General features: G+C 52.0%; 62 protein-coding genes and 14 pseudogenes (1 of these 76 running past the window's edge). 49 read left to right on the plus strand and 27 right to left on the minus strand.

Going from position 1 to position 54,194, the window contains the following annotated elements:
- Positions 1–54 precede the first annotated feature (54 nt).
- Complete coding sequence (locus J4728_RS04570) at positions 55–1,215, plus strand: pyridoxal phosphate-dependent aminotransferase (RefSeq protein ID WP_001245597.1); 1,161 nt, start codon at positions 55–57, stop codon at positions 1,213–1,215.
- Here J4728_RS04570 and J4728_RS04575 read toward each other — a convergent pair whose 3' ends face one another.
- The 3 genes and pseudogenes from J4728_RS04575 to J4728_RS04585 all read right to left on the minus strand — a co-directional run.
- A complete protein-coding gene (locus tag J4728_RS04575; protein ID WP_208211317.1) occupies positions 1,216–1,833 on the minus strand; it encodes an IbrB-like domain-containing protein in 618 nt (205 codons plus the stop codon).
- Positions 1,806–3,041: a phosphoadenosine phosphosulfate reductase gene (locus tag J4728_RS04580; protein ID WP_052892862.1), complete on the minus strand. Its 1,236-nt coding sequence runs from the start codon at positions 3,039–3,041 to the stop codon at positions 1,806–1,808. Before J4728_RS04580 ends, J4728_RS04575 begins: the two co-directional genes overlap by 28 nt.
- Before the next feature lie 165 nt (positions 3,042–3,206).
- Positions 3,207–3,560: pseudogene (locus tag J4728_RS04585) on the minus strand (LysR family transcriptional regulator); the annotation flags it as partial.
- 99 nt (positions 3,561–3,659) lie between these two features.
- On the opposite strand from J4728_RS04585, the gene J4728_RS04590 reads away from it, so the two are divergent.
- Positions 3,660–4,697 carry an IS630 family transposase gene (locus J4728_RS04590; RefSeq protein WP_001121399.1) on the plus strand — a complete coding sequence of 346 codons (1,038 nt, stop codon included), beginning with the start codon at positions 3,660–3,662 and terminating at the stop codon, positions 4,695–4,697.
- Between the two features lie 188 nt (positions 4,698–4,885).
- Here J4728_RS04590 and J4728_RS04595 read toward each other — a convergent pair whose 3' ends face one another.
- The 5 genes from J4728_RS04595 to J4728_RS04615 form a co-directional block, all read right to left on the minus strand.
- Complete coding sequence (locus tag J4728_RS04595; protein WP_001576625.1) at positions 4,886–5,911, minus strand: ExeA family protein; 1,026 nt, start codon at positions 5,909–5,911, stop codon at positions 4,886–4,888.
- A complete protein-coding gene (locus J4728_RS04600; RefSeq protein WP_000098783.1) occupies positions 5,844–7,508 on the minus strand; it encodes an IS481 family transposase in 1,665 nt (554 codons plus the stop codon). The genes J4728_RS04595 and J4728_RS04600 overlap by 68 nt, the downstream gene beginning before the upstream one ends.
- A complete protein-coding gene (locus J4728_RS04605) occupies positions 7,492–8,052 on the minus strand; it encodes a recombinase family protein (RefSeq protein WP_001240330.1) in 561 nt (186 codons plus the stop codon). The genes J4728_RS04600 and J4728_RS04605 overlap by 17 nt, the downstream gene beginning before the upstream one ends.
- A 206-nt stretch (positions 8,053–8,258) precedes the next feature.
- The gene (locus tag J4728_RS04610; protein WP_001541566.1) at positions 8,259–8,999 is read right to left on the minus strand and encodes a carbonic anhydrase; all 741 of its coding nucleotides are present in this window, start codon (positions 8,997–8,999) and stop codon (positions 8,259–8,261) included.
- Between the two features lie 633 nt (positions 9,000–9,632).
- Complete coding sequence (locus J4728_RS04615; protein WP_001135407.1) at positions 9,633–10,121, minus strand: hypothetical protein; 489 nt, start codon at positions 10,119–10,121, stop codon at positions 9,633–9,635.
- A 258-nt stretch (positions 10,122–10,379) separates the two neighbouring features.
- Between J4728_RS04615 and J4728_RS04620 the strand changes: the two genes are divergently transcribed.
- From J4728_RS04620 to J4728_RS04635, 4 genes and pseudogenes are all read left to right on the plus strand, one after another.
- The gene (locus J4728_RS04620; protein WP_001247118.1) at positions 10,380–11,495 is read left to right on the plus strand and encodes a DNA-binding protein; all 1,116 of its coding nucleotides are present in this window, start codon (positions 10,380–10,382) and stop codon (positions 11,493–11,495) included.
- A pseudogene (locus J4728_RS04625) lies at positions 11,488–12,128 on the plus strand (3'-5' exonuclease). Before J4728_RS04620 ends, J4728_RS04625 begins: the two are co-directional and overlap by 8 nt.
- Positions 12,100–12,516 carry a hypothetical protein gene (locus J4728_RS04630; RefSeq protein WP_000988946.1) on the plus strand — a complete coding sequence of 139 codons (417 nt, stop codon included), beginning with the start codon at positions 12,100–12,102 and terminating at the stop codon, positions 12,514–12,516. Before J4728_RS04625 ends, J4728_RS04630 begins: the two are co-directional and overlap by 29 nt.
- Before the next feature lie 56 nt (positions 12,517–12,572).
- Positions 12,573–13,174: pseudogene (locus J4728_RS04635) on the plus strand (DUF2913 family protein).
- On the opposite strand, the gene J4728_RS04640 reads toward J4728_RS04635, so the two are convergent.
- Positions 13,171–14,112, minus strand: coding sequence for an Rpn family recombination-promoting nuclease/putative transposase (locus J4728_RS04640; RefSeq protein WP_000728917.1), 942 nt, complete (start codon positions 14,110–14,112; stop codon positions 13,171–13,173). The pseudogene J4728_RS04635 and the gene J4728_RS04640 sit on opposite strands and share 4 nt — an antisense overlap.
- Positions 14,113–14,526: 414 nt before the next feature.
- Between J4728_RS04640 and J4728_RS04645 the strand changes: the two genes are divergently transcribed.
- Positions 14,527–15,732, plus strand: a complete 1,206-nt coding sequence (locus J4728_RS04645; protein ID WP_000427676.1) for an AAA family ATPase — start codon at positions 14,527–14,529, stop codon at positions 15,730–15,732.
- The gene (locus tag J4728_RS04650; RefSeq protein WP_000064274.1) at positions 15,732–16,706 is read left to right on the plus strand and encodes a ParB family protein; all 975 of its coding nucleotides are present in this window, start codon (positions 15,732–15,734) and stop codon (positions 16,704–16,706) included. Before J4728_RS04645 ends, J4728_RS04650 begins: the two co-directional genes overlap by 1 nt.
- An 81-nt stretch (positions 16,707–16,787) precedes the next feature.
- On the opposite strand, the gene J4728_RS04655 is transcribed toward J4728_RS04650, so the two are convergent.
- Together J4728_RS04655 and umuD are read right to left on the minus strand one after the other, a co-directional pair.
- A complete protein-coding gene (locus tag J4728_RS04655) occupies positions 16,788–18,062 on the minus strand; it encodes a Y-family DNA polymerase (protein WP_000457541.1) in 1,275 nt (424 codons plus the stop codon).
- Entirely contained in the window at positions 18,062–18,484 is a 423-nt protein-coding gene (gene umuD, locus J4728_RS04660) for a translesion error-prone DNA polymerase V autoproteolytic subunit (protein WP_000925627.1), read from the minus strand. Before umuD ends, J4728_RS04655 begins: the two co-directional genes overlap by 1 nt.
- Positions 18,485–18,994: 510 nt before the next feature.
- On the opposite strand from umuD, the gene J4728_RS04665 reads away from it, so the two are divergent.
- A complete protein-coding gene (locus J4728_RS04665; RefSeq protein ID WP_208211323.1) occupies positions 18,995–19,465 on the plus strand; it encodes a hypothetical protein in 471 nt (156 codons plus the stop codon).
- Positions 19,458–19,814: a hypothetical protein gene (locus tag J4728_RS04670; RefSeq protein ID WP_115179150.1), complete on the plus strand. Its 357-nt coding sequence runs from the start codon at positions 19,458–19,460 to the stop codon at positions 19,812–19,814. The genes J4728_RS04665 and J4728_RS04670 overlap by 8 nt, the downstream gene beginning before the upstream one ends.
- On the opposite strand, the gene J4728_RS23820 is transcribed toward J4728_RS04670, so the two are convergent.
- Positions 19,752–20,033 carry a hypothetical protein gene (locus J4728_RS23820; RefSeq protein ID WP_243771244.1) on the minus strand — a complete coding sequence of 94 codons (282 nt, stop codon included), beginning with the start codon at positions 20,031–20,033 and terminating at the stop codon, positions 19,752–19,754. The genes J4728_RS04670 and J4728_RS23820 overlap by 63 nt on opposite strands.
- A gap of 160 nt (positions 20,034–20,193) precedes the next feature.
- On the opposite strand from J4728_RS23820, the gene J4728_RS04675 reads away from it, so the two are divergent.
- The 10 genes and pseudogenes from J4728_RS04675 to J4728_RS04715 all read left to right on the plus strand — a co-directional run bounded on the left by J4728_RS04675 (position 20,194) and on the right by J4728_RS04715 (position 27,114).
- Positions 20,194–20,874, plus strand: coding sequence for a DNA methylase (locus tag J4728_RS04675; RefSeq protein ID WP_000088645.1), 681 nt, complete (start codon positions 20,194–20,196; stop codon positions 20,872–20,874).
- Positions 20,874–21,095 carry a hypothetical protein gene (locus J4728_RS04680; protein WP_001109588.1) on the plus strand — a complete coding sequence of 74 codons (222 nt, stop codon included), beginning with the start codon at positions 20,874–20,876 and terminating at the stop codon, positions 21,093–21,095. The genes J4728_RS04675 and J4728_RS04680 overlap by 1 nt, the downstream gene beginning before the upstream one ends.
- A gap of 606 nt (positions 21,096–21,701) precedes the next feature.
- Positions 21,702–22,220 carry a single-stranded DNA-binding protein SSB2 gene (locus J4728_RS04685; RefSeq protein WP_208211328.1) on the plus strand — a complete coding sequence of 173 codons (519 nt, stop codon included), beginning with the start codon at positions 21,702–21,704 and terminating at the stop codon, positions 22,218–22,220.
- A 54-nt stretch (positions 22,221–22,274) separates the two neighbouring features.
- Positions 22,275–22,517, plus strand: coding sequence for a DUF905 domain-containing protein (locus J4728_RS04690; RefSeq protein ID WP_000131519.1), 243 nt, complete (start codon positions 22,275–22,277; stop codon positions 22,515–22,517).
- Positions 22,518–22,585: 68 nt separating this feature from the next.
- Positions 22,586–24,578, plus strand: a pseudogene (locus J4728_RS04695) (ParB/RepB/Spo0J family partition protein).
- 39 nt (positions 24,579–24,617) lie between these two features.
- The gene (psiB, locus tag J4728_RS04700) at positions 24,618–25,052 is read left to right on the plus strand and encodes a conjugation system SOS inhibitor PsiB (protein ID WP_010999943.1); all 435 of its coding nucleotides are present in this window, start codon (positions 24,618–24,620) and stop codon (positions 25,050–25,052) included.
- Positions 25,049–25,786 (plus strand): plasmid SOS inhibition protein A, encoded by a 738-nt coding sequence (locus tag J4728_RS04705; RefSeq protein ID WP_208211331.1) that lies wholly within the window; start codon positions 25,049–25,051, stop codon positions 25,784–25,786. Before psiB ends, J4728_RS04705 begins: the two co-directional genes overlap by 4 nt.
- A 34-nt stretch (positions 25,787–25,820) precedes the next feature.
- Entirely contained in the window at positions 25,821–25,949 is a 129-nt protein-coding gene (locus J4728_RS24085; protein ID WP_000372430.1) for a hypothetical protein, read from the plus strand.
- 85 nt (positions 25,950–26,034) lie between these two features.
- Complete coding sequence (locus tag J4728_RS04710; RefSeq protein ID WP_001704449.1) at positions 26,035–26,193, plus strand: hypothetical protein; 159 nt, start codon at positions 26,035–26,037, stop codon at positions 26,191–26,193.
- A 102-nt stretch (positions 26,194–26,295) separates the two neighbouring features.
- A pseudogene (locus tag J4728_RS04715) lies at positions 26,296–27,114 on the plus strand (DUF932 domain-containing protein).
- Positions 27,115–27,424: 310 nt separating this feature from the next.
- On the opposite strand, the gene J4728_RS04720 reads toward J4728_RS04715, so the two are convergent.
- Entirely contained in the window at positions 27,425–27,895 is a 471-nt protein-coding gene (locus tag J4728_RS04720) for a transglycosylase SLT domain-containing protein (RefSeq protein WP_208211332.1), read from the minus strand.
- A 416-nt stretch (positions 27,896–28,311) separates the two neighbouring features.
- Here J4728_RS04720 and traM point away from each other — a divergent pair, with 416 nt between their 5' ends.
- From traM to J4728_RS04775, 11 genes and pseudogenes are all read left to right on the plus strand, one after another.
- Entirely contained in the window at positions 28,312–28,692 is a 381-nt protein-coding gene (gene traM / locus J4728_RS04725; protein ID WP_053253587.1) for a conjugal transfer relaxosome DNA-binding protein TraM, read from the plus strand.
- 193 nt (positions 28,693–28,885) lie between these two features.
- Positions 28,886–29,572: a PAS domain-containing protein gene (locus tag J4728_RS04730; RefSeq protein ID WP_208211334.1), complete on the plus strand. Its 687-nt coding sequence runs from the start codon at positions 28,886–28,888 to the stop codon at positions 29,570–29,572.
- Positions 29,573–29,665: 93 nt separating this feature from the next.
- The gene (traY, locus tag J4728_RS04735; protein ID WP_001676655.1) at positions 29,666–29,893 is read left to right on the plus strand and encodes a conjugal transfer relaxosome protein TraY; all 228 of its coding nucleotides are present in this window, start codon (positions 29,666–29,668) and stop codon (positions 29,891–29,893) included.
- 41 nt (positions 29,894–29,934) lie between these two features.
- Positions 29,935–30,297 (plus strand): type IV conjugative transfer system pilin TraA, encoded by a 363-nt coding sequence (gene traA / locus J4728_RS04740; RefSeq protein ID WP_001274199.1) that lies wholly within the window; start codon positions 29,935–29,937, stop codon positions 30,295–30,297.
- A gap of 14 nt (positions 30,298–30,311) precedes the next feature.
- Positions 30,312–30,623 carry a type IV conjugative transfer system protein TraL gene (gene traL, locus J4728_RS04745; RefSeq protein WP_000012129.1) on the plus strand — a complete coding sequence of 104 codons (312 nt, stop codon included), beginning with the start codon at positions 30,312–30,314 and terminating at the stop codon, positions 30,621–30,623.
- Positions 30,624–30,644: 21 nt separating this feature from the next.
- Positions 30,645–30,905 (plus strand): annotated as a pseudogene (locus tag J4728_RS04750) (TraE/TraK family type IV conjugative transfer system protein); the annotation flags it as partial.
- Positions 30,892–31,554 carry a type-F conjugative transfer system pilin acetylase TraX gene (traX, locus tag J4728_RS04760; protein WP_243771245.1) on the plus strand — a complete coding sequence of 221 codons (663 nt, stop codon included), beginning with the start codon at positions 30,892–30,894 and terminating at the stop codon, positions 31,552–31,554. The pseudogene J4728_RS04750 and the gene traX, both read left to right, overlap by 14 nt.
- Positions 31,555–31,608: 54 nt before the next feature.
- Positions 31,609–32,172 (plus strand): fertility inhibition protein FinO, encoded by a 564-nt coding sequence (locus J4728_RS04765; protein WP_000139307.1) that lies wholly within the window; start codon positions 31,609–31,611, stop codon positions 32,170–32,172.
- Positions 32,173–32,288: 116 nt separating this feature from the next.
- Positions 32,289–32,570 (plus strand): annotated as a pseudogene (locus tag J4728_RS23830) (disulfide bond formation protein DsbA); the annotation flags it as partial.
- Between the two features lie 221 nt (positions 32,571–32,791).
- A pseudogene (locus J4728_RS23835) lies at positions 32,792–32,961 on the plus strand (phospholipase); the annotation flags it as partial.
- Between the two features lie 131 nt (positions 32,962–33,092).
- Positions 33,093–33,338, plus strand: coding sequence for a replication regulatory protein RepA (locus tag J4728_RS04775; RefSeq protein ID WP_000078115.1), 246 nt, complete (start codon positions 33,093–33,095; stop codon positions 33,336–33,338).
- Between the two features lie 38 nt (positions 33,339–33,376).
- Here J4728_RS04775 and J4728_RS24150 read toward each other — a convergent pair.
- Positions 33,377–33,499, minus strand: a pseudogene (locus tag J4728_RS24150) (replication protein RepA).
- A gap of 88 nt (positions 33,500–33,587) precedes the next feature.
- On the opposite strand from J4728_RS24150, the gene tap reads away from it, so the two are divergent.
- From tap to J4728_RS04790, 3 genes and pseudogenes are all read left to right on the plus strand, one after another.
- Positions 33,588–33,665: a RepA leader peptide Tap gene (gene tap / locus J4728_RS04780; protein WP_001541552.1), complete on the plus strand. Its 78-nt coding sequence runs from the start codon at positions 33,588–33,590 to the stop codon at positions 33,663–33,665.
- Entirely contained in the window at positions 33,646–34,527 is an 882-nt protein-coding gene (gene repA / locus J4728_RS04785) for an incFII family plasmid replication initiator RepA (protein ID WP_001676666.1), read from the plus strand. Before tap ends, repA begins: the two co-directional genes overlap by 20 nt.
- Before the next feature lie 889 nt (positions 34,528–35,416).
- Positions 35,417–35,611 (plus strand): annotated as a pseudogene (locus tag J4728_RS04790) (SdiA-regulated domain-containing protein); the annotation flags it as partial.
- 149 nt (positions 35,612–35,760) lie between these two features.
- Here the strand turns inward: J4728_RS04790 and J4728_RS04795 are convergent.
- The 4 genes and pseudogenes from J4728_RS04795 to pefB form a co-directional block, all read right to left on the minus strand.
- Positions 35,761–36,084: pseudogene (locus J4728_RS04795) on the minus strand (hypothetical protein); the annotation flags it as partial.
- Positions 36,074–37,552, minus strand: a pseudogene (gene pefC, locus J4728_RS04800) (outer membrane usher protein PefC); the annotation flags it as partial. The pseudogenes pefC and J4728_RS04795, both read right to left, overlap by 11 nt.
- Positions 37,553–37,778: 226 nt before the next feature.
- Complete coding sequence (pefA, locus tag J4728_RS04805) at positions 37,779–38,297, minus strand: major pilin PefA (protein WP_000748207.1); 519 nt, start codon at positions 38,295–38,297, stop codon at positions 37,779–37,781.
- A 274-nt stretch (positions 38,298–38,571) separates the two neighbouring features.
- Positions 38,572–38,874, minus strand: a complete 303-nt coding sequence (gene pefB / locus J4728_RS04810) for a transcriptional regulator PefB (protein WP_000979451.1) — start codon at positions 38,872–38,874, stop codon at positions 38,572–38,574.
- Positions 38,875–38,954: 80 nt separating this feature from the next.
- Here pefB and J4728_RS04815 point away from each other — a divergent pair, with 80 nt between their 5' ends.
- The 3 genes and pseudogenes from J4728_RS04815 to J4728_RS04825 form a co-directional block, all read left to right on the plus strand.
- Entirely contained in the window at positions 38,955–39,215 is a 261-nt protein-coding gene (locus J4728_RS04815; protein WP_208211338.1) for a polysaccharide deacetylase, read from the plus strand.
- Positions 39,216–39,581: 366 nt separating this feature from the next.
- Positions 39,582–39,968 (plus strand): YgiW/YdeI family stress tolerance OB fold protein, encoded by a 387-nt coding sequence (locus J4728_RS04820; protein ID WP_000751876.1) that lies wholly within the window; start codon positions 39,582–39,584, stop codon positions 39,966–39,968.
- Between the two features lie 52 nt (positions 39,969–40,020).
- Positions 40,021–40,149, plus strand: a pseudogene (locus J4728_RS04825) (recombinase); the annotation flags it as partial.
- Positions 40,150–40,508: 359 nt separating this feature from the next.
- Here the strand turns inward: J4728_RS04825 and J4728_RS04830 are convergent.
- Positions 40,509–41,498: a RepB family plasmid replication initiator protein gene (locus tag J4728_RS04830; RefSeq protein WP_000461383.1), complete on the minus strand. Its 990-nt coding sequence runs from the start codon at positions 41,496–41,498 to the stop codon at positions 40,509–40,511.
- Between the two features lie 493 nt (positions 41,499–41,991).
- Positions 41,992–42,287: pseudogene (locus J4728_RS04835) on the minus strand (cytoplasmic protein).
- A 119-nt stretch (positions 42,288–42,406) separates the two neighbouring features.
- Between J4728_RS04835 and J4728_RS23840 the strand changes: the two are divergent.
- Positions 42,407–42,637, plus strand: coding sequence for a hypothetical protein (locus tag J4728_RS23840; RefSeq protein ID WP_001057493.1), 231 nt, complete (start codon positions 42,407–42,409; stop codon positions 42,635–42,637).
- A 134-nt stretch (positions 42,638–42,771) separates the two neighbouring features.
- Here the strand turns inward: J4728_RS23840 and J4728_RS04845 are convergent, their stop codons facing one another.
- Positions 42,772–43,293, minus strand: coding sequence for a hypothetical protein (locus J4728_RS04845; RefSeq protein WP_208211340.1), 522 nt, complete (start codon positions 43,291–43,293; stop codon positions 42,772–42,774).
- A gap of 676 nt (positions 43,294–43,969) precedes the next feature.
- On the opposite strand from J4728_RS04845, the gene ccdA reads away from it, so the two are divergent.
- The 10 genes from ccdA to J4728_RS04895 all read left to right on the plus strand — a co-directional run bounded on the left by ccdA (position 43,970) and on the right by J4728_RS04895 (position 49,116).
- Positions 43,970–44,188: a type II toxin-antitoxin system antitoxin CcdA gene (gene ccdA / locus J4728_RS04850; protein ID WP_000813641.1), complete on the plus strand. Its 219-nt coding sequence runs from the start codon at positions 43,970–43,972 to the stop codon at positions 44,186–44,188.
- Between the two features lies 1 nt (position 44,189).
- Positions 44,190–44,495, plus strand: a complete 306-nt coding sequence (gene ccdB, locus J4728_RS04855) for a type II toxin-antitoxin system toxin CcdB (RefSeq protein WP_001159863.1) — start codon at positions 44,190–44,192, stop codon at positions 44,493–44,495.
- Between the two features lies 1 nt (position 44,496).
- Complete coding sequence (locus J4728_RS04860) at positions 44,497–44,787, plus strand: hypothetical protein (RefSeq protein ID WP_001266176.1); 291 nt, start codon at positions 44,497–44,499, stop codon at positions 44,785–44,787.
- On the plus strand, positions 44,784–45,305 hold the full coding sequence (locus J4728_RS04865; RefSeq protein ID WP_000198608.1) for a hypothetical protein: 522 nt from the start codon (positions 44,784–44,786) through the stop codon (positions 45,303–45,305). Before J4728_RS04860 ends, J4728_RS04865 begins: the two co-directional genes overlap by 4 nt.
- A 34-nt stretch (positions 45,306–45,339) precedes the next feature.
- Positions 45,340–46,122, plus strand: coding sequence for a site-specific integrase (locus J4728_RS04870; RefSeq protein ID WP_000082169.1), 783 nt, complete (start codon positions 45,340–45,342; stop codon positions 46,120–46,122).
- A gap of 8 nt (positions 46,123–46,130) precedes the next feature.
- Positions 46,131–46,844, plus strand: a complete 714-nt coding sequence (locus J4728_RS04875; RefSeq protein WP_000545756.1) for an EAL domain-containing protein — start codon at positions 46,131–46,133, stop codon at positions 46,842–46,844.
- 3 nt (positions 46,845–46,847) lie between these two features.
- Complete coding sequence (locus J4728_RS04880) at positions 46,848–47,357, plus strand: CaiF/GrlA family transcriptional regulator (RefSeq protein WP_001541544.1); 510 nt, start codon at positions 46,848–46,850, stop codon at positions 47,355–47,357.
- Entirely contained in the window at positions 47,351–47,836 is a 486-nt protein-coding gene (locus tag J4728_RS04885; RefSeq protein ID WP_000905606.1) for a membrane protein, read from the plus strand. The genes J4728_RS04880 and J4728_RS04885 overlap by 7 nt, the downstream gene beginning before the upstream one ends.
- Before the next feature lie 246 nt (positions 47,837–48,082).
- A complete protein-coding gene (locus J4728_RS24155) occupies positions 48,083–48,676 on the plus strand; it encodes a LysM peptidoglycan-binding domain-containing protein (protein ID WP_001676645.1) in 594 nt (197 codons plus the stop codon).
- Positions 48,571–49,116, plus strand: a complete 546-nt coding sequence (locus J4728_RS04895; protein WP_071591236.1) for an inverse autotransporter beta domain-containing protein — start codon at positions 48,571–48,573, stop codon at positions 49,114–49,116. The genes J4728_RS24155 and J4728_RS04895 overlap by 106 nt, the downstream gene beginning before the upstream one ends.
- 66 nt (positions 49,117–49,182) lie before the next feature.
- Here the strand turns inward: J4728_RS04895 and J4728_RS04900 are convergent, their stop codons facing one another.
- On the minus strand, positions 49,183–49,533 hold the full coding sequence (locus tag J4728_RS04900) for a helix-turn-helix domain-containing protein (protein WP_001541541.1): 351 nt from the start codon (positions 49,531–49,533) through the stop codon (positions 49,183–49,185).
- Positions 49,534–49,589: 56 nt separating this feature from the next.
- On the opposite strand from J4728_RS04900, the gene tnpA reads away from it, so the two are divergent.
- Positions 49,590–50,015 (plus strand): IS200/IS605 family transposase, encoded by a 426-nt coding sequence (tnpA, locus tag J4728_RS04905; RefSeq protein ID WP_000064919.1) that lies wholly within the window; start codon positions 49,590–49,592, stop codon positions 50,013–50,015.
- 126 nt (positions 50,016–50,141) lie between these two features.
- Here the strand turns inward: tnpA and spvD are convergent, their stop codons facing one another.
- The 5 genes from spvD to spvA all read right to left on the minus strand — a co-directional run.
- Complete coding sequence (gene spvD / locus J4728_RS04910; protein ID WP_058107030.1) at positions 50,142–50,792, minus strand: SPI-2 type III secretion system effector cysteine hydrolase SpvD; 651 nt, start codon at positions 50,790–50,792, stop codon at positions 50,142–50,144.
- 261 nt (positions 50,793–51,053) lie between these two features.
- On the minus strand, positions 51,054–51,779 hold the full coding sequence (gene spvC, locus J4728_RS04915) for a type III secretion system effector phosphothreonine lyase SpvC (protein ID WP_001122242.1): 726 nt from the start codon (positions 51,777–51,779) through the stop codon (positions 51,054–51,056).
- A 279-nt stretch (positions 51,780–52,058) separates the two neighbouring features.
- The gene (spvB, locus tag J4728_RS04920) at positions 52,059–53,834 is read right to left on the minus strand and encodes an SPI-2 type III secretion system effector NAD(+)--protein-arginine ADP-ribosyltransferase SpvB (protein WP_001676648.1); all 1,776 of its coding nucleotides are present in this window, start codon (positions 53,832–53,834) and stop codon (positions 52,059–52,061) included.
- Positions 53,835–53,885: 51 nt separating this feature from the next.
- Positions 53,886–54,053 (minus strand): hypothetical protein, encoded by a 168-nt coding sequence (locus tag J4728_RS04925; protein ID WP_001526987.1) that lies wholly within the window; start codon positions 54,051–54,053, stop codon positions 53,886–53,888.
- On the minus strand, positions 54,016–54,194 hold the end of the coding sequence (spvA, locus tag J4728_RS04930; protein WP_001541537.1) for a virulence protein SpvA. 589 nt of this gene lie beyond the right edge of the window; only the last 179 of its 768 coding nucleotides appear in the window; its start codon lies beyond the right edge, outside the window; its stop codon occupies positions 54,016–54,018. Before spvA ends, J4728_RS04925 begins: the two co-directional genes overlap by 38 nt.

Below are 54,194 nucleotides of genomic sequence, written 5' to 3' on the forward strand. Positions count from 1 at the left end.
CTAACACCCTGTGATAGTGTGTCAACAACCACATCACTGGCGGGTATGAAGATAATGAGAAATAACCCACTGATTCCAAAAAGCAAATTGCCTAATCTTGGTACCACGATTTTTACGCAAATGAGCGCGCTGGCGCAGAAACATCAGGCAATAAATTTATCGCAAGGCTTCCCTGATTTTGATGGTCCTCGTTATTTGCACGAGCGGTTGGCTTATCATGTCGCGCAGGGCGCGAATCAATATGCGCCGATGACGGGGGCGCAGGCGCTGCGGGAGGCCATTGCCGATAAAACGGCGGAAATATATGGTTATCGACCCGATGACGTCAGTGATATCACCGTCACAGCGGGCGCGACAGAAGCGCTGTATGCGGCGATTACCGCGCTGGTGCGGGCAGGGGATGAGGTTATCTGTTTCGATCCCAGTTACGACAGCTATGCCCCAGCCGTGGCGCTCTCCGGCGGCGTGTTAAAACGCATAGCGCTTACGCCGCCGCATTTTCGCGTCGACTGGCAGGCGTTTTCGGCGTTGCTTAGCGAGCGCACGCGACTGGTGATCCTCAATACGCCGCATAATCCCACCGCTACCGTCTGGCGTCAGGCGGATATCGAGGCGCTGTGGCAGGCTATCGGCGAGCGGGAAATTTATGTGTTAAGCGATGAAGTGTACGAACATATTTGTTTTGCCGTCGAAGGCCATGCCAGCGTATTGGCGCACCCGCAGTTACGAGAGCGGGCGGTTGCCGTTTCATCGTTTGGTAAAACTTTTCATATGACAGGATGGAAGATTGGTTACTGCGTTGCGCCTGCGGCCATTAGCGCCGAAATACGCAAAGTTCATCAGTACCTGACGTTTTGCGTCAATACGCCGGCGCAACTGGCGCTGGCGGATATGCTGCGCGCCGCGCCGGAACACTATCGCGCGTTACCCGATTTTTACCGGAAAAAACGCGATGTGCTGGTTAACGCGCTGGCGCAAAGCCGATTAAAAGTGCTGCCCTGTGAAGGTACCTATTTTCTGTTAATCGATTACAGCGCAGTGTCGACGCTAAATGACGTTGAGTTTTGTCAGTGGCTAACCGAAGAAGTCGGTGTCGCCGCTATTCCGCTCTCTGTCTTTTGCGCCGCCCCTTTCCCGCATCAGCTTATACGTTTATGTTTCGCTAAACAGGAATCAACGCTGCTGGCCGCCGCAGAGCGCCTGTGTAAACTGTAGTTATTTAACCGTCCACGCTCTGGAGAATCGACGGTCTGCAAAAAGCTCCTGCAGGCCGTTGATCTGTTTCAGGCGCAGGACTTCATCGGCGTCCATACCTAACTCCTGGCCGATTTTGCTCTCGTCCCAGCCTAGCAGAGAAAGTTCGCGCACGATTTCTGACATGGCGTGGATCTGGTGGCGCCCGCGCGCGCGGTTATGCCGAATGGTTGCCGCCATGCGTTCGTGACGTTCTCTGTCCAGACACGTTATCGGCAGGTAGCCTTTCAGACGCCTTTTCAGGGCCGCTTTTCCTTTGCCCAGCTCATGACGGTGAAAACCGTCTACAATCTCGTACTCCTCCGTATTGGCCTTTACCACCACGATCGGCTGAGTAAACCCATCTTGTTCAATCGATTTAAGCAGCAGTTTTTTCTCCGGCGGCGCAACGTTATTCGGGTTGTCGTCATTAGGTGAAATATGATCGTTTTTCACCCACAGGACACAATCGACAGGCTCATCGCGAAAAGGACTAACGCTATGTATCGCCATTCTAAATTCATTAATGGCGGCGATCCTCTCCTCTTCAGGCAGTTCAGAGAGAAAGTGAGTTATTTCGGTTGTGAGTCGGTGTTGCATAAGATCCCCCATTCCTGGCGTTTAGCTTTCATACGTTCGTTATAACGCTGGTAATTCTTAGGTTTTGTCGGACTGAATGACAGCGCCCGGCACCAGTAATCATTGTTCAGTAATACTTTGCAGATCCGTCGCCACGACGGAATATCGCGCGATCCGATATCGCCATGCTGCGTTTGTGGAATGGTGTGCATGCCTTTTTTCTTATACCACTGCAAATAAACGGCGATTTTATTACGGTAATGTTCGGCAGTGACTTCAGGCATACTGTGTAGCAGGAGCAGCGCGTACTCTTCCCAGTTAAGGTGATCGGGTTTTAAAATTTTCCGGTGGCCGTAAAAATGGCTGTCTTGTCCGGCGTATATTCCTCCGCTGAGTGCGCCGCTGACTCTGGCGCACATGGCCGCCCAGCGCTCAGGTTCGATAACATGATACAGCCATAACCCCTGTCGTTGTTCCGGGCCGAACGGTTCGCAAATACGCATGTAACGGGGCGGTACTCCAGCCTGATACATCAAATTATACAAAGGGTTACATGGTTTACCTGTTTTGGCGAACCAGGTCCAGATATCTGCGGTTTTCCAGTCATAGATGGGATAGATATACCAGGTGTGCCCCTTAGGGGCTAACGTGGTCCAGGGCTTATCGTCGGCAAAGCGCAGCTTATGCGAGTTAGCGATAGCGGCAAATCGGTTATAGGATTCGTCGGAACGAATACCGACCAGCATAGCGGCAGGACGTTTTTCTGAAAACCAGTCGGCAAAATCGCGAACGAACTGTTCAAAGGTCATGCCGTGTTGATAAAAGGAAAAAAAGGCCGGATCGGTAATCGCATCTTCTGGCGGTTGTCGTACCCAGTCGGTACCCGGCTGCCAACACTGCCACTCCGGCTGGTATTGTGAAAGGGAATTTTGTGTGGTTAAGGGTAATGCGACCCAATAAAAACGCTCAATAACGTCCGCGTAGTATTCACGTAACGATTCAATATAGGCGATGGTACAGGAGAATTGCGCTTCCCAGTCAATGAAGAGAACATGGATCTTTTTATTCATTTTGCGCGCCAACGTTGCCGTCAGGTGCAACATAAGTCCTGAATCTTTACCACCAGAAAATGAGACGCAGACCCGGGGTAAGGTTTCCAGGGGCCACATTATACGCTCTTGAGCCGCTTCCAGAACATTTTGCTCGAGCGGAACTTTATAAACCGACATCTCTGGATAGTCTCCGATGTGTTAACTACAGTATATTCGAAATAATTAACATAAAGGATAAGCACATTAGATGAACTTGCAATGCTTTATTATATTTGTAAAATAAATATATCCCATAAACATATACATTAAATTTATATTAATATCCGTTATCTGACCTTCTTATTAATGTTTTTTTGTGATGTGCTCAATGAGCTCAGCAAATCCGCTATTATTCAGCGAAGCCCTATTATACATAAGATAGAATTGTATGGGAGCAATGGTAAAAGGTATGGTGACTTTTTTAAGTTTGATAGAGGAAGAGTAATAGTCAAAAAATGTTTGTGGTAAAAAACCAATAAGCTCCGTGGAGCTGATAGAGTTGGCGATGGTCATCAGCGATTTGCTTCTGAAACCAATTATTCTTTCCCCCAGCACATCATCCATAAGTGAATGATATTCTTTCATACCGGTTGCCCGGGAGACGAGTTGCGTAAATGACTCTTGTAGAATTTCGTCGATAGTGGCGGTGTCGCCTAAATAGCTTCGCAAAATAGTAGATCACTGAAAGGGAACTCAGCCCGGATTGTGCGATCTGATCAATCGCCAAACATCACAAATCACCAACCGGACTGAGCGATGCCGATCATAGCAGCAATTCCTGATGAAGAACGACAACTGATGCGCAAAGAGGCCCAACAAACCCACGATAAAAACCATGCGCGACGGCTTATCGCCATGCTGATGCTGCATCAGGGAATGACCGTCACTGACGTTGCCAGATTACTCTGTGCCGCCCGTTCATCCGTTGGTCGATGGATAAACTGGTTTACTTTACATGGTGTTGAAGGACTAAAAAGCCTCAGACCCGGACGTGCTCCACGCTGGCCGGTCGCTGATATCCTTCAGCTCTTGCCACTATTGGTACAGCGTTCCCCGAAGGATTTTGGCTGGCTGCGCTCACGCTGGAGCACGGAGCTTCTGGCACTCGTCATCAACCGACTTTTTGATGTGACGCTGCACCGCTCCACCCTGCACCGATATCTGAGGCAGGCAGATATGGTCTGGCGCAGGGCAGCGCCAACGCTGAAAATCAAAGATCCGCACTATGAAGAAAAACGGCTTGTCATTGATCAGGCGCTGGCTCAGGAGCAGACTGCACATCCTGTGTTTTATCAGGATGAAGTCGACATCGACCTGAACCCAAAAATTGGCGCTGACTGGATGCCCAAAGGGCAACAGAAACGCATCGCCACGCCGGGACAGAACCAGAAGCATTATCTGGCAGGCGCACTGCATTCAGGTACGGGACGGGTTCACTACGTCAGTGGCAGCAGCAAGAGTTCTGATTTATTTATCAGTCTGTTAGAAACGTTACGCCGTACATACAGGCGGGCGAAAACCATCACACTGGTGGCGGATAACTACATCATCCATAAAAGCCGCAAAGTGGAACGCTGGCTGGAAGAAAACCCGAAGTTCCGGTTGCTGTTCCTGCCGATGTATTCGCCGTGGCTGAATCCGATAGAGCGACTGTGGTTGTCGTTACACGAAACCATAACGAGAAATCATCAGTGTCGGTACATGTGGCAGTTACTGAAACAGGTAGCACAATTTATGAATGCCGCTTCACTGTTTCCCGGCAATCAACAGGGTCTGGCTAAAGTGGAGCGGTAATATGCGAAGCTATTTGTAGCGGCTCGCAATCGAAATCCCCCCGACTCGCAATCAGCGCCAATTTTGGCTCACATTAACTGCAAATGAAAAACGCCACCGGCTCACATTAGGTGATAATGGGCTCGCATTTATCCTGCCCGGCTCGCAATCCATTCCACCGGGCTCACAATAACTGCAAATCAACATCGTCATATTGGCAGACCGACCGCCAGCATTCTGTCGCGTAGTTCGGCCGTGCGGGCAGGGTCTAACTGATTATTAAATAATGCCCTGATTTCAGCTGGTTTTGCATCGAACTGCTCCACCATATCCTTCAGCCGGTAACCATGTCGCGTGAGCGTCGGCTCCAGGTCATCCAGCTGACGTGACAGCACGGATTCAACCAGAGTGGCAGTAATCGGTTTTTCGCCCGTCTGGTATCCTGCTTCCATCGCCAGCGTCAGGTGCAACTGGACCTGCAGCGGTGTTCGCAGTTTCATCGCCAGCAGGTCAACGGCTTCGGTCGTTAGAATATCTTCCGGCTTACCCTTACCGGTGCTGGTCTTCAGCAGCCACTGGATATATTCACGCTGACTGCCGGTGATCCCGTCCAGTGTAAAAATATCGGTACGATAGCCAATTTCCTCCATCGTCGGACGACGCAGGTCATTACGCAGTTTTGGGTGACCGGCCAGAACGACGGACAGCCTACCACCGCCGTCTTCAACCACTTCCATCAGCCGTTTGAGCCCCGTTAGTGTATTACCGTTCAGGTCATGGGCTTCATCAACAAACAGCGCCACCGGGCGTTTGCCTTTTTTGACCAGTTCCTGCAGCTCACGCTCGCGGCGTTCACCTTGTTTGTGGATCTGCACCTGTTTATCCTGTGCCAGGTCATAAAACAGGGCATTAATCAGCGTGGCGAGCCGGACACTCTGTTTGTCCACCGACAGGGAGCGGGCGACAATGATTTTATTTTCATCCAGCAGTTGCTGCTGCAGGCGTCGCAGAGTGACGGTTTTACCGCTTCCCACCACGCCACAGACCGCTATCAGTCGTCCTTCGCGTATCGCACCCTTAATGTCTTTCATCAGCTGCTTATGGTGGGCAGTTTCATAATACCCGGCCTGTTCAATAGACTGCGTCAGTCCATAATGCTCCATCACTTCAACCCGCATGGTCCTCTCCTGATTGTCTGCTACGAAAATAGTCTCTGATGCGGGCGAGTACTTCACTACGGTTAAGCGTCTCAGTCAGAATACTGTCGATAAACGCCCGGTCTTCATCCGACATTCTGGCCAGCGGTATGGCCAGATCGTCGGCAATTGCCAGTTTTGCCGCAATAACGGTGGGAAAGTGGTATTCAAATTTTCGGGTATCAAAGGGCTGATGTGGCAACGCATCAATGCGCTGCTGAGTGTCATCACTGACCACGCGGAGATCGCTGCCGGACAATGCGCTGATGGGGATGTTCAGCTGCCTGGCCAGAGCATGGATACGATCGGCCCGTTCAGCCGCTTTACCGCGTCTGAACGTCCGGTAACGGTGCAGCGGCACAGGCCCCGACACCGGATAATAAGGCCCCCATGTTTCACCGGTAAACTCCACATACATCTCTTCGTCAAACAGCCCCCACAGCAGAATGACGGTTTCACCCGCCATATCCGGTTCAACTTCCCATGCGGTGCCGTCTATCGTTATCCGCGCATCAACACCCACCTTGCGGGATTCCGGCTCCCGGGCGAACCGACAGTATTGTTCCCAGCTGCACATATCCCTCACACCTTCCTGGCCGATATTTGCCAGCCAGTCCTCCAGTCGGGAGTGTTTCTCGCTGCGGTGACGCTGCGCGTTATAACGGCTCAGATAGTTCCAGAGCCATTCGTTGGCCTGCAGCTCCGTTTCCGGTTTATGGAAATGGTACAGAGTTTCATGTGCCTCCTTGACGGTCCGGAAAGGACGTTCAACTTTACCTTTGGACCGTGCCGTCGTCCGGGTGCCGTCCTTGCCTGCCGGCGTATGCGTCAGCCAGTCAACCTTCAGGGACTGCATCACATTCTGGAATACATGGTTTTTGGCCACCGGTCCATTATCGAGGTACAGCAATTTCGGGCGGCCCTGAAAAGGAAAATCAGACCTGGTTTTTGGGGCCATGGCGTTAAAGAGAAAACGCAGCGCAGATTCCGCATCCTCACCGTACACACACCGGTATTCCTGGTATGCGACACCGCTCCGGTCATCCACTACGCTGAACAGCATCAGCGTGGGTTCGCCCCGGGCAGGATCTACCCAGTCAGGCCGCTCAATATGTTTGAGATCGGATGGCGACATATCAAACTGCCAACAGTCATTGCTGTTTTCAGCCTGAAATCTTACCGCCGGAGGCTCCCGTAACAGGCGGGGCTGGTCGAGACGCCAGCGGGAAAGCCAGCGATTGACGGTCTGCTTACGAAGTAAGCCTTTGGGACTTTTAATCAATCCCTGGACCGTCTCCACGCCATGCTCTTCCAGCAGCTGTATTGCCCGTCCGGTCGACAGATGGCGGCCGGATTTATTTGTGGTTCGTAATTTCAGTGCAGCAATCAGTTCGCAGTAATGCTCCAGCTCGGACGGTGGCAGTATCCGGGGTTGACCATGATCACTGCGGTGGGCCGTTCGCGGTTTCAAAACAAGGTGAAGAGCGCGATAAACCGTCGTGACTGAAATACCATACAGCTGGGCGGTAGCGGCAATCTGATTGGCACGTTCAGGGCTTTTTGGCGGCAGGCGATCGAGCCGTTGCCGTAGTTGCAACAGGGAGTCAGACGGAATCGCGCTACGCCGGCTGCTCATAATTTTCCAGCGCCCGGTAGACTGACGCCCTCCCAATCCCGAGCTGGCGGGCGATGGCTGTGGCTCCCATCTTCTCAATGGTATACAGACGATATACCTCAGCAGGATCTATGGACGGTTTCCTTCCCCGGTATACGCCCCTGGCTTTCGCCGCGGCAATGCCTTCCATCTGGCGTTCACGTCTCAGATTGGTTTCAAACTCAGCGAAAACACCCAGCATATCGAGGAAGGCTTTGCCTGCAGCTGAACGCGTGTCCACTGGCTGTTCTGTTGCCCTGAGCGTTACGCCCTGTTGATTCAGGGCATACACAATGTCCTGCAGGTCCTTAATGCTGCGGGCCAGGCGATCCACGCGTGTCACCATCAACGTATCACCAGGGCGCAGGAACTCCAGCAGCAGCTGCAACTCGCTCCTTCCGGTCCGGCCGCTTCCGCTGGCTTTTTCTGCACGAATAATTTCACAACCAGCAGCGCGGAGAATTTGTGTCTGCAGAGTAAGATCCTGATCGCTGGTTGAAACGCGGGCATAGCCGTAAAGTGCCATAATGGTGAAAACTGTCTCGTTTAACTCTAGATGATGAAAACGTAACACCGGAATGGGATAAAAACAACCCAAATGAGACAGAAAAACTGTCTCACCAGACTGTGCGTTTTGGGTGTACTCAAAAAATACATTTTCATTCCAGAGAAAATTTAATGAGCTCTTAATGTAATGCGAGGCTGACTGTATTCGGACTCGGACTGCTTCAGTTATACTTCGAAAAACTCAACCTTACCGCCAGTAAGGTGATACATACTGCCAACGATTTTAATTTTCTTCTCATCTTCCAGTTGTTTCAGCACCGGGCTGTTTTTGCGGATATTTTCGATAGTCAGCTCGACATTTTTTCGTGCCACCGCATCGACAAAATCATAATTGCTACCTTTACGCTCACCGCTATACTCCGTTTTTGCAATCGCGGGTTTAATTTCATCCAGCAGCCCCGTCAGGTTACCCAGTTCAGCATTATCAATAGCACAGCGTACTGCGCCACAGCGGGTGTGTCCTATAACCAGCACTACTTTCGCGCCGGCAACTGCACAGGCAAACTCCATGCTGCCCAGCATATCGCGATTACTGATATTACCCGCTACGCGGGAATTAAACGTCTCACCGATCCCCGCATCCAGCACAATTTCCGCCGGCGCACGTGAGTCAATGCAGCTAAGGATCACCGCAGCAGGATACTGACCCGCAATACTGTTGCGCTTCTGTGCCAGGTAATCATGTTTAGCCGGGCGATTTTCCCGGAAGCGCAGGTTACCCTGTTTAAAATGTTCAATGACTGCATCTGGAGTCATACCGTCACGTTCCTCTTTGCTCAGTGATGCGGCGAAAGAGATAGTTGGTACCGATAAGGCCGCCAGCCCGGTGACAGACAAAGCAGATACTGCAAGAGTTTGTTTCAGGATTGCACGTCGTGAAGGTTGTGCTGGTTGGTTTTGTTCCATTATTTGCTCCTATTTACTGAGTTAACTCCAATTGCTGCGATTATACGTAGGTAAACGTTAATCAAACCAAAACGACAATTTTTAACCAGTATGAATAAATATCTGAGACCAGTCGAACTGGAAAATAGAATGCTGGCAGTCGGTTTGCCGATATGACGAAGTTGACTTGCAGTTATTGTGAGCCCGGTGGAATGGATTGCGAGCCGGGCAGGATAAATGCGAGCCGGTGGCATTTTTCATTTGCAGTTAATGTGAGCCGAAATTTGCGCTGATTGCGAGTCGGGGGGATTTCGATTGCGAGCCGCTACAACTAGGAACTCTGTGTGTTCCGAACTTCATAAGTCTGGAGCGTTCATCTCATTCTTTGAGTGTCCGTTTGGTAATTCCGGTTGTCGCGTCACAGTTATGATACGGAGAAATCAGGTGTGGCTCTCAGTCTGGTCTGACTTGAACGTGGCCATCCCAGAGCCAGTGCTGTTGCTGATGTACTTTCAGCCGCAGGCTTTCCTGATTTCGGGAAGTAGCTCCAGCAACTGGCCAAAGAACCTTCGCAACGTTGAATAAGCCTGATTTATTTTCACTGACTTATGTGATTAATGCTAATGTACGCATACATTAGCATTAATCATGCATTTAATCCCCTGCGCCTTTCTGTCTGTTCTGATTTTTCTGGTAGTCCTGCTTCACTCTCCCGATATTCTTCAGAACTGTCTGCCAGTGGTCCTCTGCCTGCTGCCGGTAGCGTTCGGCAACGGCAGCAATAATGTCAGGATCACTGTCATGGCTGCGGTGCATGCGTCCCTTCTGGCCAAAGATATCAACAATAATATTCTGGCTGCCCTGCCTGTCGAAAAGATGAGCGCACAGGCGCTTTACAACCAGCGGAGTATAGTCCAGCCCGGCCTCATCAGCGATCTGGAAGAAGAAGTACAGCATCTCATACGTTTTGTAGCGCTTGACGGCCGCACTGAGTCTGGCTGCCCGTTGTGGTGCTTCCCAGGTGTCATCCCTGTAGTTACACAGTTCTGCCTGGTAGTCGGATTCCAGGTCTTCCTCTGTATACCGGTGGTGGCGGAAAAAGTATTCCCTGGCCCGTTTGACGACTGATTCATCCTGCGGCATGTCTGTCTCTGGTTAATGCTAACGTATGCGTACATTAGCATTAACACCAGTACCTGGCAAGGAGAGTGGCGTGCATCGTACCTGTGGTGCATCCCGCCCGGGCTCCGGACATGCTGTGCCAGCAATTCGACCGGCGGTGCGCTGTCCTGGTGCCCTTTTTCGCTACCCTGTCACGTCTTTAATTTGTTTGTTAGTTAGTTTATTTGTTAGTTTGTTTGTGTATAATATAAGCATACCCCTTTATGCGGAGACTGACAGATGCGTCCGGCGACATACGAACCAGAACAGATTATTGAAGCAGGGCTGGCCCTGCAGGCTGAAGGACGGAATATCACCGGGTTCGCACTACGTAACCAGGTGGGTGGCGGCAATCCGACACGTCTCCGCCAGATATGGGACGAATACCAGGCTTCACAGAGCACGGTCGTCACTGAACCCGTTGCCGAGCTGCCAGTGGAAGTGGCTGAAGAAGTGAAGGCCGTCTCCGCCGCGCTGTCCGAACGCATCACCCAGCTGGCGACAGAACTGAATGACAAGGCGGTCCGGGCTGCAGAACGCCGGGTTGCGGAAGTCACGCGTGCTGCCGGTGAACAGACCGCACAGGCAGAGCGGGAGCTGGCCGACGCCGCGCAGACAGTCGACGACCTGGAAGAAAAACTGGATGAACTGCAGGACAGATATGACAGTTTGACGCTGGCGCTGGAGTCAGAACGTTCACTGCGTCAGCAGCATGATGTGGAGATGGCCCAGCTGAAAGAGCGTCTTGCGGCCGCTGAAGAGAATACCCGTCAGCGAGAGGAACGGTATCAGGAGCAGAAGACAGTGCTGCAGGATGCGCTTAATGCGGAGCAGGCACAGCACAAAAACACGCGGGAAGACCTGCAGAAACGACTGGAGCAAATTTCTGCCGAAGCTAATGCGCGTACAGAAGAACTGAAGTCTGAACGCGATAAAGTCAATACTCTCCTTACCCGCCTTGAATCGCAGGAAAATGCGCTGGCCTCAGAACGTCAGCAGCATCTGGCCACCCGCGAAACGCTGCAGCAACGCCTCGAGCAGGCCATCGCTGACACGCAGGCGCGCGCCGGTGAGATTGCACTTGAACGTGACAGAGTCAGCAGCCTCACCGCAAGGCTGGAATCGCAGGAAAAGGCCTCCTCGGAGCAACTGGTGCGTATGGGCAGTGAAATAGCCAGTCTGACAGAGCGTTGCACACAGCTGGAAAACCAGCGTGATGATGCCCGTCTGGAGACGATGGGGGAGAAAGAAACGGTCGCGGCACTGCGTGGTGAGGCTGAAGCCCTGAAGCGTCAGAACCAGTCACTGATGGCGGCGCTTTCAGGCAATAAACAGACCGGTGGCCAGAATGCGTGATGATGACAATTCAGACGCCTGTGATGAAGCGCCCCGGGCGGAGGATAAATGCTACACCAAAGGGCGGCTTCGGGATGAGTTCAGGATGAAGCCAGCCCCTGGTGCGGAACCGGTCAGAATGTACAAAAGTCCTTACGGCGGGAAATACGGCGTATGGCGGCTGGCTGACTGCGTCCCGATGCGGGCGAAACGCCCTCAGACAGAAAAACAGCGGCTGGCCAGCACACGTCTGGGCCTGCAGGCCCGGATGAAGAGTGAGCGTGGCAGGTTCGCCATGCTGGCACATACCTGGTTAGCACTGGGCCCCGTCTTCCTCGATACCGAAACGACCGGACTTGATGCCGGCGCGCAGGCGCTGGAAATCGGTCTGGTGAATGCCCGCGGTGAGAGGATATTTGAGACCCGCCTGAAACCCACAGTCGGCATCGATCCGGCAGCAGCTGCAGTACAAATCGTTACGGAACCATATCGCTTTCCGGTGCTGTCAGTCAGGCTGGCCTGAGCTGGATCGGGGTGGCTCATTCCGCCGTCACTGACGCCGTTATAACAGCACAGGTGGTAAACAATATTGCCGGATACTGGCATGAACTCCAGTGTGAAATGAATGATGACGCAGGGAGTGAGCCAGCATAACGCTGCTCTCTGGCTGGTCAGACAGTTGCAGGGATTAATTCAGGAGTCTGAAATGGAGAATATGTTGAAAACTATGCGTGAGCATTTCCCCGTTCGAACAGTGGTGATCGAACAGTCTCTGGATATGTTTGGTGTCAAACGAAATGAGGACGGGACGTTACTCTTCCCCCGTCACTCCGATAAACGTTTTCCCGTTGCACGTATCCGTAAGCGACTGGCGGCTTATGGCTGGCGAGGAGAACGCCTGAATAAGGAGGTGGCGCGAATCGTCGCGGGCCCTGATATCCTCCCTGAGAGGAGGGACTACAGCATTATTTTCCCTTACGGATGGGAGAAGAAGCAGCTGACGCGTGAGATGCGGCGAATGTTTCTCCGTAAGACGGGCTGACGTGTGCTGATTATGCCTGATGAATTACATCATTTTTCTGACTTGCGGGAGAAGCCGTGACATTGACAGAAGAATCAGGTCATCTGGCGTGGTGTGCCCTGGTGGCGCTTGCGCTGGCCAGGCAGGATGGTGGCGTTCTCTCGCCGGCACAGGAAAACCTCTTTCTCACCCGCTGGCTGGCGACTGCGCTGAAGCAACGGCGTTTTTCTCGTGATGTGACGCCCGATATCGAGTGGCTTTTGAAACAGGGACGTCAGATGGGCGTCAGCGCCAAGCTGGCCAGCAAGCTGAATTACCTCTGGCGTTCATGCACCGGTGAGTTGTCCGAGCAGAACGACCTGTTCCGGCTGACGTATGCTCTGGAAACAGCGAAAGATATGCACTGGAACTACCGTCTGCTGAGCGATCGGGAATGGTCCGGCCGGAATGCTGTGGCGCTCAGTGCAGGCGTGAACGGCATTTATCTCTCACGGGCCAAACTCGATGTCGGTTTTAACGACAGCGGCCGACAGATAAATTCGCTGACAGCACGTTTGACAGGGAACGTAGCGGGGGTAATGAAGCTGTTTGATCGCTGTGGCTGGCAGAGCCTGATGCCTCCCTGCCCCACCAGTATTCGCTGATGGCCGGGCAGGGAGTGCCAGAAAAGGGGGATTAGTGGCGGATCTGCGCTAGGTCGTCTTCAGTCAGACCGGTCATTTTCATGACGGTATTGCGGTCAATGCAGTTCTGGAGCATGGTACGGGCTATTTTCAGAGTCGCTTCGCGCTCCCCTTCTGAACGGCCTTTTTCGATACCACGTTGTTCACCGAGCTGAATCCCCTTCTCGATGCCCTTCTGTTCGAGCTGTTGTGCGATGGTCATAAGTGCGTCTCCGTGTTGCGGCACACGCTGTGCCAGTTCGCGTACAAAGGCTTCGGCGTCCGATGTTTCGCCTGCCTGCACTATATAGTGTACCAGCGATATTACCTGCGATGAAGACAGATATCCGGCCAGCAAAATGGGCGCCAGCCGGTCAACCAATTCTGCCAGGTCCCGCTGATGAATATGTTTCTGCAATAAAGTCAGGGCGGCCATGCTACGGTGGCCGGCGATTTCATCATCCGGAATGACCGTAACGTCTACCAGCGGGAAAGCACTGCTGTAGAGTTTGTCTGCCAGAGCCGTATCGTCAAATTCGTCCAGCCAGCGGGTGGAGTATGGATACGGGCTGCGTTTCCCCGTATAGAACAACACTGGTATCACCAGTGGCAGTTTTTTATGCCCTGCCTCCAGGTGGCGCTGCATGGCGGCCACCGCATAGCGTATCAGGCGGAAAGCCATATGTTTGTCAGGTGTTGACTGGTGTTCAACCAGGACATGAATATATCCGTCGCCGGCTGTGGTTTTCAGGCTGTAGAGGACGTCGCTGAAATACTGGCGGAGATCATCCTCAACAAACGAGCCGGATTCCAGTTTCAGTGTACTGAGATCGCAGATGGCACGCAGCTCTGCCGGCAGATGCAGCTCCATAAAATCCCGGGCAATGTCAGGTTGTGTCAGAAACTGCCGGAATGTCGCGTCGTGGGGAGTCGGCGTAGTGTTTTTCTTTTTCATCAGTCCATGCTCTGAAAAATGACCCGGTCATAGTATCACAGGCAAAAAATGTTGACATTGCGAGGAACGGAATTGCAATTCCTTCAGGGGCAGTCCCCTCTTTCTTTTTTAATCATCAGCTTGCTTGCCCGGAGATATCCATGTCCTGGCAGAAACTGGTACTGCTGAACTATACCCTAATGTGCCTGGCTGACGCGCCCCTTGGGCTTGTCCAACCCTTCGCCTGCTCAGATGCAAGCTCTGAACAGACTCACGGTTTGCGCTGTGGGTTAACAAAATGATTGTGGATGTAGCGCCCTCTTCTCCATTTAATCTTCGGTGCCTCCTGTGAGAGCAAAATCAAAATATTATGATTTATTTCTTGCAACATGATTCTTTTTGTTCAAAATGACAAAAAACATCATGAGGTGATAAATGGAAAATATTGAGCAGTTACGGAAAGTCGCCACACGTGCAGGTAAACTTCTGACATCCTTGAGCGAAAGTATCCGCCAGCAAAAAGAGGAATTGAAGCTTACCGAGTTCTATCAGGAATACAGCAAAGCCGCCCTATATAAGCTGCCTAAGCTCAGCAAAGGGAGTGTTGAGTATGCTGTGGCCGAAATGGAAGCCAGTGGCTACATTTTTAAAAAGAAACCTTCTGGCAATACCATGAAGTACGCGATGACGATTCAGAACGTTATCGATCTGTATTTCCATCGTAAAGTGCCCAAGTACAGAGATCGCTTCGATAAAGCTTTCACTATATTTGTATGTAACCTTAAAGGTGGCGGTTCCAAGACAGTTTCTACCGCTTCATTATCCCATGCATTTCGGGCTCATCCTCAGCTTCTGTTCGAAGACCTGCGTATCCTGGCCATCGATTTCGATCCGCAGGCATCTCTGACAATGTTCCTGAGCCATGAGAATTCAGTGGGCCTGGTTGAAAATACGGCTGCTCAGGCCATGCTCCAGAACGTGTCTCGTGAAGAATTACTTTCCGATTTCATCGTGTCGTCAATTATCCCGGGCGTTGATGTTATTCCCGCTTCCATTGACGATGCATTCCTTGCTGAAGGCTGGAAGGGATTGTGTGAGGAACATCTGCCAGGGCAAAATATTCATGCAGTGCTTAAAGAGAACATTATCGACAAGCTCCGGTATGACTACGACTTTATCTTCCTTGATAGTGGTCCTCACCTCGATGCGTTCCTGAAAAACTGCATCGGAGCGGCAGACCTGATGTTGACTCCACTTCCTCCGGCAACGGTTGATTTTCATTCTTCCCTGAAGTTTGTAGCCAGCCTTCCTGCGCTTATTGATTCGATCGAACAGGATGGACACACCTGCAATCTCATCGGGAATGTAGGTTTTATGTCCAAAATCCTGAACAAGTCTGATCACAAAATTTGCCATAGTCAGGCCAAAGAAGTATTCGGTGCCGATATGCTCGACATGGTTCTGCCGAGGCTGGATGGCTTCGAGCGATGCGGGGAGACTTTTGACACAGTTATTTCCGCAAATCCAGCAACCTATGATGGAAGCACCGAGGCGCTTAAAAGCGCAAAATCAGCAGCGGAAGACTTTGCGAAGGCCGTATTTGATCGCATTGAGTTCATTCGTACTAATGGAGGTATGTGATGTCGAATGAGAGAAGAAAAACTATTGGCAGACAGTTAAATACCCAGGCGTCAATGGTTGAGATGACTGACACCCAAAGAAGTCAGGTATTTACCCTAAAAACCGGCAGGAAGATAACGTTCAGGTTTGTTCGGGTACCTGCATCGGACGTTGAAAGTAAGACATTCGTAAACCAGGAAACCAACGGAAGAGATCAACTTGCTCTGACCAGGGAGTCCCTGAAATCTATTATCCAGACGATTAAGTTTCAGCAGTTCTTCCCCTGTATTGGCATTCAGCAAGGTGAAAGGATTGAGATACTGGATGGTTCAAGACGGCGAGCCTCAGCGATTTATATCCGTACAGGCCTTGATGTAATGGTTACCAATGAACTTTTATCAGCTGATGAAGCTCGCCATCTGGCTAAAGATATCCAGACAGCTAAAGAGCATAACCTTCGGGAGATCGGCTTAAGATTGATGGCTCTGAAAGAGTCTGGATTCAATCAAAAGGAAATTGCTGAACTGGAGGGGTTATCCCAGGCTAAGGTCACCAGGGCACTGCAGGCGGCAGCAGTACCGCAAGAATTGATTTCTCTGTTCCCGGTTCAGTCTGAGCTGTCGTTTAGTGACTATAAAATTCTGTTAGAGGTTAATGAAAAACTCAGTGAAAAGGGTTTAACGTCTGAAGGGCTCATTCAGTCTGTCTCAGATCAGCATGATGCAATTTTGAGTGACTACGAGCGACCAGACGACGAACAGAAATCCAGTATACTGAAATTGATTTCTCAGGCCTCTCAGGCATTGATAGCTCCGCCTCCTAAGGAAAAGTCAGTAATTTCCGCACTCTGGACCTTTGAAGAAAAGGACAAGTTCGCGCGCAAGCGTGTGAAAGGGCGTACGCTAACTTATGAGTTTAGTCGTATGTCAAAAGTGGTTCAGGATGAACTGGACAAAGCTATCAACGAGGTCCTTGAGAGAAATTTGAGTCAATAATTTCGCCACGGCGATTTCACATCTAACTTATTGTAATTAAGTAATTTATATTGAGAATTTCAAGGTGAAATCGCCACAATTTCAAGTCAATTTCGCTGCAGGAATATCTGCCCAACGTGTCGTATAAGCTGGCGAAAGTAGTTCCCTTTTCATCTGCCACTCGGGGGCAATCCCCCGACCGGCGAACCATATTTTCCCCTTGCCCGGATGGTTAATCCCATCTAGGACTTGCATCAGCTGCTCGCTCCGTTCCCGCGGCTGTACTTCATCAAACAAATTAAGCTGCGATACCCCGGTTGGCGTGAAATCGTTCAGCATACAGCCTGCCTTTGCGTAACGGTGACCATCCACCCAGATCCTGTCCAGAGCTCTGACGGCAGCGGCAATGATGTCCCGTGTATCCTGCGTGGGGATGAGCAGTTTTTCACTGGCCAGATTACCGTAGTAGGGCTCAGTTACGGCGAACGGCGATGTTTTCACAAACACGGCAATATGCCTGCAGAACTGCCGTTCCCCACGCAGCTTTTCGGCGGCACGTTCAGCGTGCTGACAGACTGCCTGCCGCATCGCTTCATAAGTCGTGACTCGTTCTCCAAAGCTTCTGCTGCAGACTATCTGCTGTTTGGGGGGCGGTGCTTCCTCCAGGGAAATACAGCTTTCTCCATTGAGTTCCCGGACCGTTCTCTCCAGAACCACATTAAAGTTTTTCCTGATGAACGTTGGATTCGCGCGGGCCAGCTGCAGTGCTGTGGTGATCCCCATTGTGTTCAGCTTCTTTGAGATCCTGCGGCCCACACCCCAGATTTCCTCCACCGGTTGCAGTGACAGCAGTTTCTCCGTTCGTTTCTGATTGTGTAACGTCAGGGCAAGCACGCCTCCGAACTGTGACCATTCTTTCGATGCCCATTGCGCGCTTTTAGCCAGCGTTTTGGTCGGTCCCATTCCGACGCCGATGGTCAGCCCTGTGCCGGAACGAACGTGCTCACGCAGCTGTCGGCCGAAATCCTCGAAATCGATGCAACTGTCTATACCGCGAATATCCAGAAACATCTCGTCAATGGAGTACTGCTCAACGCGTGGCGCCAGCTCTTCCAGGTGAACCATGACCCTGTTCGACATTGATGCGTAGAGGGCGTAATTACTGGAGAACGCGATAACCGGCTCCGGAAATTTCGCCGACCTCAGTTGAAACCACGGCACCCCCATTTTTATGCCCAGTTTTTTTGCTTCAGCGCTGCGCGCGATTACACAACCATCGTTGTTACTCAGGACCACCACAGACCTGTCACGCAAATCGGGGCGAAAGACCTTTTCGCAACTGGCATAGAACGAGTTGACGTCAGCCAAAGCGAACATCAGTCTGTGCTCCGGGTTTTGTGTATAAAAGCCGTCACCACCCCGAAAATCTGCAGTTCTTCCGGATAAAGCGTGGGGTAGGCCGGATTAATCGGCAGCAGGGCGATACGGGGCTTCAACTGCAGGCGCTTAACGGTGAACTCGCCATCTGTTTCCGCGATGACAATATCCCCCTGCATGGGTTTCTCAGCTTTGTCGACAACCATTAAATCGCCGGAATGCAGACCCATTTCTTTCATCGAATCCCCGATAGCCCTGACGAAGAACGTTGCAGCCGGACGCCGTATACAGTAGGCATTCAGATCCAGTTCCTCCTCCGTGTAATCGGCGGCCGGCGACGGAAACCCCGCCGGGCAACGTTCGGTGAACAGCGGGGCAGTGGACTGTACCGGCTCCTGTTCGGGTGCTACAAGCAGTAACATGGCATACCTCTTAAAATACCTGTTTTTATATACAGCATTATTTAAGATATTTTCTGTCCTGCAAGTGAAATTTTACTGTTTCCCGTCAGATAACTGTTCTGCCTGGAAAAACAGATGTCAGGTTATCCACAGAATCAGTTAATAACCCTGTGGAGGAGCAACGCAGAACTGTTGGTATGTCATCTGTCCTCCTCTGGTGTTTCCCTTCAGCTCCTGTTGTCACCCCGGCCATTCCTGCACACCTGATGCTGACTGCCACCCGCTGCCAGTGTGCCGCGTCCGGCCTGTCACGGGACGGGCGCTGGCGTCGTTGTGATTGTACTCCATACCCTCGCCAGTTTAAGGGCGCCCTTCAAGCTGCTTTCGCGGCATAAGCTCGCCGACGATGAGAATTGTCGGCTCGTTATTCCACGGTCGGCGTTGACCCGTTACCGGACGCGACGAACAGGCAGCGTGCGGCAGGGAACGGTATCGCGGTGATGCCTCCTGCCGGATGTTGAGGAAAATCTTATGTTCAGAGTGACCTGTATCGACCTGGAAAATGGCGAGTTTGCGCTTTATATCAACGGACATTATCTGTCCAGTGAAGACGGCAGCGGCGAGAGGCTGTACCTGGGGGATATTCTGGAACGTTTATCCCGTCTGCCTGGTGTGACCACGGAAACCGTGGAGCGACCAGTACCAGACAGTGATGAGTGGAGCTGGAACGATGTGGCCGACAGTGTTTTTCCGGCCTGTATCACGCTGTCCCGCAATATGACAGTCGCTGCGTTTAAACAGCGTCTTTCCCGGTTTCCTGATGATGCGCTGTGCTGCGGTACGTTCTGGCTGGCCAGTGATTTTCTGGCGCTGGACAGTTCGCTCACGGAAGACGATATCGATGCGGCAATGGAGCTGGCACAGCACTGCCATGATGCGAATGACGGGTTCAACTGGAGCCATCTGCAATGGGCAATCGATGAGGTGAAGCGCGGTGGATAATAATTCAAACATTAATGATACCTGGCTTGTTGGCCTGAGTGTCGACGTCAATGGCACTGAAATGATGGTGCATTACCTGGTTTCCGCGACTGACCTGGAGCATGCCGAAGCGGGTGTTCTGGAAATGGGGCGCACCTGGTGGCCATCGTTGAAACGCGAGGATGACCGGCATCGGTGGGAATATGAAACAGGCGTGGTCTGGTTTAACAGCATCATTCTGCTCGATGACGTGGAAAACAGTATCCTGCGTGGTCTGAAGTTCCTCGATGCGTGGACAGTGACCGGCTCAACGGATGCGCCGGTACTGCGCGATGAGTGGGGGAATGACTGGCGGGATATCACCCGCTGACAATCTGCCGGGCAGTACGTCTGCCTGGTACTTCCTGAATGAATAATGATGTCGCGCAGCTCCTCTTTTTTCGGCGCCAGCGCCGGCGGCGCGGGAGCAACGCTGCCTGTGGTCAGTATCCCGCGTCCGGCCGGGCACGGGACGGGCGATTTTTCTGCTCCTGCCGGGCGCTGTCGCTATTATGCGCCCGGCAGGAGCCTTCTGATGAACGCCCTTCAAGCCGCTTTCGGCATAAACTCACCGACGGTGAGGACTGTCGGCTCGTTATTCCACGGTCGGCCTGACCCGTTACCGGACGCGGTGAACAGCCCACAGGCAGCGGGGAACGGGCGTCACAGGGACGCCCTCCCGGTGCCTCCTGTAACCGCGAGGAATCTCTATGTCCCGTTTAATCCTGGGGAACTGTGTCGATATTATGTCCGGCTTTCCGGAGCGCGCCGTCGATTTCATTCTGACCGACCCGCCTTACCTTGTCGGATTCCGTGACCGTTCCGGCCGCAGTATTGCCGGTGACAGAACCGACGAGTGGCTGCAACCCGCCTGTAACCAGATGTACCGCGTACTCAAAAAAGATGCGCTGCTGGTCAGTTTCTACGGCTGGAACCGCGTGGACCGTTTCATGGCGGCCTGGAAAAGTGCCGGTTTCAGCGTGGTCGGACACCTGGTATTCACCAAAAACTACTCGTCAAAATCCGCGTATGTCGGCTACCGCCATGAATGCGCTTACGTGCTGGCGAAAGGCCGTCCGGCCCTGCCACAGAACCCGCTGCCGGATGTCCTCGGCTGGAAGTATTCCGGCAATCGCCACCACCCGACGGAAAAGCCCGTTACCAGCCTGCAACCGCTGATTGAGTCTTTCACACACACGAACGCCATTGTTCTCGATCCGTTTGCCGGCTCCGCCTCCACCTGCGTTGCCGCGTTACAGGCGGGGCGCAGATATATCGGTATCGAGCTGATGGAGCAGTACCACAAAGCCGGGATTGAGCGCCTGACAGCCGTACAGCGCGCCATGCAACGCCCGGCCGCCAACGACGTCTTTTATCCGGAGGCCGCGTAATGAACTATTCCGGACACGAAAAACTCCGCGCAGAAGTGGCGGCGCTGGCCAACAGCATGTGCGACCTGCGCGCCACCCTGAAAGTGCTGGAAGAGCGTTATCACTGGCAGCGTCACGGACTTACTGAACGACTGGCCGGGCAGAGTCTGCGGCGTATCAACACCCTGCTGGATGAAGCGTACAACGAAAGCCTGATGCTCAATGAGTGTTTTAAAGACTGACAGATTTCGCTGACGCCGGGCGACTTCCCTGACGGGAACCGGGGCTGTCATGCTGCGCACCGAGCCAGCTGCGCTGTCTCTGCCCGGCCCCTTCGGGGCAGCGGGTTTCCATCCCACTGTCGCAACGTCAACGGCAGGCTTGCTGCGACCGTTCCGGTCACGCCGCCCCTGGCGCGCCGTTTCCTGTGCTTTTCGCACCCCGGCGGTAAGGCTGCCGGGCTGTAAGGCGCAACGCCGTTTCGCGTGCCGTGTCCCGACGTTGCGGCGGGTTCCTGCTCATCTCCGCTTCTGGTGCCGTTACCCGTTTAAGTCCCTGTCGCCGGGGGCTGATACAGCCACAACCCGCCGCACTGGCTGTCCAGGGTGAAATGAACAGCCTACAAAACTTTTTGCCGTAAAAGGCCGGCAAAAACTTTTGCGTTCTGCCCCGGACAGGTGCGTCGGGCCGTGGCAGTGATGCCCCTTGCGGCGAAGGTTCTCAAACGGGTGATGGCAGTACCAGAGGGAACAGAACAGCAGGTCCCCGCAAAACGTCAAAACCGCGGCTCCCGAAACTCAACGGGTGATGGTTTTTAAAGTCAAAACAACGCATTAAGGAGATTTATCATGGCAGCACGTGGCGTAAACAAAGTTATTCTGGTCGGTCATATCGGGCAGGACCCAGAAGTACGTTACATGCCCAACGGGGGCGCGGTGGCAAATCTTACCCTCGCCACGTCAGAAACATGGCGTGACAGGCAGGACGGGGAGATGCGCGAACACACCGAATGGCACCGTGTTGTCGTGTTTGGCAAGCTCGCTGAAATTGCCAGTGAATATCTGCGTAAAGGTGCTCAGGTCTACATCGAGGGCCAGTTACGCACCCGCAAATGGACCGATCAGTCCGGTCAGGACAAATACACCACCGAAGTGATCGTTAACGTGGGCGGCACCATGCAGATGCTCGGTCGCCACAACAGCCAGCCACAGCAGGAGCCTCAGACCCCACCTATGGCGGCAAAGGGAGAAGGCAAAGCGGTAAAAGGGGCGGGAAATGCAGCAAAAGGGAAAAACTCAGCAGCACCGCAGCAGCCGCCAGCGCAACCCGATCCGGCGTATGACTTCGACGATGATATTCCCTTTTGACTCGGTAAATTTTCACTGATGCCCCGTCTGACGGGGCTTATCCAGGAGAACACGATGACAGACAACATCATGATCCCACTGAAATCCCTGCCTGATGGCACGTTCACCCACGAACAGGCCGAAGCGGTGGCAGCACAGTATCAGAATGTCGCCATTGAAGACGATCAGGGGACGCACCTTCGCTTGGTTGTGCGTAAGGACGGCGAAATGGTCTGGCGGGGCTGGAATTTTGAACCGGGCGGCGAGTACTGGCTCAACCGCTGTATCGAAAGCCACGGTATCCGTAAAACGCAGTAAGCCGTAAGAGGTGCCGGACGGGAACACGTCCGGCAGACAATTATTAATATCATGAAGGAGTATCAATAATGTCAGTTACCAATTCTAATGCAAAATCCGCAGTAAAAACCAGCCGTAAGGCGAAAAACGCCGCCAGTGCCAGTAACACCGTATTGTCGGCGGTGCTGGCGCAGACCGAAGAACAACACGTACCGCTGTCCGCACTGGTCAAATCCCCGCAGAACGTGCGTATCGTGCCGTATTCCGCAGAGAGCGTCCGCGAACTGGCGGACTCTATTAAAGGGATTGGGCTGCTCCAGAATCTGGTTGTTCACGCCCTCCCTGACGGCCTGTACGGTGTTGCCGCTGGCGGTCGCCGTCTGGCGGCGATGAATCTGTTGGCCACTGAGAACACGATCCACCCGGACTGGCCTGTCCGCGTGAAGGTTGTGCCGGATAATCTGGCGACCGCCGCTTCACTGACCGAGAACGGGCAGCATCTGGAAATGCACCCTGTCGAACAAATTGCGGGATTCCGCGCGATGGCAGCGGAAGGCAAAACTCCTGCACAGACTGGCGATCTGCTGGGCTATTCGCCCCGTCACGTACAGCGGATGCTGAAACTCGCGGGGCTGGCTCCGGTTATCCTGGAAGCGCTGGCTGCGGACAAAATCACCACGGAGCACTGTCAGGCGCTGGCGCTGGAGGACAATCCCGACCGTCAGGTGCAGGTGTACGAGGCGGCGTGTCGAGAGGGCTGGAACAATAAACCGGAAGTGCGCGTGATCCGTAATTTGATCACCGACAGTCAGGTTTCCACCCTCAACAACAGCAAATATACGTTTGTCGGTGAAAAAGCTTTCTCCGGCGATGAAATCCGCGCAGACCTGTTCAGCGACGAACAGGGCGGTTTTGTGGACAAACTGGCGCTGGATACGGCCCTGCTGGAAAAACTTCAGTGGGTGGCGGAGTGCCTGAAAGAGGCCGAGGGCTGGGCATGGTGCGCGGGACGGATGGAGCCTGTCAGCCGCTATGGTGAGGATACCGAAGTGTACCGTATTCAGGATGAGCCTGACGCGGTTTACACGGAGCAGGAACAGCAGCGTCTGGACGAGTTGCAGGAACTGTACGACGAAAACCAGACCGCCAGCGATGAAACCGACACGATGGAGTCAGAGATAGAGGCCATCGAATGCGCGGCACAACTCCGGGCATGGACGCTGGAAATGCGCGCACAGTCCGGCGTGGTGGTGTCATGGCGTCACGGTGAAATCTGTGTCCAGCGCGGGGTGAGCCTGCGTGAGCAGTCTGAAACGGAAGATGAACCCGCTCAGGTTCCGGTATATGAGCGCCAGCCGGAGCCTGTGGACGAAATCAGTGTTCCCCTGCTGACCAGAATGTGTGCAGAACGGACATTGTCGGTCCAGGCGGCACTGATGCAGCAGCCGGAAAAATCCCTGGCGCTTCTGGCATGGACGCTGTGTCTGAACGTGTTCAGCAGCGGCGCGTATAACCGACCCGCTCAAATCAGCCTGAACTGTAAGCATTACTCCCTGACAAAGGATGCGCCGTCCGGCGAGAGCGGTGTTGCGTTTGTGACGCTGTCGCAGGAGGGAAAACGTCTTGAAACGTTGCTACCGGAGGGCTGGACACAGGACTTCACCACCTTTTTCACCCTCAGCGCCAAAGACCTTACCGCCCTGCTCAGTTTCTGCACCGCATGCAGTCTTGACGGTATGCAGATGCGCGGCGCCGGAGGCACCACCCGCAGTCCGCTCGATAAGCTGGAAATCGCGCTCGCTTTCCATCTGCGCGACTGGTAGCAACCGACGAAGGCCGATTTCTTCACTGGCCTTAAAAAACCGCAAATCATCGCCGCGCTGAATGAGGCCGGACTGACAGGCGCGGGATGCGGAGAAGATGAAGAAGGGTGATGCGGCTGAACTGGCAGAGGACAAAATGCGTGACAACCGTTGGGTGCCTGTCTGGATGCGCGCCCCTGATGCAGAAAACGACGTATCTGATACCGAAAACGGCAGTGCTGATGCAGACAGCCACCACACCCTGCCCGATGCAGCCTGATAACGGAGGCCGCCCTTCGGGGGCGGCAGCAAGGAGAAAATGATGCGTAACATTATTACCCCCGCTGTATTGAGTACAATGATCCCCCAGGAATTCGAAGACTGGCGCGACGGCGGCGAAGACCTGCGCCGTGAACTGACCCACGCCGCGATGCGTGACCTGACATGTCCCGCAGGCTGGGACATGAACGGCGAATATCGCAGTGAGTTTGGTGGTTTTTTCCCGGTGCAGATCCGTTTCACGCCATCCCGCGGCAATTTCAGCCTGGCGGTATGCAGTCCCGGGGATATCAGCCCGTCCTGGATGGTGGTCTTTATTCCGGTCAGCGGTCGCCCGTTCTCTGTTATCCGCACGCTGCCAGCTTGGTCGCCGGAGGTTATCACGCATACACTCAGCCTGGTGGCTCACCTTGATGCCGATGGTTACAGTCAGGCCAGCATCATCAGCGTTCTGGCGATGGAGGGGGCAGCATGATCCACTCTTCACACGCCCTGGTTACCCTGAAGCCAGCCCGTCAGGCGGCATTACAGGCCATTCTGACGGTGGAAGAATCCCGCCGCCGTGGAGCACGTCTGCCCGCCCTGCCACATGCGCGTACTTTTTTGCGCGTGCTGAGCGGCAGCAGCCGGATTAACACGACAGTGGCACAGCGTATTCCCGGCCTGAACTGGGAGCCGAAGAACCGGCTGACCAGCCTGAAACAGGTGGAAGAGGCGCTGGACCGCCTCATCTCCAGCCACGGGGAGTATTGCCCGCTACCACTCTCCGTGGATGTGCAGGCCGAACTGTTCCCGGAGGTGATACACGCGCGCACAGATCGCCGGATGCAGCGTGAGAAAATCGCCTTTAACCGCAAAATGCGCCGGGAGGAAAAAGCGCTGGAACATGCCTGGCTGCTGCGCCAGAACCTGCTGGGGCAGGCCATGACGGAGCTTAACTTTCAGTCGCCGGAAACCGTCAATGCCTGGTATACGCGCTGGGCTGACGAGTTTGACGCGCGGGAGCTGGCGCAGGGGTTCTGGCAGTGGCGGACGCGGTTTACCTCGCTGACGTCGCTGGACTGGCTGCGCGACAGTGATGAGCCGCTGTACAACGTGATGTATGAAATCTGGTTCATCGTCCGGGAAAACCCGGTATATGTGCGCGAGGCCGAACGTTGGCAGGTACCCAACAAGCTGACGAACCGGAGGCCCGGGCGACTTTCCTGATAAAGTCCGTCTGGAAACGCAGACCGCCCGGCTGATGGATCAGCTGGAGGTACAAATCCGGCTCATCCCGGTGGCAACGCCGCCATTGCAGCAAAAAGTGGATGAAATAGCACAGATGCTTCACCTGATGGCGCAGTTTGCCGGAACTGAACTCAGGAAGTGACCCGGATGGCGGGGAATATCCCCGCCCCGTTATCGAAAGGAGATATCATGCGTAACTTTGAATCTACTGAAAGATGGTGGAAAAAATGAAAAGCCAGCTGGTAGCCGCTGCTGATCGTGCGGCCATGAGTGTCGCGTATGGTCAGGAAGCCGCAGATCATTACGGTATTCAGTATGGTTTTATCCGGTCTGTACGTGACTGGATCACCGGCTTCACCGAGGGGATTAAAGGGGAGCGTTGTTGAATAACACCCGCTTTTGTTACTTGAGTGTTAACGGAAATGGCGGTGTCTCCGGTCACTGCTTTTTCTTCAGAATTTTTTCATTAATTATATAAGGAATACGTTATGAGACTCGCTTCCCGTTTTGGTAGACAGAATTCCATTCGTCGTGAGAGTCCTTTGGCTGACGCTGAATTAATGCAGACTGTGCCTTCAGTTTTTTCCGGAGACAAACATGAATCCCGGAGCGAACGTTATACTTATATTCCAACCATTAATATCATCAACAGGTTACGTGAGGAAGGTTTTCAGTCGTTCTTTGCCTGCCAGAGTCGTGTACGTGATTTAAGTCGCCGGGAATACAGTAAACATATGCTGCGTTTTCGTCGTGAATGACAGATTAATGGGAAAGAGGTTCCGGAAATTATTTTGCTCAATTCTCATGACGGTTCGTCAAGTTATCAGATGGTTCCCGGGCTGTTCAGATTTATCTGTACAAATGGACTGGTATGCGGATCATTTTGGTGAAATACGTGTGCCACACAAGGGAGATATTGTTGGGCAGGTGATTGAGGGGGATTATGAGGTTATGGGGATCTTCGATAAAGCCACCGAAAATATGGAGTCAATGAAGTCAGTGATAATTAATCAGGATGAGCAATATCTGTTTGGTAAAGCGGCACTGACTGTCAGATATGAGGACGAAAATAAAATCCCTGTTTCTCCTGAATAAATAATTACTCCACGTCGTCGGGAAGATAAACAAAATGACCTGTGGACAACATATCAGCGTGTACAGAAGAATATGATGAAGAGTGGGTTACCCGGCAGGAATGCCCCGGAAAAAATACCCGGATCAGGGCAGTTACCGGTATTAATGGTGATATCCGGTTAAACAAGGCGCTGTGGATGATTGCTGAACAGTTTCGTGAATGTAAGTCATAATAACATAAGTAAAGCCCCGAAAATTTTTCGGGGCTTTACTTATGTTATTCTTCCCGGACATTGTCAGATTGTCTGTAACATCCCATTTTAATCAACAGACTTCATCGTTTTCTGTCATTTATGTGCCAGCGATAAAAACGGATCTGACAGGGTGGAAGAAGATATGATAACGGGTTCCCGTTTCGCGGGATTCCGGGCAGTCAGTATTACATTTCTGTGTTTATTCCATTCTGCTATGCGGCATAAAAAATATATGGGTTTCGGTTGATAATATTATCCCTTCTTCTGCTTGCCGGATACAAAAAGGGGATCATCGGGCGGGAGTCTGCCTGGTTTTACTTTGTTTCATCGCGATCCAGATTCGGTGTACATCAGTCGCATAGTCCAGACGACGCGCATCCTGAAGGGGAGTCTTTTTAAATCCGACGTTGTACGCTCCGACTGCTGTCCAGGATACCCCCCACTTTCTGAATGCGATTGCCAGATAATAAGCTCCGGTGTAAATATTCAGGCAGGGATCGGAGACAAGTTGTTCCGGTTTTATTCCATAACGAGCCAGTTCTTTAAAGTGCTGAGAGTCAACCTGCATTAATCCCGAGCCATATCCCGTAACCGGGTTAATACCGACGGCATTAACCCGGTTACGGGATTCCTTCCATGAAATCGCCCGCAGTAAATCCGGATCTATTTTATAGTCTCTCCCGGCCAGATCAAAACAGTCAGCGGCATGGACTACCGTGCTCATTAATACCAGGAGGACAGACAGGAGCCATTTATACATTAATTTGCCTCTTGCGTAGTCATCCGGTAATAACTTAACCCACTCCAGCTCCATACTCAACAAATTTGCCGTCCTCACCACCAAAAGCACCACACCCCACGCAAAATTAAAATTTTGCTGATTTGTTTTTAGTAACAGTGAGTTATGTTCATAATAATGTAATTTAATTTATTTTAAAGTATTAAATAGCGGTGCAGGCACGTCGCCGGCACCGCTATGACGACGCTATATAGGGGTAGTACTGACTATTTTTATAAAAAACATTGCATTATATCAGGGGCGCTGCTAGCGTCGCTGTGCCTGTTTTTAAGTAACCCCCCTGGGGGCGCTGCCAGGGGTGTTACCCCTTACAGAGTGCTCCTGAATCCGGAGTTTATAATGTTCTTATTTGTTGCGGAAAAAAAAGGTGATAGTGAATGGCTAAAGTCAATGTATATATAAGTAATGAGGTTCGCAATAAAATAACTGCTATTGTGGAAAAACGACGCCAAGAAGGGGCGAGAGATAAAGATATCAGTTTTTCTGGTACATCTTCGATGTTGCTGGAATTAGGGCTTCGTGTCTATGAGGCACAAATGGAGCGTAAGGAGTCGCCATTTAATCAGACAGAATTCAATAAAGTATTACTTGAAAATGTACTTAAAACACAGTCATCCGTAGCCAAAATTTTAGGTATAGGATCTCTCAGCCCTCATGTCGCCGGAAATCCAAAATTTGAATATGCAAATATGGTTGAAGATATCAAAGAAAAAGTATCTTCAGAGATGGAAAGATTTTTCCATGAAAATGAAGAATAATAGCGGGATTAAATTCTGATTTACTTTAAATAAAAGTATGTTGATCTATAAAAATATAGTGACAAATTAAGTCTAAAAACAATATAGTGTCTTTGTAGTTAACGCTACGTTAAAAAATTAAGTTAAATCGCCGATGCAGGGAGTTCTCACCTCCCTGCATCGACTGTCCATAGAATCCTTTAGGGAGGTTCCTATGTGTCCGACGGATCGTAGAGAAAGAACACTCGCCAGTCAATCTGTAAATAAATACATTCTGAGTATTCAGGAGATCTATAAAAACTCACCAGTTCCTGTTTGCGTCCGTAATCAAAGTCGGAAAATCCTTTACGCAAATGGGGCCTTTATTGAACTCTTCTCTAAAGAGGATCAGCCTCTTTCCGGAGAAAGTTATAATCGTTATCAGGTTGAAGTTTTTCTGTCATCCCTGGAACTTGAATGTCAGTCGCTTGGACATGGAGCTGCTTTTTGCCGGCGTTTTAATTTTCATGGGGAAATTTATCAGATAAGAATGGAGAATATCTCATTCGATAATAATGAGGTAATTGTGTTGTGGCAGATAAATTTATTTCCAGATCATCCATTTTTTTCTCCTGACACAAAAAGTAAAAATTTGTCTATCTCAGGAAATGAATCATTCTGGAACGAACTGTCTCCCGGTACTTTGCTTGTTTTTTCTTTTTATACATTAGGAGTTAGTCACGCAAATATAGCTAAAGAATTAGGTATTACTATCAGAGCATCAGAAGACAGAATCAAACCTGTTAAACGTAAAATTAAAAGGAATTATGAATCTTTCGACTCATTCAGAATATCATGTATTTCTAAAGGTAAAATAATGTCATTGATAGATATTATTCGTGAATTTTATTGTGTTAAATAAATGTAAATTAAGGCGCGCCATTTTTGGCGTGTTTTTTTTTGCCGTTTTCCGTGTAATCATAAGTTTATTAGTCGTGTAAGCAGAGGTGAATTTGTGAGGAGGAGAAACGCAAGAGAGGGGATAAGTCGAACTGTCTCAGTGTATCTCGATGAAGATACGAATAACCGTCTTATCAGGGCTAAAGATCGGAGTGGAAGAAGTAAAACAATAGAAGTTCAGATTCGTCTGAGGGACCATCTGAAGCGATATCCGGATTTCTATAATGAAGAAATTTTCAGGGAGGTAATTGAAGAAACAGAGTCCACATTTAAAGAGATTTAACTTTCGTATTTATAGTTGATATTACTCAAAAGAGGAACCATATGAGCGCTATTTTAAGTGTTCAGGGTGCTTCTGCGCCCGTTAAAAAGAAATCGTTTTTTTCTGAGTTCACACGTCTGAACCTGCTGAAACTTGCCCGCGCAGTGATCCCGGCGGCAGTGCTGATGTTCTTTTTCCCGCAACTGGCAATGGCTGCCGGCGGTTCGCAGGACCTGATGGCCAGCGGTAACGGTACGGTTAAGGCGACATTTGGTAAGGATTCCAGCGCCGTCAAGTGGGTTATTCTCGCGGAAGTGCTGGTCGGTGCCGTGATGTACATGATGACCAAGAACGTCAAGTTCCTGGCGGGTTTTGCCATCATCTCGGTCTTTATTGCCGTTGGTATGGCTGTCGTCGGCCTCTGACAGGAAATAAGACCATGTCGGGAGACGAGAATAAACTCAGGAAATATCGTTTCCCGGAAACACTGACCAACCAGAGCCGCTGGTTTGGCCTGCCGGTGGATGAATTAATTCCTGCTGCTGTCTGTATTGGCTGGGGATTAATGACATCAAAACAACTTTTCGGCATCAGCGCTGCGGTTCTGGTTTATTTCGGGATAAGAAAACTGAAAAAAGGACGGGGAAGCTCCTGGCTGCGTGACCTGATTTACTGGTATATGCCGACAGCCCTCCTTCGCGGTATTTTTCATAACGTTCCCGATTCGTGTTTCCGGCAGTGGATTAAGTAATCATTATTCCGGGATGAGTATATGGAACACGGCGCCCGTTTAAGTACCAGCCGCGTACTGGCGATAAGTTTTATTTTTATGGCCCTGCTGATTGTGCTCAGTCTGGCCGTGAATGTCATTCAGGGTATTAATAACTACCGGCTGCAGAATGAGCAACGCACGGCGGTCACTCCTATGGGATTTAACGCGCCCTTTGCGGTGTCACAGAACAGTGCCGATGCCTCTTATTTACAGCAGATGGCACTGTCGTTTATTGCCCTGCGTCTGAATGTGTCGTCAGAGCGTGGCGGCCGCAGACCTGGGCACCTGGGGCGATCTGTGGCCGGTACAGGAGCCGGACATGCTGGCGGTGATTATGCACCGGCTGGAAGCCCTGCAGCAGTCCGGTGAGATGGGCCGCCGGATGTGGGGACTGAACCTGTCCCGGCATACGCATATCCGCCAGTCTGCGATTAACCGGCTGTGGGGATGGGCGGTTATCGCGCAGTCCGGATATTTTCTGGCGGGATTTCCGTGGTATGAAGGGAATATTCTGTTTGCCTTTGCGGTGACCGCGCAGGCGCTGAAGTGGTGTGAGCAGCGCTGCCTGTTTCACTCTGCGGCCGCGCTGTTACTGCTGACGGCGTGGATACCCCTGTCCGGAACCAGCTACGGCGTTGCCGGCGTGCTGGTGCTGGTCATCTGTTACCGGCTGTACCGGATCACAGATACTGAAGAACATCTGGCGCTTGCGGCCTGCCTGGTGGTGGCCGTCCCCGCGCTGAATCTGGTCACCAGTGATGCCGCGGCGGTGGCAGGACTTCTGGTGACCGGGCTGACGGTATGGCTTGTTTCGCTGACAGGCAAATCACGGCCCCCGTTCTGGCCGGCTGATTTTTTCCCGGTATTCTACACCTGCCATCTGGCTGCCCTGGGCGTTCTGGCGATGTGACGGGTGTGGTATCTTTGGCGGTATGAGCAGGATTTGGCAGGGGCAGCATACAGCATGACTGAGCAGAAACGACCGGTACTGACACTGAAACGGAAAACGGATGGGGAAGCGCCGGCCCGCAGCCGCAAAACCATTATTAACGTCACCACGCCCCCGAAGTGGAAGGTGAAGAAACAGCAACTGGCTGACAGGGCTGTCCGGGAAGCGTCACTGGCAGAAAAAAAAGCCCGGGCAAGAAAAGATCTGTCCATCTACCTGCGATTTCAGTCAGTGGAGGAAGCGGTCAGCACGCTGAAACCCTGGTGGCCGGGGCTGTTTGACGGCGACACGCCCCGTCTTTTCGCCTGTGGCGTGCGTGAGGCGCTGTTTGAGGACGCCTCCAGGCGTGGTATCCCGCTGTCACACAAAAAGATAATCCGTGCGCTGAAAGCGATTGCCCGTTCTGAAGCATATCTCAGCGCGATGAAAGCCGGGGCCTGCCGATATGACACGGAAGGGTATGTGACGGAGCATATTACCGTGGAGGAAGAACAGTACGCGCTGGCGCGACTGGCAAAGGTCCGGGCGCAGAACGCCAGAAAAGCGGAACTCCGCGCGGTGCTGGCGCAGACGGTCTGAACCGGAGAAGCCCAGTATAATGAGTGAACGGATGAAACAGAAAGATCGTCTGTACGGCGTGGCACCGGCCTTACCCCGATGCTGCAGGCTGTGAAGCTAGGCCGCAGGTCCGCTATGTGTTTAAGTACTGGCCCACATTTGTACAGCAGTGGGAAAACTCGCTGAAAGCCGCACAGAAGGGGCTGGAAATCTGGAAATCAGCGAGGGCGGATGCCTGGCTTGCGTATCACAACGGTATTTTTGCCACCAGTCATTATGAAGGCGCGCTCACCAGTGAAGATATCAGTAGTGCGGCGGCCGCCGTCCTGAAAGGGCATAAAATCAGGGGTGGAAACGTGAACACGAAAAGCATACTGGATGCCAGTAACCGACTGGCACATACGCTTGCGTTGCAGGGCTCGCCGGTGATGATAATGATGCCGGTTAAGAAGGCCACGGAGAAGAACGTGACAGTGATACCGGGCGGCGCGGGACAGGAAACTCTGGAAAACGCGGCCGTGCTGATTCTGGCCGGGATGGAGCGTAATGATCGTGCCACCACTAGGGAAGGCAATAACAATTTATCCTGACGCCTCCGCCGCTCGCGTCGTTGTCCAGCCCCGGCAATCCGGGAAAAACGAGCGACGGTCGCCACACCGAAGTGGGATCGTTTAACTATTCCCGTGCAGCAGACCGTTCGAATTCGGAGAACGTGCTGTCGTCTGGGATGACTCAGTCCTAGCCCGCAGCTACCTGAACCACTGGACATCCCGCTGGGCGCAGGGAACGGACTGGAAACAGACGTACTGACATCCCAGGAAACGATCTTGAAACGTAAACCGTGCGCCAACACAGGTTACGTTCATAAAGTAAGTCGCTGATTTTAGAAATCTGTAGTATTCTCTGCAAACGATCTAGGTTTGATCCTTGAGGAGACAGAGATGTCGCAGATTGAAAATGCAGTAACTTCCTCATCGAAACGCATTTACAGAAAGGGTAATCCCTTATCTTCCGCTGAGAAGAAGAGATTATCTATTTCACGAAAAAAGACGACGCATAAAGAGCTCAATGTTTTCATACAAAACATACATAAAGAAAGCTTGCAGCAGCTTTGTGAAGAGACTGGAACTACTCAGGCTCAAATGATTGAGCTACTAATTGAACGGGAAATGGCTAAAAGAGCCTGAGATAAGAAGGTGAATGAGTAACTTTCTTGATCGTCTCGTCAGTGAGTGTTAGATTGCTGATCGTCTAAAGAATTTTGATGGCTGGCCACGCCGTAAGGTGGCAGGGAACTGGTTCTGATGAGGTGTCTACCCGGGACCAGAAAAGCAAAAACCCCGATAATCTTCTCATTTCTTGGCGGGAACGAAAGATTAACGGGGCCTACTTAAACTGTATAGCCACCAATCAGGCTATGCAGGGAGTATAGTTTTATGCTCAGAAAATTTCAATACTTGTTTCTGTGGCATTTACTCCTTCCGTGCATTGTAAGTGCAGGCAGAAGTGACTGACACCCGAACACTGTTCACTCATTACCGACAGGTCAAAAATCCGAATCCGGAATTCACGCCGAGAGAAGGGAAAAAGACCCTGCCGTTCTGTCGTAAGCTGATGGCGAAAGCCGAAGGGTTCACGTCCCGTTTTGATTTTTCCGTCCATGTGGCGTTCGTTCGTTCGCTGGGAAAGCGTCACCGGATGCCGCCTTTGCTGCGCCGTCGTGCCATCGATGCGCTGCTTCAGGGGTTGTGCTTCCATTATGATCCACTGGCCAACCGTGTACAGAGATCCATCACCAATCTGGCTATAGAGTGCGGTCTGGCCACTGAGTCAAAAAGTGGTAATCTGTCCATCACCCGCGCCACACGGGCGCTGAAGTTTATGGCAGAGCTGGGGCTGATTACCTACCAGACCGAGTACGATCCGCAGATTGGCTGCAACATCCCGACCGATATCACCTTCACGCCGGCACTGTTCTCCGCGCTCGACGTTTCTGACGTGGCTGTTATGGCCGCCCGCTGCAGTCGTGTCGAATGGGAAAATCAGCAGCGCAAAAAGCAGAATCTGGAGCCACTGGAGATGGACGAACTGATAGCGAAAGCCTGGCGATTTGTGCGCGAACGGTTCCGCAGCTACCAGTCTGAACGTAAACTGCACGGACTGAAACGCGCCCGGGCGCGGCGTGACGCGGACAGAACCCGTAAGGACATCGAAACACTGGTGAAACAGCAGCTGACGCGGGAATACGCCAGCGGACGCTTTACCGGCGGGCTTGATGCCATGAAGCGGGAGCTGCAGCGGCGCGTGAAAGAGCGCATGATGATGTCGCGGGGCAAAAACTACACGCGACTGACCATGGCCACCGTCCCCATATAACCCACCAGATTATGAAAATCCGGCTGACGTCGGAGGATTTTGTACGTCTGTCGCCGGGCGCCGCCTGTTTTCTGCGCGGAACGCTCGTTCTTCCTGCTAAAATATCTCTCATTCTGCTGCCAGAATGGCCAGAAATGTTCCCGCCTGAGTCATTTCCGGTCGCAATATTCAGTTACTCACAAATAACTGCAAGGGACCTTTCCATAAAGTTACAACCGATATACTGACAAAGCGCCAGGCGACCTGATTTCAAAGTGCGTGGTTTCCTTTAAACCCCAGATCTGTACTTCTTTTAAATACATAATCTTTCTCTCTTATAAATAAATAACCTGTTCATCACCTGCCCTGTGGACAGGTTCCAGAGGAGAATGCCCGCCCTTGCAGCGGACTCACGTCCGCGCCGGTTCGGAAACAACATTAGTACCTCCCGTCGCGATGCGCCGGGCCCCGGTCATGCAAATAGTTACAACATCCAAAATCCTGACCAACGAAACCGAAGCAAAAACCTGATATCCAGCCCATTCCCACCACTGAAAAGCGCCGCCGCCCCGGCCCAAAGGGCCGGAATGGAGTCGCTTTTAATAATGAATGATGTAACTAAATTACTGAGTGGCGTTATGTCCCGTCTGGCTTTGCAGGGCGATGGCCCACTGCGTGAACCATCACCCCGCCAGCATGGTATTTTATATGCAGTTGTCAACCACTGAATCGGAACCCACGCCGCTGGCGCGGGACCCCACGATTCAGCAGTTGACAATTTTATCTACCGTGACGTCATACGTTCCTTTTGCTCCATCCCCTGAACGTAACAGGAGCCACTCAGAACCGTTTTAAACAGAAAGTACCAGCAAAGCAGAAAAAATTGCCCAGAACGCGCTACAAACTCAATTCCCATGAGTCTGCCGTGGTCGTGGTGTCGGGCCTGGACGGCGGGAGGAAGGTGATGTCGCTGCGCCGGGGACACTATGGCCTGCGAAGGGATATTCCCCAGGCGGAGGGGATAGCCTCAGATGACCGGGACACGCTGTGGATAGTCAGTGAACCGAATCTGTTTTACCGTTTCACCCGCACGGCTGCGTCCTGAGGATGAGGCGGCGTTACGGGTGTGCAGGAGCAGAATGCACACCTTCTGTCATAACACAATGAACTTACAGTTTTGTCCGTTGTTATCGACACGGTTCATTCGCATATTGTGGTGCGCTTAACCCACGCCGGGCGATTTATACTGGCTGCCTACTGCGGATAAACCACATCAAAGACCACCGTCGCATCAATATTCCCCTCCGGGGAGTTCGTCGGGATATCCGTCACCGGACGAAGCTCACACCTGTTCGGGGCGGTGGGGGAGATGCAGAAGGCATCACTTTTTGCCCCCGTCAGCTTCACCCGCTGTCCGCCATTCTCCAGCCAGAACAGCGGACCATTAGTTGACGCCTGACCGTTCACCCGCATCATGACGCTGTCACTCCCCCCCTGCAGCGTTCCCGTGGTGCTCCTTGCCGTCAGGGCCGTCTTCACTGCCGTGCTCCCCCTGCAGTCCACGGTGACGGTAGCCGGCCAGGTTCAGGTTGCTGTTCCCCAGACGTTGCGAGAAGCGCATCTCATAGCGTGATTTTGTGTTGTAGCGGGTATACCGGTCCGTGCTGTAGAAGTCCGCGAATTCCACATACCCCTTACTCTGGTAACGGTAGGCCAGCAGCTGCAGGTCCGAGCTGTCAGAGAAGCTTTTGGCATACTTGGCGCTGACGCTGTGCCCGCGCTTGTTGTCCCCGTTGTCGTATTTCGCCTGTGACAGGTTCATCCCGGCAGACACGGCGCCGAAGCCCCCCAGGGCCTGCGTCACGCTCACCCCGCCGGCCTGGTATTTACCGTGCAGGATGGAGGCGGCATTCAGCGTGGTGGAGTCAAAGCCGTACCCCACGCTTCCCATCCAGAACGTGCCGCTTTCACCGTCCCGGAACGGTTTTTTCAGCTGATAGTTACTGGACTTGCGACCGGCCGCCACGTTGTATTCAATCTCCCCGGGACGCAGCAGCGTCGGCAGGGTGGTGACCGGATAGACGGTGGTGGTTTTGTGGCCGGACGCATCCTCCACGGTCACCACCAGGTCACCGTTCCCCACGGAGCGGACATCATCCAGCTGGTACGGGCCGGGCGGCACCACTTTTGAGTACACGGTGTACCCGTTCTGGCTGATGGTGACGCGGGAGGTGGAGTTTGCCACCCCGGTGATAAGCGGGGCATACCCGCGGGCCTCCCACGGCAGCATGTTACTGTTGGAGCGCAGTGCCGCCCCGTAAAAGCCGAAATCAGAGAACAGGGCGCTGCGGGTCTGGGATTTACCGAGCAGCAGGTCCCCCTGCACCTGGCTGATGGCGGTGGACAGCGTGATATCCCGGGCGGTGAACTCACCGGAGCCGTCAGCGTACCGGGATGCGCTCATGTTACTGGCCAGCACCCAGCGGCCAAGGTTGACCATCAGGTCGGCATTCGCATAGGCACTGGTGCTTTGCCCGGACGTCTGCGAGGCGTTGGCGGAGTACTTCAGGCGCGCCGCCGGCACGCCGTAGTCCCAGCGGCTGGGGTCCGTTTTACCGACCAGGAACGACTGGGGAATACTGAACACCAGGCTCTGGGAGCCATAGCTGAAGTCCACCCTGGTATAGGGGTTGCGGCTGAGGACATAGCACTGCCCGGCAGCATTCAGCGTGGAGGCATACCCCTCCAGGCGGACAGGAACCCCGGCAGCTTTCAGCCACTCCGGCGACAGGCACAGGGCGTTTGCTGACTCTTCCTGTGGCGTAATGGATAAACGGGCCTTACCCACGTTTTCCTGGTTAACAATGACGTCGACATAATACTGTCCGGCCGGAAAATCCGAACCGGATTTTAATACGGAGGGAATGGCGCCCATTCCCTGCAGGAAATCCAGGTTAAGCTCTGAGTCAGTACTGGCAAAAGACAGGTGAGAAAATAAGGCGAGACTCAGCGCCGACAGTTTAAATACCCGGTGATGAAATGACACAACAACCCCCTGACTCAGACAGTCCCTCTCCGGAGGAAATTGCACGGAAAATACAATTTCCTGTTAAACAGGTAATAACGGAATGCAGGATGGCGGGATGAATATACAGGTGCTGTCCCGGCCTGCAATCAGCGATATAAAAACAACGAACAAGGTAATTAAATGCGGCGCACCGCCGTACGCCGCGTCATTTAAATAAAATATGTAAGGTTCTGCTTACGGGTGATTACTTGTAAGTCACCGCGAAAGATGCCACAGATTTGAAGTCACCTTCAGTCTGGCCACCCTTCAGTTTTGCAGTGAACTTTAGGCCGTCGGTGGTCAGGTTAGCGCCGTCGAAGTCAACTGAACTGGCGTTAGCATTTACAGCACCCGGTGCTTTGGAGTTCACGCTGTCAACCAGTACCTTGGCATCAGCAGCTGTACCGCTGGTTGCCCCGAAGCCTTCACCATCCAGGGCAGCAGAAGCCCAGGTGATAGTGGCCGTTTTCTGAGCCAGGTTTCCACAAGCCTGTGCGGTCGGGTCAGCCGGCTTCATGGCGAACTCAACAGCATTACCCGTCTGGTTAGCCTGAACGGTACCCAGCTGAACAACCTGGTTCGGCTGAGCTGCGCCGTTGACAGAAGTGGTCAGGTCACAGGTCGTGGCGCTCACTGACCCCAGGAAAGTCACTTCATTGGCAGCGTGTGCAGTCCCGCCCAGAACACCCAGTGCAATAATGGAAGCAATAATGCTCTTTTTCATGTATATAACCTCTTGAATTTAATTTTTTGACTTTCACAAAATGAAAATACACATTCACATTTTCCAGCATGGCTGGCTTTATTCCTTCCCGGACAGGGCAGAAATAAAGTCAGCCATGACGTGACGGCGTAAAAATCCTGAGTTGTCATCCGACATATTTAATAACCGCTCTGTAAAACAGGCGCGCAAATACGCATCTGAATTAAATTCAGTGTCTGTTATCTGTTTTTAATACCTGGCGGAAGCTGTCCTTCAGTCCGTGAACAACACAGACTTATGAATAGTAAACAACCATCTGCGCTGCGGCCTGACTGATACGTGACAGGCGGTTCAGACTGGTACTGAAATACCCGTTGTTCACTTCATAGCGTTCACAGACATCCTTTCTGGACACACCAAAAACAAGGTAGTCTCTGAGTGCCTGAATAATCTTCTCGCTGTGAATGGATGATATACCGATGAGTAACCAGAAATGTTCCTCATTTACTTTTGCAGGTATCAGCGCCCCTCTTCTTATTCTGGCCAGCATGATTTCTTTGCCCAAATAATAATCAGCATCTTTTCTATTCAGCATCATTGGATTATCTCCGGCTCAATCTGGTGTTGTGACAGAAAATTTCCAAAGGAAACAAACTTTATGCCGGGAATTATATACAGATGTTTGTTTTGAAAAAGATCATTTTTGCGATCTTTTCTACCATACAAACAAAACAAACAAGAATATACCACCAAAAAATCAAAAAAAAAGTAGGGCAAGAATCTATTTTCCATACAAAATTCAGCATAAAAGATCGCAACAACACAAAAAATCAAAATATCTGCAATGCAAATCTTTTTGCACATGAAAAGACATATATCAAAAAAGAAAAAATAAATATAAACTTTCAAAAATATAAAAATCAGCCACACCAGGATTAGAAAAAACATAATAAAAATAAGTTCTTAACATCCGTGAAATTATTATGTAATGCTTCGGGCTGTGAGATTATCCGGATGTATCTTTGCCTCCGGTGGCTTTAGGCAGGGCACTCCGTAAGAGATGAAAAAAATCACGGCAACCTTCACGCTAAAACAGAGAAGTAAGAACCAGGCCTCGTGTATTGCTCTGTAATGTTTATGCTCTCCGGGGGTAAGAGCCTCCCATGAAAGCACCCACTGGATAAAGTTTATCCATCGGATGTAATCAGGAAAAAGGAGCAAATACCCTGTCGCTTAGTTTCGCTTAAGGTTTAGTTAAGATTTGCTCATTAAGTTTTCCAGGAATTTTTTTCAGGGAAAACAGAAATGAAAAAAACTTTAATCACTCTTATTATTACCACTCTTTCTTTCAGTTCGCTTGCCCGGCAAACGGACATTGTTTCTTCCGTAGAGCAGCCCGGGTATGTTCAGGGAGGATTTACAGGCCCGGCCCCCACCCAGACATCGGTTTCACAGGCTAAAAAACAGTGGGATGATGCGTGGGTGGTACTGGAAGGCAACATTATCAGGCAAGTCGGTCACGAGCTTTATGAATTCCGTGACAGCAGCGGTACTGTTTATGTGGACATCGATAACAAATACTGGATGGGTCAAACAGCCTCGCCTGCGGATAAGGTTCATATTGAAGGAGAAGTGGATCGGGACTGGGATGGTATAAAGATAGATGTAAAAAATATCCGGGTAATGAAGTAATACCGGAGTTTAAGAACAAGTCGTATATCCAGACTAACTGTATCCATAACCAGTGCGGGCGCTGTCTGAAAAAACACAGGCACGACGCGAGTGCCCGCCAAAAGATGAGGTTCGTCTGGTCCCGCTAACAGATATAAGCTATGTCAGGCAGATAGAGAGCTGGGTGATCACCCCCGTCCCAGCCGCACAGATCCTCCGGATACTCCCGTCCTGACATGACAACGTCACTCACCACAGCTTATATAAGCTGTGGTGAGTAAATCTTCCCTGAGATAAGCTGTAGTGAGTTAAATAAACTGTAGCAGGCAACATAAGCTGTAGTGAGCATATTACGATACATGGAGGGAGAACGACGGATTCACAGGGCTCCTGCAGTAACAGGAATGCCATTCTGAAAAGTTTGTGGATCAGGGATATGCTTCCGGTATGGGCTGCTCTCATCACTGCTTATATAAGCTGTAGTGAGCAGAACACTCACCAGAGGCAGTAATATAAGCTGTAATAAGTAAACAGTAGTGGATAACTCACTACAGATTATGTTCAGCGGGATTTGAAGAGTTTCTCCAGGTCATCAAGTGTGATGCCCAGTTTATCAAGAAGCGCAAGTTTTTCAGCCATCTCCGGACTGACGTCACCCGGTGTGGCTGGCAGTTGCGGGTTCTCCACACTCTCATCATGAGGTGGCTTTAACTTGGGCCGGCGGTAGTGAATACAGAAGAGTTTTGTGCGCCCACGCTGGATCTCAGTGTAATCCAGATAGCCAATCTCCCGGAGCTGCTCCATGGCACGCCTCACCGTCTGGTTCTGCGAGAACACAGGGGATTTCAGGTTCAGACGGGCCCGTAGACGCGCCAGTGATATCGGCGCCGGATCCCGCGGCAGACTCTCTATAAAGGTATAAAGAGCCTGAGCGGACTCCCGGCGCTTCAGGGCATTGATGGCCTTGAGCTGCAGCAGCACTTTCCGGTCAAACTGGTAGAGTTCAAAGAGGCGCGGATCGGCTTGCAGCTGAACGATATCTTTTTCCGTATCATAGTAAGCCGACTGTACCAGATGCGTAATGTACTCTTTGGTGTGCTTCTCCGTTGTGCGGGAAAACGAGATCACAGTACCCGCGATACGCTTAAGTGAAGGACTGATACGTTCCCGGAGCTTCCGGGATGACTGACTGGAGGGGATCCCACAGAGTTTGGCGAATTCGACAAACGGCAGCTCAACTTTATCGCCAATAACTTTATGTCGGGCAAAGGAATGGATCACCCCTACCCAGGTCTTGAAGTCATTATCCATATCCAGGCGGGGACCGGTGATCTCCACTTTATCAAACCCCTCGGCCCTGGCGAGAGACAGACGCGTCAGTTCTTCCGACGCATCAGTACGCGAAAGTGTGTTCTTTTTGCGGTTTTTCAGTGACTTAAGCGTAGGAACAAATACTCCAAGCCGCATCAGAGCTACAGGCTGCACGGTATTACTGGCATTAGGAGTGAGATTTACGATTTCACCGGAGGATTTATCCACCTCTTCAAACAACTTTTTTATGTCCAGATTGTCCTTGTCCAGAGCGCCTCCGATCGGTGGATAGTTTAAGAATAAAAGCAGCCACTGTTTTCATGTTATAGCCTGAAAGGTGCTAAACAACTGGCTTCAGCTTATACACAGCCCTGAAGAAGTTTCAGGGGAACATACTCACTGTAGTTTATATTACTAACTCATTACAGTATATCCTTTGCATAATACAGCTTATTGTTTACCAGTTACAGCTTATGATTAACATGCTACAGTTTAGGTGATCATCCTCCAGGCCCAGTACTGACGCGGCCTTTAGAAGAGTCGGGATCTTCTTTTGATCTAACAGGGATCGTTGTAAGGATCTTATTACTGGATCGAGTGACTGTATATGTGGATAACCTGCTGACCGACAAGGTGATTCGTATAGTTTTTCAATAATCACTTGCTGTGACTCCAGTGCGTATCTGCTTCCTTTAACTTCTGTTTTTTTGCGCTTCCTCGCCGGTTCCCGGGCTTATTCCCGGTCAAACTCTTCCTGACTTATTAATTGCCAGCGAATAAGGTGAAGTCGCATTTCTCTTATCTGGTGTATTGTGAATCCTGTACGGACCAGCAGTGTTTTCAAAGCTGAGGAAGTATCTTCTTCGTATGAAGCTGCTGAGAGGGAGAAGGCCTCTGGTTTTCTCGCAAAACATGCAGCAACCGCGCCAGTGCCGGCAGTAACCGGAGTGTCTCCCCGGGAGTTACAACGGCCTGCAGATCTGTTTCTGTCAGGCCGGTGAGTCCCTGTTTCTGAAATTCAGCATCCATCTGCCGGAACCATCATTGTGGATCAGCAGTTACAGTTTAATTCCTCCTAACGGGAACTGAACGAGCTTTATTTCAATATTCGCGAACAACCGTGGGAACCTGGACCAGGATTGCTCGTCATGAATATGACAAACATGCCAGCTGAACCACTTATTTTCCAGTCGGGTACGCAAAGCGCAGGGTTAGAACTGGTTAATATTTATTTCTGGATTTTCAGGCAATTTATGGAAGAGAAGGAATTAACCAAGCCTCTTGCGCGCCTTGTTTATACCAATCTTAAGACTGCCAGAACAGACAGCGTTTCCCTGCAGTCAGTTGGAAAACGTTTTGAGGCATCTTTTGAAAATTAACCTGAGCCTACAGCAGAGAAAAATGGCTCAGGTACGTGAACTGCATGAATTAGAAGAGGCCAGACGTAAGCCATATATGATGTCCAAATAACTCTTTTAATACCGGTTATATATTTACGTTTACCTGTCCCCTCTCAGGGACAGGTAGTTGATCCAGTTTGCAGACGGCGATTTCTGAATCTCTTTGTGTCATGTAATGACGTCAGGAAATCCAGGACTTTATCATTGCTATCCGTCGCCAAGTCATGCAGGAACAGAAAAAATTTCCCTTCATTATCTGCCAGATGCGAATCGAGATAACCTAACAACCACTTTGCATGCCTCAAAATATGACGTTGTTCCCGTTGCAGACGCTTTAACGGAAGGCGTGTCGTCATTTTATCCAGTTTTTGAGTCTCCTGAGAGAGTTTCTGCTGCATGATTCTCAGTTCTGATTTAAGCGCCTGAGCGGGGGCGCTCCGGCTGAATAACCTCGCGGTATCGGTCAGTGTATTTACCATCATTCTGTGGACCTTTTGGCACAGATCCCTGGAAGTCTGATATTTCTTAAAGTAATAGCGGGTATAAACGCCCACTCCGGATAATGCAGTTGAGATAAATGGAACGAGTAATGCTGTGTTCATAAAAATCTCCTTATAAGTAGGTGGAATGGCCACGTGATGTGGACGACGGATGAAATATAACCCACTTTAGCAATTTGTGCTATATATTTTTGCAAAAAGTGCTAACTTCAATTTCGTGTATTGATTTATGTTTTGTTCTGTGGTTCATGTATTTTGTATCTTCCTCTGTCACCTGAGATCCGGAAAAAGGTAGAGTAGGATCTTCCGGAAACGCACCGGCGCGCAGTAACCCTTCGACACAAGATGTAGTGGATCTTTCAGCTGCTGTTGCTACCAGATGTTGTGTTATGAACCTTCCCTGTGAGCCGGCGCGCAGGGGCAGAAAAGACCGCTTTGCTTATTCCCTGACCGTGGTACACTTCCGGAAAGTCGTGAATAGACAAAAAATCGGATCACCTGAAAATAGCCGTCCTGTAATTCCGTTACGTTTTTATAAGTTGGATTGTAATTGCATGTGGTTAAAGTTTCATTATGAAAAAGATGAGTGATTTACTAATAGCGTGATAACAGTATGCGTTTTAAGGATTGAAAACATGCATCAGTAAAATGCACGAGAAAATACATATAAGAGATATGTAGATAATGGCGGCGAACAGTTAACTCAGTCACTATAAGCTGGTTAACAGTATTCACAATGCGTGGCAGATTTTTGCTTCATCGGAATGTATACTTAATTGCATACCTGAAGTATGTAAAAAAGAGGTGAATCATGAAGCAGCGAATTACAGTGACAGTGGACAGCGACAGCTATCAGCTGCTCAAGGCATACGACGTGAATATCTCCGGTCTGGTCAGTACGACCATGCAGAACGAAGCCCGCCGTCTGCGAGCCGAACGCTGGCAGGAAGAAAATCGGGAAGGTATGGCTGAGGTGGCCAGCTTTATAGAGGCTAACGGATCGTTTGCTGACGACAACAGGAACTGGTGATATGCAGTTTAAGGTTTACACCTGTAAAAGGGAGAGTCGCTACCGGCTGTTTGTGGACGTGCAGAGCGACATCATTGACACCCCCGGACGGCGGATGGCTGTCCCGCTGGTCAGCGCCCGTCTGCTGTCGGAAAAGGTTCCCCGCGATCTTTACCCGGTGATGCATATCGGGGATGAGCCTTACCGCCTGCTGACCACGGATATGACCAGTGTGCCGGCCACCGTCATCGGGGAAGAGGTGGCCGATCTCAGCCTCCGGGAGAACGATATCAAAAACGCCATTAACCTGATGTTCCGGGGGATCTGATATGCGTGTCAGCGAACAGGTGCTGCTCAGTAGTCTACGTCAGGGCGGCTGTGTGCGGAGTTTCTGGCGCCGCTCCGCCAGACTGGCGGGTACGCCCTCTCCGATCGTTCCGGACGGGCTTGTGCTGGAAACCCCCGGTGAACGCGGGGATACCCCACTCTGTCATGTGGATTTTGCGGTGGTACAGAAGTGGCTGGTCTGCGAGGAAACCTGGACACAGACCCTCGGGGGAACGGAGTTCGGCGGGACGGTCTGGCGACTGCGTACTGACAGGGAGAACACCACCTCATGACACGGTCACGCATCTGTCCGGATACTGAATCCACCGGTCTCAGTCCGGCATCGGATGCCCTGCCGGTCAGGGAGACGACAGAACAGTTTGCACAGGTCTTTTTCGGAAAATCCGTGTCCCTGCTGACGCCGGAAGAGCGGTTCACGACGGTGTACGCCGGCTCCCGGGATATACCTGCGGATTTGCATCCGGCGAGCTGGTTTCCGGCCGACACCTGGTTTCGTAACGAACTTCGCGCCTGCGCGGCCTATGTCGGACGTCGTCAGGGCTGGCCACTGTATCACGCTTCAGAAGCGGAACGGCTGCGCGCACTCTATCCGCTACGGCTCGCCACGCCCGCGACCGATCCGGGAAAACAATTGCTGACCCGTACGGCGCTGCTGAAAGCGGGTTACTCACGTGCCACGATTGCGGCCATGACACCGGTGGCCGAACGGCAGAACCGTCACAGCGGCGACTGGTATCCTTTATACAGGGTTCAGACTGAAACCAGAGATGACTCCGGGGAAAAAACATGATGTCCCGGAAGATTTCACTTAACGGAAAGAGGACATGAGTCAGCCACCGTTACCTGCTGTCTGTACGCAGGCAGCGTCCGCCCTGCTGCCGGTGGCCATTGATTACCCGGCGGCCCTCGCACTGCGCCAGATGGCAATGCAGCATGACGACTACCCGAAATATCTGCTGGCACCGGAGGTAAGTGCCCTGCTCCACTACGTCCCTGATCTGCATCGCAGGATGCTGCTGGCCACTCTATGGAATACCGGCGCACGGATTAACGAGGCGCTGGCCCTGACACGGGGAGACTTTTCGCTGGCACCACCTTATCCGTTTGTGCAGCTGGCCACTCTGAAACAGCGGGCGGAAAAGGCGGCCAGAACGGCAGGACGGATGCCGTCCGGCAGCCAGCCCCACCGCCTGGTGCCGCTTTCTGATAACCAGTATGTCAGCGAACTGCAGATGATGGTGGCCACGCTGAAAATCCCGCTGGAGCGTCGTAACAGACGTACCGGCAGAACGGAAAAGGCGCGCCTCTGGGAGATCACCGACCGGACGGTCCGTACCTGGATTGGGGAGGCGGTTGAGGCCGCAGCGGCTGACGACGTGACGTTCTCAGTCCCGGTGACACCCCATACATTCCGCCACTCCTATGCGATGCACATGCTGTACGCCGGCATACCGCTGAAGGTGCTGCAGGCGCTGATGGGACACAAATCGGTGAGCTCGACGGAAGTGTACACGAAAGTGTTTGCGCTTGATGTTGCCGCACGACACCGGGTGCAGTTTCAGATGCCGGGTGCTGATGCAGTGGCTATGCTCAAAGGAGGTTCATAGAGACGTGTATGCATTTTTCAGCCTTTCGCCTGCAACAGGCCATCCGGAACCGGGAGTTTACGCCGTTTTATCAGCCCATTGTCTGCGCCACAGGAGGGGAGGTGGTGGGCTGCGAAATGCTGGCCCGCTGGCTGCATCCGCAGAAGGGCCTGCTGAGCGCCGGGAACTTTATTCCCGCCATTGAAGCCACCGGCCTCGGCGGAGCGCTGCTGCGCGGACTGGCCGACGAGGTCTGCGGGGACGGGCAGGACCTTGCCCGCAGTGCCGGCCGCAGGCTGATGATGACGCTGAATCTCAGCCTGAGCCTGGTTATGACGCCGCTTTTCCGTCCGCACCTGCTGGCCCTCAGCATCCGGCTGGAGCAGGCCGGCATGACCCCCGTCTTTGAAATCACCGAGCGGGAAGATATCCGCGCCTTTCCTCAGGCGGCGGTATTCCGCCAGCTTGCCGCCGGGGGGCTGCGGTTCGCCGTGGACGACTTCGGCACCGGTCATGCCGGTCCCGCCAGCACGGTGGCTGATCGGATGATTGCGCGCACCGTCAGTCTGGCCCGGTGCCAGGGGGCCCGGGTCATTGCCGAAGGTATCGAGACCCCGGCGCAGGCGGCGCGCCTGCGGGACGCGGGGGGCGATTACCTGCAGGGCTGGCACTGCGGCGCCCCGATGCCCTTCGGGCTGTTTCATTTCCGGCTGACGCAAAAAAGCCAGCCGGCCTTTGGTTAAGTTATGCGCACAGGAGTCATTTCTATGAACCAGCCGTTGTTATTCCGGACCGTTGCCGGCAGGCAGAGCAACCATGAAGGGTTTTACATGCCCCCGGGCATCCGCCATCTGGGCACCCTGTCCCTGTACCGGGCCGTGGCCTGGTGGGGGCTGTTTCTGGGCCGGGAGTTTACCCGCGATGACGTCAGCGAGGCGTTCAGCATTGAGCCCCGCCGTGCCAGCGGTATCCTCAATTACATCTGTAACCGTCACAATGACGACGACATTTGCTTTGATTCCCGCCTGCACCCCGTGCGGGGAGGCCGCGCCCAGCTCGTGGTGCGTATCCGGGCAGTGGAATCCCGCCCGGACACCATCCGCCGGCAGCGGACAGACCGGCCGGGCGGGAAGGTGAGTGACCGGCAGTATGACCGCCAGATGGCGCACTGGCTGCTGTCCCGCCCGGCCGGCGGTGATACGGCAAAACTAGCCGCCTGGCAGGCAGCCTGCCCGGTCCGGGAGGCATCATGCTGATTATCGTCAGTGACTGTCAGTTTACCCGCCTGGCGCTGACGCGCCTGCTCGCACATCTGGACCCCGTGAACATGAGTGTTGCCCGGTGGTTACAGACCGCGCCGCCGGCAGGCAGCCATGTGCTGCTGGCGGCCTCTCCCGGCATGCTGGCATCGCTGGTCCCGGCCTGCCATCACGCCAGGACATCACTGTCCCTGAAACTGGCGCTGCTGGGCTCAGGAGGACAGGCTGTCTTCCTGAACACCCTCGGTCTCAGGCCGGACTGCCTGCTGCCGCGCACCGCCTCCGCGACTCAGCTGAAGGCCGCGGTCAGCAGCTGGCTGCGCCGTGCGCGGGGCTGGCGGCAGGCGACGACGGAGAGTCTCTCCCTGCGCGAGCGACAGGCGCTGTGTGCCACGCTCGCCGGCCTCTCCGCGCGCACGGCGCCCGGCTCGGCATCAGCCCCAAAACCTTTTACGGCCATCGCCGCAGCGCGCTGAACCGCCTGGAGCTGCTGGCCAATCCGGTGATCGGCCTGCCTGACCCTGCGGCGCACTACAGCATGATGCTCCACCCGGGGTCGCCGCCCTTTTTCAGCAGCCGGACGACCGGCGCCGGTAGCCACAACGTTTCTGCACATCACCCCGTGCACCTTCCGGTAACACACCGTTCTCATTATACGGACATGACACTATGAAATTATCCTCCTGTACTCCCCGGCGTGGACGGGGTGTACCTGGGCCACATTGTGGCTGCAGGCCACCACACCGCTGGTTTTAACGCTCACGCCGGCCATGACGGCCCGGGCGGACATCGCGTCCCGGATCGGGCAGAGCCCGTTCTCTGCCGACCGGGATGCCGCCCTCGCCGGGATCCGGACCGTGCCTTATACCCTGAAAAAGGGGGAGACGGTGGCGCAGGCGCACGGCCTGACCGTCCCACAGCTGAAAAAACTGAACGGGCTCCGCACTTTCGCCCGCGGCTTTGACCACCTGCAGGCCGGCGACGAGCTTGACGTGCCGGCGGTCCCGCTGACCGGCGGGAAAGGTGACAATAACCGCCATGACGCCCGCGGTCCGTTTGCTGCTGACCGGGAAAATGAGGACGCGCAGGCGCAGCAGATGGCCGGCATGGCCTCACAGGCCGGCAGCTTCCTCGCCAGCCATCCGGACGGTCAGGCCGCCGCCGGGATGGTTACCGTCACTTCCGGCCGTCTGACATGCTCGGGGCGAACATCTTCCTCGACTATGACCTCTCCCGCGACCACGCCCGCGCCGGCTTCGGCGGCGAATACTGGCGCGACTTCCTTAAGCTTTCCGCCAACGCCTATGTCGGCCTGACCGGCTGGAAAACCTCCCCGGATGTGGAGGACTACGAAGAGCGTCCGGCCAGCGGCTGGGACCTGCGTGCTGAAGGCTACCTGCCGTCGTACCCGCAGCTCGGGGCGAAGATGGTGTATGAGCAGTATTACGGAAATGAAGTGGGCCTGTTCGGGAAGGATGAGCGGCAGAAGAACCCGCACGCCCTGACCGCCGGGGTCAGCTGGACTCCGGTGCCGCTGCTGAAGCTCAGCGCGGAGCAGCGCGCCGGCAAGGCCGGGGAGCATGACACCCGCTTCGGGGCAGAAGCGAGTTACCGCATTGGTGACAGCCTGCGCAGCCAGCTGGATCCGGATGCCGTGGGCGCCCTGCGCAGCCTGGCGGGCAGCCGCTACGACCTGACTGACCGTAACAATGACATTATCCTCGAGTACCGTAAGCAGGAGGTGACGTGCCAGTAATTTCACGATGCAATTGTGCTTCAATCACCGGGATTTTCGGGATTCTGACCGCACCATCCAGCACTTTTACCCCAACAGCTTGCCGTGTTTGCGCTTGAACATAGGGAAGCGGGCTTTTAGCTTCGGATTGAAGCAGTTGGAAAAGGCAACATCGAGATTGATCACCGCCTGTTGCAACGCAATAGAGTCATATTCCTTTAGCCATGCGTATTTACGGAATTTACGGAATTTTTTCGCTACAGCCAGAAGCGGTTTAATGTCTTTACGCGGGGTTAAACTTACGCCGTGTCGTTGATAAGCGTGTTTCTTGATATGCAGAGATTTGCTGTACACAAAACGGACTGCACCGAACTGGGCGTTAAGGTGCTCCGCCTGTTCCGGTGTCGGATATATGCATACTTTCGTGGCTCTTAACATATTCAGCGCTCATTAATATATTGTATTTATTTTAACATGTTAAGTGAAAAATTCAATTGAGTAATCACCACGAATCACTGGAAGGCTTTCTTCGTAAACGGCATAGTGTAAGTAAGCTGGTTGTGCATTTAATCTTTACGACAAAATACCGCTGCAAGCTGTTTGACGGGCAGATTATCGCTCAGTTACGTGATGCTTTTGGTTCGGCTGCGGCAAAGTTGGAGTGCGAAATTATCGAGATGGATGGTGAACAAGATCACGTCCATCTGCTGATAGCGTATCCGCTAAAACTGGGGGTCAGCGTGATGGTAAATAATTTAAAGTCGGTATCGTCGCGGCTTCTCCGTCAGCAGAATACCCACTTGCGGATGCAGAGCAAAACCGGGCTGCTGTGGTCTCGTTCTTACTTTGCCTGTAGCGCCGGTGGTGCCACGATAGAAACGCTTAAAGCATACGTGCTCAGACAGAATACGCCGGAGTAGCCTGCCCTAAAGCCCTTCGGGCTTTTCGCCTTATATCCCCGCCCGCATTGGGCGAGGGTTTACAGCGGATCTTGCTAAGGCCCTCTATTAACTTACCATTCATAAAATGAATATTTAAAAAAGTTATCAATCGTGTTTTTCATCATAAGCCCTGACATAAAATTCCCCTGATGATGAGAAGTGTTTTTTTATTTCTTGTAAGCTAGGAAGTATGTTGGATGTTTTCCAAGAATCAATGAATTGTACATATGGTTTTTTATCATATTCACAGATAACCACAGCGTTGAAATCATGTCCACATTCGCCAATTATTGGAGCTATGTAGTTCTCTGCGCTAATGATAAAAGAACTTTCCCTCTTAATGTCATAACGGTTTAATATTTCTTTTTCCACCTCATCGATGGAATTTAAACAATATGATTGGTTAAGCTCATGACCAAAAATGATTTTATCAACAATGGCGCTGTCTAATCCCACTGTAGGAGAGGCAGTGTTCTTCGAACTTAATATATCCTGTCGGTGATGTATGTTATAATGTAAACACGCTGATAATAAAACGCAGTTCCCAGAGTAATGGACGTATGTATTATTTACATATCTAGCCATTTGTTTTAAATTATCTCGACTCAAATTTTGTGGATACAAAATTCTCTCTTTTGATTCAATACAAAGCGCATCTTTAATTCTCTTGACTTCATTTGAATCATTATTATTGATATTTTTTGAATTTATACGTGATATTATATCTTGGGATGACGCACTACCAGAAACTCTCATAGTTACACTACCTCAATAAAATGCGTATTACAAAACATTAAATATAATATTTTTTCAAAAAACGCTCTTGCTTATGTAATTTTCACCATTACAGTGCGGACATATCAATATGTATGAGCGTTATTCCTTTACGGTGCCGGAATTCGTCAGTAAGGGGGGAGCCTTCAATGAAAATTTGTAATTTATTGATTAATAAATTAATGAGCATTTAAAATAGCTGTTTAACGGCGTTTACTGTTCCGTTGCTCCCCAAACCCATACTTACTCTGTCATCAAACGATAAAACGGTTCCTCACGTAAAGCCTGTCTCTGCATTTCACCACCATCACGCCCACTTCGTAGTTCATTACGATAACTGAGATATTTCCAATTTTCAGGATGAACGTCTGACTCAGGACACTGTCCTGAAATAACCCCATTTTCGGATAGTCTGGATTCCAGACACTCTATAAATTGCCGTGTCTTGTGGAGAAACGACGCACTGTACTGCGAATTTTCCTGGTCTGGTTTTATATACAACGTGAACTGAGCGCCCAGGCTAACACGGGCTTGTTGAACGACCTTCTCCATATCGGTCACTTTCCACTTATCTACCGGACTGTCCTCTGAAAACAGCAATCCGGACAGCGCTTGAAATGCTTGTGGCACCATATCCCTGAGCACACTGATGTGGAACTTGTCACCGGCAAATTTGCCCTGAGACTGAGGTGATTCTCGACGAGCATGGATGAAAACATCGTAACCATGGTTATTCAGCTGAAAACCTTGGCTCATAGCAAAGAAACCACTCTGGCGCATCCCTGAATAGTCAGGCACATCCAGCGCCTCTTTAAAGTGGGATACCGGCATCTTCCGCATTTGGTTGTGCAAGGAGTTGAAATTATTTTTCAGGTGCTTATTTGTAGATGGTATTTCCGCCCCATCATAAGCAGCTACAATATTCAAAGGAGGGATGTTTAGATTTAGATTAGGCCTATTTATGGGCATGGGAAATCTCCTTTGCGATATGGATATATCGCCATATTATTAGATATAAATTCTCAGTTTTTTTAATAAAACGATTAGTTATCCAGAAAACCTCATTTTTTATCAGGCGAAAAAATGATATTTCGGTCCGTTCCGAGCAGAAAGTTAAAGAAGGGTAATGGCAAAAGTTTAGATGCACTACTTTGCGGGCCTAGGGTGACGGAAAAATCTGGGGTTCCGGAGTATAACCCCTTATAGAGCTAGGCCGCTCATACCACTTCTGGAATAGATTCTTAGTATCTATGAGTTGAGTACCCTCATGTTTATTATTCTTTTTATCCTGTTTGTGTCAGCAGTTGCATCATCACTTAATCTCAGCTTACTAAGCTGGCTTGCAAAGTCTTGGGATCCACAATTTACAATGCTTTCGATTTTGAGTTTAGTATTTGGAGGGAAAAGCATCTCTGCCTCTCCCTTAAAATGTGCAACATCTCCGAGTATTCTACCTTTATGTCCTTTTTCTAGGTATATGTTGAGAATAGTGTCATTTATCCATGCCTTATCTGGCGATGTACTCATAAAAGCTTTATCTATTATTATATTACCTATAGTAGTGTATTCCTTCAGCACATCCGATAATGCGGGCTTATCAAGCTTCAGGCCCCGGTATACGACTCTGTGATCTGTTTCGGGAAGTGAACTTAATCCCTCCGCAATATCATTTATATAAACTGACATGGCATTTTTAAACTCCTCATCACTGGGTTCATTTGTGGAAAGATAGTCTCTGGAGAGCAGAGTTTCTTTTGCCTGTGTTTCAGGATAATCATCCCCACGTAAATATTTATTAATCACACTGTACCCTTGAGCTGAATAGTACCTCAGAGCTTGAATCTGCTTTGATTCCTCTACAATCGCCCATTTTGATTTTGGTCGAGATGAATTACCTCCCATCATCGGAGGAGGCGGTGGCGGTGGCATCATATTGTTGACAGGAGCTCTTCTATAACCGTCGCCTTCATAGGCCAGCGTCCGAGCAGCGCAAAGCTGTGTCAGTATCGGATTTTCGTCATACTCCAGCAGCAGACGGGAAACCAGCGTATCGGCTTCACCCAGTTCATCAGGAAAGTGGTGGAACATCAGGACTTGGCGGCACAGGCGATGGAGGCGGATCTCAAAGCCGTAGTTATACAGGGAGAAGGGATCCTGGCGGGCGAGCCAGCTGTTCTGAGCAGTGAATGCAGGCGGTACCTGTGGATCTACACCACGTTCGCCGTAGTCAAACACTAGGGTGAACAGCCACTGTACCGCGGGTGTGGCGCTAGTCCAGAGGTACAGATCGGCGGCGGGGGTCGCGTTGCCATACTGTACCTTGCTGAGATAGCGCATGGCGCTGCGATCGCGTCCGGCCTCGTTCCCATTGAGGTCCACATTGTCACCGTTCTCCGCCAGGTAGGAGTAATAGATATGCTCGCCGGCAGGGGTCACCGACTCCTCAACCAGCCATTGCGCCGTATGAGAGGCGGCCTGCGGATCGCTGAGGCGTGCTGCGGCGGTTTTCCCCAGCAGGTGCAGGATGCCGTTACTGTCATGCAGTAACCAGAAATCATCGCCGTTGCTGTTGCCCACCCAGTACTCCAGGCGATAAAAACTGCTCTCCGTGCGGGGCTGATAGCGGGTCACCGTGTAGCTTTGCGGGAACGATACGTCACCGTACGCGAAGCAGGTGACGGGATTGGGGGCATCACCGGTGCTGAGCGTTTGAACCAGCACTTCTCCGTCCGGCCCCAGAAACTCATCGCTGTCGTTATACTGCGGCACGCCATGGCTGGTGCGGCGGGCAATGCTCATTGTCGCGCAGGACCAGCCCACGCCGAAGGGGCCATTGCCGCCACCGCTGCTGTAGTGCAGCGCCAGCGCAGGCGCAAAGCCGCGTTCGGCGCTGATGGGCAGAGGCAGCGTTATACTGGCTAGGCCGTCAGGGCCTGACTGACTCAGCGCCTTGCCCCCTTTTGGCAGGAAAGGGGGAGTGATCAGCGCTAAAGTGGCAGATGAAAAACCATTTAGTATCAACATACACTATCTCCTGAAACTGGCCGTCTGACGATGGCCAGGTATATTTTCTGCTTACAGCGTCTGCTCTACGGCCTGTTCAAAAGTGCTGCCGCCGTACAGCGCGGTAGAATGCACCTGAACAATGACGTCGCTCAGATTCTGCAGAATGGTCTGCTGCTCACTACTCTGGTAGCGCGGGAAGCTAAACTGCCGGCTGGCACGCAGAGTACCCGCAATCAACTGTTCCACCTGGGGGAACGGTAATCGCTAACTGTCGGGCAAAGGTATTCAGTGCTTCAAATGGCGTATAGTCGGCGGTTTTCAGCCCCAGATTGGTCTGGTAAAAAGAGGTCAGGTCAGTGGCGGTACTGTTGTCCGGCT

The organism is Salmonella sp. 32070601201500089SM, from assembly GCF_017573605.1.
In the GTDB taxonomy this organism is placed as follows: domain Bacteria; phylum Pseudomonadota; class Gammaproteobacteria; order Enterobacterales; family Enterobacteriaceae; genus Salmonella; species Salmonella enterica.

What these genes read in the sequence shown, in the direction of transcription:
- J4728_RS04590 (WP_001121399.1), top strand. Translation starts at nt 3,660, where the DNA reads ATGCCGATCATAGCAGCAATTCCTGATGAAGAACGACAACTGATGCGC.
- J4728_RS04575 (WP_208211317.1), bottom strand. Translation starts at nt 1,833, where the DNA reads ATGCAACACCGACTCACAACCGAAATAACTCACTTTCTCTCTGAACTG.
- J4728_RS04675 (WP_000088645.1), top strand. Translation starts at nt 20,194, where the DNA reads ATGTCCCGTTTAATCCTGGGGAACTGTGTCGATATTATGTCCGGCTTT.
- ccdA (WP_000813641.1), top strand. Translation starts at nt 43,970, where the DNA reads ATGAAGCAGCGAATTACAGTGACAGTGGACAGCGACAGCTATCAGCTG.
- J4728_RS04720 (WP_208211332.1), bottom strand. Translation starts at nt 27,895, where the DNA reads ATGTATAAATGGCTCCTGTCTGTCCTCCTGGTATTAATGAGCACGGTA.
- traA (WP_001274199.1), top strand. Translation starts at nt 29,935, where the DNA reads ATGAGCGCTATTTTAAGTGTTCAGGGTGCTTCTGCGCCCGTTAAAAAG.
- J4728_RS04610 (WP_001541566.1), bottom strand. Translation starts at nt 8,999, where the DNA reads ATGGAACAAAACCAACCAGCACAACCTTCACGACGTGCAATCCTGAAA.
- J4728_RS04775 (WP_000078115.1), top strand. Translation starts at nt 33,093, where the DNA reads ATGTCGCAGATTGAAAATGCAGTAACTTCCTCATCGAAACGCATTTAC.
- traL (WP_000012129.1), top strand. Translation starts at nt 30,312, where the DNA reads ATGTCGGGAGACGAGAATAAACTCAGGAAATATCGTTTCCCGGAAACA.
- J4728_RS04815 (WP_208211338.1), top strand. Translation starts at nt 38,955, where the DNA reads ATGTTTGTTTTGAAAAAGATCATTTTTGCGATCTTTTCTACCATACAA.
- J4728_RS04885 (WP_000905606.1), top strand. Translation starts at nt 47,351, where the DNA reads ATGCTGATTATCGTCAGTGACTGTCAGTTTACCCGCCTGGCGCTGACG.
- J4728_RS04900 (WP_001541541.1), bottom strand. Translation starts at nt 49,533, where the DNA reads ATGTTAAGAGCCACGAAAGTATGCATATATCCGACACCGGAACAGGCG.
- J4728_RS04630 (WP_000988946.1), top strand. Translation starts at nt 12,100, where the DNA reads ATGATGACGCAGGGAGTGAGCCAGCATAACGCTGCTCTCTGGCTGGTC.
- J4728_RS04580 (WP_052892862.1), bottom strand. Translation starts at nt 3,041, where the DNA reads ATGTCGGTTTATAAAGTTCCGCTCGAGCAAAATGTTCTGGAAGCGGCT.
- J4728_RS04875 (WP_000545756.1), top strand. Translation starts at nt 46,131, where the DNA reads ATGCATTTTTCAGCCTTTCGCCTGCAACAGGCCATCCGGAACCGGGAG.
- J4728_RS04645 (WP_000427676.1), top strand. Translation starts at nt 14,527, where the DNA reads ATGGAAAATATTGAGCAGTTACGGAAAGTCGCCACACGTGCAGGTAAA.
- J4728_RS04730 (WP_208211334.1), top strand. Translation starts at nt 28,886, where the DNA reads ATGTGTCCGACGGATCGTAGAGAAAGAACACTCGCCAGTCAATCTGTA.
- umuD (WP_000925627.1), bottom strand. Translation starts at nt 18,484, where the DNA reads ATGTTACTGCTTGTAGCACCCGAACAGGAGCCGGTACAGTCCACTGCC.
- J4728_RS04820 (WP_000751876.1), top strand. Translation starts at nt 39,582, where the DNA reads ATGAAAAAAACTTTAATCACTCTTATTATTACCACTCTTTCTTTCAGT.
- J4728_RS23840 (WP_001057493.1), top strand. Translation starts at nt 42,407, where the DNA reads ATGAATATGACAAACATGCCAGCTGAACCACTTATTTTCCAGTCGGGT.
- J4728_RS04650 (WP_000064274.1), top strand. Translation starts at nt 15,732, where the DNA reads ATGTCGAATGAGAGAAGAAAAACTATTGGCAGACAGTTAAATACCCAG.
- J4728_RS04710 (WP_001704449.1), top strand. Translation starts at nt 26,035, where the DNA reads ATGAAAAGCCAGCTGGTAGCCGCTGCTGATCGTGCGGCCATGAGTGTC.
- tap (WP_001541552.1), top strand. Translation starts at nt 33,588, where the DNA reads ATGCTCAGAAAATTTCAATACTTGTTTCTGTGGCATTTACTCCTTCCG.
- J4728_RS04620 (WP_001247118.1), top strand. Translation starts at nt 10,380, where the DNA reads ATGCGTCCGGCGACATACGAACCAGAACAGATTATTGAAGCAGGGCTG.
- J4728_RS04605 (WP_001240330.1), bottom strand. Translation starts at nt 8,052, where the DNA reads ATGGCACTTTACGGCTATGCCCGCGTTTCAACCAGCGATCAGGATCTT.
- spvB (WP_001676648.1), bottom strand. Translation starts at nt 53,834, where the DNA reads ATGTTGATACTAAATGGTTTTTCATCTGCCACTTTAGCGCTGATCACT.
- pefA (WP_000748207.1), bottom strand. Translation starts at nt 38,297, where the DNA reads ATGAAAAAGAGCATTATTGCTTCCATTATTGCACTGGGTGTTCTGGGC.
- J4728_RS04655 (WP_000457541.1), bottom strand. Translation starts at nt 18,062, where the DNA reads ATGTTCGCTTTGGCTGACGTCAACTCGTTCTATGCCAGTTGCGAAAAG.
- spvC (WP_001122242.1), bottom strand. Translation starts at nt 51,779, where the DNA reads ATGCCCATAAATAGGCCTAATCTAAATCTAAACATCCCTCCTTTGAAT.
- J4728_RS04600 (WP_000098783.1), bottom strand. Translation starts at nt 7,508, where the DNA reads ATGAGCAGCCGGCGTAGCGCGATTCCGTCTGACTCCCTGTTGCAACTA.
- J4728_RS04865 (WP_000198608.1), top strand. Translation starts at nt 44,784, where the DNA reads ATGACACGGTCACGCATCTGTCCGGATACTGAATCCACCGGTCTCAGT.
- traM (WP_053253587.1), top strand. Translation starts at nt 28,312, where the DNA reads ATGGCTAAAGTCAATGTATATATAAGTAATGAGGTTCGCAATAAAATA.
- J4728_RS04765 (WP_000139307.1), top strand. Translation starts at nt 31,609, where the DNA reads ATGACTGAGCAGAAACGACCGGTACTGACACTGAAACGGAAAACGGAT.
- J4728_RS04870 (WP_000082169.1), top strand. Translation starts at nt 45,340, where the DNA reads ATGAGTCAGCCACCGTTACCTGCTGTCTGTACGCAGGCAGCGTCCGCC.
- J4728_RS04860 (WP_001266176.1), top strand. Translation starts at nt 44,497, where the DNA reads ATGCGTGTCAGCGAACAGGTGCTGCTCAGTAGTCTACGTCAGGGCGGC.
- ccdB (WP_001159863.1), top strand. Translation starts at nt 44,190, where the DNA reads ATGCAGTTTAAGGTTTACACCTGTAAAAGGGAGAGTCGCTACCGGCTG.
- J4728_RS04615 (WP_001135407.1), bottom strand. Translation starts at nt 10,121, where the DNA reads ATGCCGCAGGATGAATCAGTCGTCAAACGGGCCAGGGAATACTTTTTC.
- psiB (WP_010999943.1), top strand. Translation starts at nt 24,618, where the DNA reads ATGATGCGTAACATTATTACCCCCGCTGTATTGAGTACAATGATCCCC.
- J4728_RS04685 (WP_208211328.1), top strand. Translation starts at nt 21,702, where the DNA reads ATGGCAGCACGTGGCGTAAACAAAGTTATTCTGGTCGGTCATATCGGG.
- J4728_RS24085 (WP_000372430.1), top strand. Translation starts at nt 25,821, where the DNA reads ATGGATCAGCTGGAGGTACAAATCCGGCTCATCCCGGTGGCAACGCCG.
- J4728_RS04880 (WP_001541544.1), top strand. Translation starts at nt 46,848, where the DNA reads ATGCGCACAGGAGTCATTTCTATGAACCAGCCGTTGTTATTCCGGACC.
- J4728_RS04640 (WP_000728917.1), bottom strand. Translation starts at nt 14,112, where the DNA reads ATGAAAAAGAAAAACACTACGCCGACTCCCCACGACGCGACATTCCGG.
- traX (WP_243771245.1), top strand. Translation starts at nt 30,892, where the DNA reads ATGTGTCGTCAGAGCGTGGCGGCCGCAGACCTGGGCACCTGGGGCGAT.
- pefB (WP_000979451.1), bottom strand. Translation starts at nt 38,874, where the DNA reads ATGATGCTGAATAGAAAAGATGCTGATTATTATTTGGGCAAAGAAATC.
- J4728_RS04680 (WP_001109588.1), top strand. Translation starts at nt 20,874, where the DNA reads ATGAACTATTCCGGACACGAAAAACTCCGCGCAGAAGTGGCGGCGCTG.
- J4728_RS04570 (WP_001245597.1), top strand. Translation starts at nt 55, where the DNA reads ATGAGAAATAACCCACTGATTCCAAAAAGCAAATTGCCTAATCTTGGT.
- J4728_RS04665 (WP_208211323.1), top strand. Translation starts at nt 18,995, where the DNA reads ATGTTCAGAGTGACCTGTATCGACCTGGAAAATGGCGAGTTTGCGCTT.
- J4728_RS04690 (WP_000131519.1), top strand. Translation starts at nt 22,275, where the DNA reads ATGACAGACAACATCATGATCCCACTGAAATCCCTGCCTGATGGCACG.
- spvD (WP_058107030.1), bottom strand. Translation starts at nt 50,792, where the DNA reads ATGAGAGTTTCTGGTAGTGCGTCATCCCAAGATATAATATCACGTATA.
- J4728_RS04705 (WP_208211331.1), top strand. Translation starts at nt 25,049, where the DNA reads ATGATCCACTCTTCACACGCCCTGGTTACCCTGAAGCCAGCCCGTCAG.